The sequence below is a fragment of the Rhodococcus ruber genome (assembly GCF_027270735.1).
GTDB classification, from domain to species: Bacteria; Actinomycetota; Actinomycetes; order Mycobacteriales; family Mycobacteriaceae; genus Rhodococcoides; species Rhodococcoides rubrum_A.
Genome location: NZ_JAPWIJ010000019.1, coordinates 1 through 49,806, shown reverse-complemented (window position 1 = coordinate 49,806; position 49,806 = coordinate 1). Strand labels below are relative to the sequence as shown.

51 protein-coding genes are annotated in these 49,806 nt (G+C 64.7%); 25 read left to right on the top strand and 26 right to left on the bottom strand.

The window, feature by feature from the left end; all coding sequences use genetic code 11:
* The 3 genes from O4220_RS27105 to O4220_RS27095 all read left to right on the top strand — a co-directional run.
* A partial coding sequence (locus O4220_RS27105; protein WP_269608645.1) for an acetyl-CoA carboxylase biotin carboxyl carrier protein subunit occupies nt 1-155 on the top strand: 155 nt, incomplete at its 5' end.
* 66 nt (nt 156-221) lie between these two features.
* Entirely contained in the window at nt 222-644 is a 423-nt protein-coding gene (locus tag O4220_RS27100; RefSeq protein WP_269608641.1) for a DUF1707 SHOCT-like domain-containing protein, read from the top strand.
* Nucleotides 641-1,327 (top strand): haloacid dehalogenase type II, encoded by a 687-nt coding sequence (locus O4220_RS27095; RefSeq protein WP_269608640.1) that lies wholly within the window; start codon nt 641-643, stop codon nt 1,325-1,327. The genes O4220_RS27100 and O4220_RS27095 overlap by 4 nt, the downstream gene beginning before the upstream one ends.
* Nucleotides 1,328-1,333: 6 nt before the next feature.
* Here the strand turns inward: O4220_RS27095 and O4220_RS27090 are convergent, their stop codons facing one another.
* The 5 genes from O4220_RS27090 to O4220_RS27070 all read right to left on the bottom strand — a co-directional run bounded on the left by O4220_RS27090 (nt 1,334) and on the right by O4220_RS27070 (nt 3,965).
* Nucleotides 1,334-1,900, bottom strand: a complete 567-nt coding sequence (locus O4220_RS27090; protein ID WP_269608639.1) for an AAA family ATPase — start codon at nt 1,898-1,900, stop codon at nt 1,334-1,336.
* Complete coding sequence (locus O4220_RS27085; RefSeq protein WP_269608638.1) at nt 1,897-2,373, bottom strand: DUF2306 domain-containing protein; 477 nt, start codon at nt 2,371-2,373, stop codon at nt 1,897-1,899. The genes O4220_RS27090 and O4220_RS27085 overlap by 4 nt, the downstream gene beginning before the upstream one ends.
* Nucleotides 2,374-2,458: 85 nt before the next feature.
* The gene (locus O4220_RS27080) at nt 2,459-3,286 is read right to left on the bottom strand and encodes a hypothetical protein (protein WP_269608637.1); all 828 of its coding nucleotides are present in this window, start codon (nt 3,284-3,286) and stop codon (nt 2,459-2,461) included.
* Nucleotides 3,287-3,393: 107 nt separating this feature from the next.
* Nucleotides 3,394-3,534 (bottom strand): hypothetical protein, encoded by a 141-nt coding sequence (locus O4220_RS27075; RefSeq protein ID WP_269608636.1) that lies wholly within the window; start codon nt 3,532-3,534, stop codon nt 3,394-3,396.
* Between the two features lie 29 nt (nt 3,535-3,563).
* Entirely contained in the window at nt 3,564-3,965 is a 402-nt protein-coding gene (locus tag O4220_RS27070) for a VOC family protein (protein WP_269608635.1), read from the bottom strand.
* Between the two features lie 168 nt (nt 3,966-4,133).
* Here O4220_RS27070 and O4220_RS27065 point away from each other — a divergent pair, with 168 nt between their 5' ends.
* Nucleotides 4,134-4,694 (top strand): alpha/beta fold hydrolase, encoded by a 561-nt coding sequence (locus tag O4220_RS27065; protein ID WP_269608634.1) that lies wholly within the window; start codon nt 4,134-4,136, stop codon nt 4,692-4,694.
* On the opposite strand, the gene O4220_RS27060 is transcribed toward O4220_RS27065, so the two are convergent.
* Complete coding sequence (locus O4220_RS27060) at nt 4,666-4,983, bottom strand: CHC2 zinc finger domain-containing protein (RefSeq protein WP_269608633.1); 318 nt, start codon at nt 4,981-4,983, stop codon at nt 4,666-4,668. The genes O4220_RS27065 and O4220_RS27060 overlap by 29 nt on opposite strands.
* A gap of 29 nt (nt 4,984-5,012) precedes the next feature.
* Entirely contained in the window at nt 5,013-5,546 is a 534-nt protein-coding gene (locus O4220_RS27055) for a nucleotidyltransferase family protein (RefSeq protein ID WP_269608632.1), read from the bottom strand.
* 177 nt (nt 5,547-5,723) lie between these two features.
* On the opposite strand from O4220_RS27055, the gene uraD (O4220_RS27050) reads away from it, so the two are divergent.
* The 4 genes from uraD (O4220_RS27050) to pucL are packed head-to-tail and all read left to right on the top strand — an operon-like array spanning nt 5,724 to nt 9,387.
* Nucleotides 5,724-7,628 (top strand): 2-oxo-4-hydroxy-4-carboxy-5-ureidoimidazoline decarboxylase, encoded by a 1,905-nt coding sequence (uraD, locus tag O4220_RS27050; protein ID WP_269608631.1) that lies wholly within the window; start codon nt 5,724-5,726, stop codon nt 7,626-7,628.
* Nucleotides 7,629-7,638: 10 nt separating this feature from the next.
* Nucleotides 7,639-8,142: a 2-oxo-4-hydroxy-4-carboxy-5-ureidoimidazoline decarboxylase gene (uraD, locus tag O4220_RS27045; protein ID WP_269608629.1), complete on the top strand. Its 504-nt coding sequence runs from the start codon at nt 7,639-7,641 to the stop codon at nt 8,140-8,142.
* Nucleotides 8,139-8,465 carry a hydroxyisourate hydrolase gene (gene uraH, locus O4220_RS27040; protein ID WP_094736678.1) on the top strand — a complete coding sequence of 109 codons (327 nt, stop codon included), beginning with the start codon at nt 8,139-8,141 and terminating at the stop codon, nt 8,463-8,465. The genes uraD (O4220_RS27045) and uraH overlap by 4 nt, the downstream gene beginning before the upstream one ends.
* A gap of 1 nt (nt 8,466) precedes the next feature.
* Nucleotides 8,467-9,387, top strand: a complete 921-nt coding sequence (pucL, locus tag O4220_RS27035) for a factor-independent urate hydroxylase (protein ID WP_269608628.1) — start codon at nt 8,467-8,469, stop codon at nt 9,385-9,387.
* 10 nt (nt 9,388-9,397) lie between these two features.
* Here the strand turns inward: pucL and O4220_RS27030 are convergent, their stop codons facing one another.
* A complete protein-coding gene (locus O4220_RS27030; protein ID WP_269608627.1) occupies nt 9,398-10,030 on the bottom strand; it encodes a DUF2461 domain-containing protein in 633 nt (210 codons plus the stop codon).
* 9 nt (nt 10,031-10,039) lie between these two features.
* A complete protein-coding gene (locus tag O4220_RS27025; protein WP_269608626.1) occupies nt 10,040-11,608 on the bottom strand; it encodes a PucR family transcriptional regulator in 1,569 nt (522 codons plus the stop codon).
* Nucleotides 11,609-11,807: 199 nt separating this feature from the next.
* Between O4220_RS27025 and O4220_RS27020 the strand changes: the two genes are divergently transcribed.
* Together O4220_RS27020 and O4220_RS27015 are read left to right on the top strand one after the other, a co-directional pair.
* Nucleotides 11,808-12,620: an FAD binding domain-containing protein gene (locus O4220_RS27020; protein WP_269608625.1), complete on the top strand. Its 813-nt coding sequence runs from the start codon at nt 11,808-11,810 to the stop codon at nt 12,618-12,620.
* Complete coding sequence (locus tag O4220_RS27015; protein ID WP_269608624.1) at nt 12,617-15,331, top strand: molybdopterin-dependent oxidoreductase; 2,715 nt, start codon at nt 12,617-12,619, stop codon at nt 15,329-15,331. Before O4220_RS27020 ends, O4220_RS27015 begins: the two co-directional genes overlap by 4 nt.
* Here O4220_RS27015 and O4220_RS27010 read toward each other — a convergent pair.
* From O4220_RS27010 to O4220_RS27000, 3 genes are all read right to left on the bottom strand, one after another.
* A complete protein-coding gene (locus O4220_RS27010) occupies nt 15,303-15,740 on the bottom strand; it encodes an Lrp/AsnC family transcriptional regulator (RefSeq protein WP_032376860.1) in 438 nt (145 codons plus the stop codon). The two genes, O4220_RS27015 and O4220_RS27010, sit on opposite strands and share 29 nt — an antisense overlap.
* 98 nt (nt 15,741-15,838) lie before the next feature.
* Nucleotides 15,839-16,549 carry a CPBP family intramembrane glutamic endopeptidase gene (locus O4220_RS27005; protein WP_032376859.1) on the bottom strand — a complete coding sequence of 237 codons (711 nt, stop codon included), beginning with the start codon at nt 16,547-16,549 and terminating at the stop codon, nt 15,839-15,841.
* On the bottom strand, nt 16,549-17,733 hold the full coding sequence (locus O4220_RS27000) for an NAD(P)H-binding protein (protein WP_269608623.1): 1,185 nt from the start codon (nt 17,731-17,733) through the stop codon (nt 16,549-16,551). Before O4220_RS27000 ends, O4220_RS27005 begins: the two co-directional genes overlap by 1 nt.
* Before the next feature lie 54 nt (nt 17,734-17,787).
* Between O4220_RS27000 and O4220_RS26995 the strand changes: the two genes are divergently transcribed.
* Nucleotides 17,788-18,390 carry a ribulose 1,5-bisphosphate carboxylase large subunit gene (locus O4220_RS26995; protein WP_269608622.1) on the top strand — a complete coding sequence of 201 codons (603 nt, stop codon included), beginning with the start codon at nt 17,788-17,790 and terminating at the stop codon, nt 18,388-18,390.
* Nucleotides 18,391-18,393: 3 nt separating this feature from the next.
* Here O4220_RS26995 and O4220_RS26990 read toward each other — a convergent pair whose 3' ends face one another.
* Nucleotides 18,394-19,512 carry an acyl-CoA dehydrogenase family protein gene (locus O4220_RS26990; protein ID WP_269608621.1) on the bottom strand — a complete coding sequence of 373 codons (1,119 nt, stop codon included), beginning with the start codon at nt 19,510-19,512 and terminating at the stop codon, nt 18,394-18,396.
* Nucleotides 19,513-19,887: 375 nt separating this feature from the next.
* Between O4220_RS26990 and O4220_RS26985 the strand changes: the two genes are divergently transcribed.
* Together O4220_RS26985 and O4220_RS26980 are read left to right on the top strand one after the other, a co-directional pair.
* Entirely contained in the window at nt 19,888-21,117 is a 1,230-nt protein-coding gene (locus tag O4220_RS26985) for an aminotransferase class I/II-fold pyridoxal phosphate-dependent enzyme (protein WP_269608620.1), read from the top strand.
* A complete protein-coding gene (locus tag O4220_RS26980) occupies nt 21,114-22,679 on the top strand; it encodes an NAD-dependent epimerase/dehydratase family protein (RefSeq protein WP_269608618.1) in 1,566 nt (521 codons plus the stop codon). The genes O4220_RS26985 and O4220_RS26980 overlap by 4 nt, the downstream gene beginning before the upstream one ends.
* Here O4220_RS26980 and O4220_RS26975 read toward each other — a convergent pair.
* Nucleotides 22,663-23,184, bottom strand: coding sequence for a DUF1992 domain-containing protein (locus O4220_RS26975; RefSeq protein ID WP_269608617.1), 522 nt, complete (start codon nt 23,182-23,184; stop codon nt 22,663-22,665). The two genes, O4220_RS26980 and O4220_RS26975, sit on opposite strands and share 17 nt — an antisense overlap.
* Before the next feature lie 61 nt (nt 23,185-23,245).
* Entirely contained in the window at nt 23,246-23,497 is a 252-nt protein-coding gene (locus O4220_RS26970) for a hypothetical protein (protein ID WP_032376853.1), read from the bottom strand.
* A 95-nt stretch (nt 23,498-23,592) separates the two neighbouring features.
* Here O4220_RS26970 and O4220_RS26965 point away from each other — a divergent pair, with 95 nt between their 5' ends.
* Both O4220_RS26965 and O4220_RS26960 read left to right on the top strand, forming a co-directional pair.
* Nucleotides 23,593-28,155, top strand: a complete 4,563-nt coding sequence (locus tag O4220_RS26965) for an ATP-dependent helicase (RefSeq protein WP_420030474.1) — start codon at nt 23,593-23,595, stop codon at nt 28,153-28,155.
* A 38-nt stretch (nt 28,156-28,193) separates the two neighbouring features.
* A complete protein-coding gene (locus O4220_RS26960) occupies nt 28,194-28,976 on the top strand; it encodes a DNA-formamidopyrimidine glycosylase family protein (protein ID WP_269608616.1) in 783 nt (260 codons plus the stop codon).
* Nucleotides 28,977-29,129: 153 nt separating this feature from the next.
* Here the strand turns inward: O4220_RS26960 and glpD are convergent, their stop codons facing one another.
* The 3 genes from glpD to O4220_RS26945 form a co-directional block, all read right to left on the bottom strand.
* Nucleotides 29,130-30,905, bottom strand: coding sequence for a glycerol-3-phosphate dehydrogenase (gene glpD, locus O4220_RS26955; RefSeq protein ID WP_420030473.1), 1,776 nt, complete (start codon nt 30,903-30,905; stop codon nt 29,130-29,132).
* A 49-nt stretch (nt 30,906-30,954) separates the two neighbouring features.
* Nucleotides 30,955-32,178, bottom strand: coding sequence for a PLP-dependent aminotransferase family protein (locus O4220_RS26950; protein WP_269608614.1), 1,224 nt, complete (start codon nt 32,176-32,178; stop codon nt 30,955-30,957).
* Between the two features lie 139 nt (nt 32,179-32,317).
* Nucleotides 32,318-33,721 (bottom strand): NAD(P)H-quinone dehydrogenase, encoded by a 1,404-nt coding sequence (locus O4220_RS26945; RefSeq protein WP_032376850.1) that lies wholly within the window; start codon nt 33,719-33,721, stop codon nt 32,318-32,320.
* A gap of 182 nt (nt 33,722-33,903) precedes the next feature.
* Here O4220_RS26945 and O4220_RS26940 point away from each other — a divergent pair, with 182 nt between their 5' ends.
* A complete protein-coding gene (locus O4220_RS26940; RefSeq protein WP_032397447.1) occupies nt 33,904-34,368 on the top strand; it encodes a gamma-glutamylcyclotransferase in 465 nt (154 codons plus the stop codon).
* Nucleotides 34,369-34,381: 13 nt separating this feature from the next.
* On the opposite strand, the gene O4220_RS26935 is transcribed toward O4220_RS26940, so the two are convergent.
* From O4220_RS26935 to O4220_RS26920, 4 genes are all read right to left on the bottom strand, one after another.
* A complete protein-coding gene (locus O4220_RS26935; protein ID WP_269608613.1) occupies nt 34,382-34,846 on the bottom strand; it encodes a TrmO family methyltransferase domain-containing protein in 465 nt (154 codons plus the stop codon).
* 13 nt (nt 34,847-34,859) lie between these two features.
* A complete protein-coding gene (locus O4220_RS26930; RefSeq protein ID WP_269608612.1) occupies nt 34,860-36,023 on the bottom strand; it encodes a M20 family metallopeptidase in 1,164 nt (387 codons plus the stop codon).
* Nucleotides 36,020-37,183 carry a M20 family metallopeptidase gene (locus tag O4220_RS26925; protein WP_269608643.1) on the bottom strand — a complete coding sequence of 388 codons (1,164 nt, stop codon included), beginning with the start codon at nt 37,181-37,183 and terminating at the stop codon, nt 36,020-36,022. Before O4220_RS26925 ends, O4220_RS26930 begins: the two co-directional genes overlap by 4 nt.
* A 111-nt stretch (nt 37,184-37,294) precedes the next feature.
* Complete coding sequence (locus O4220_RS26920; protein ID WP_269608611.1) at nt 37,295-37,999, bottom strand: enoyl-CoA hydratase/isomerase family protein; 705 nt, start codon at nt 37,997-37,999, stop codon at nt 37,295-37,297.
* Between the two features lie 120 nt (nt 38,000-38,119).
* Between O4220_RS26920 and O4220_RS26915 the strand changes: the two genes are divergently transcribed.
* Together O4220_RS26915 and O4220_RS26910 are read left to right on the top strand one after the other, a co-directional pair.
* Entirely contained in the window at nt 38,120-38,914 is a 795-nt protein-coding gene (locus O4220_RS26915) for a purine-nucleoside phosphorylase (protein ID WP_269608642.1), read from the top strand.
* Complete coding sequence (locus O4220_RS26910) at nt 38,911-40,512, top strand: phospho-sugar mutase (RefSeq protein ID WP_269608610.1); 1,602 nt, start codon at nt 38,911-38,913, stop codon at nt 40,510-40,512. The genes O4220_RS26915 and O4220_RS26910 overlap by 4 nt, the downstream gene beginning before the upstream one ends.
* Nucleotides 40,513-40,532: 20 nt before the next feature.
* Here O4220_RS26910 and O4220_RS26905 read toward each other — a convergent pair whose 3' ends face one another.
* Together O4220_RS26905 and upp are read right to left on the bottom strand one after the other, a co-directional pair.
* Complete coding sequence (locus O4220_RS26905) at nt 40,533-41,381, bottom strand: DUF2797 domain-containing protein (RefSeq protein ID WP_269608609.1); 849 nt, start codon at nt 41,379-41,381, stop codon at nt 40,533-40,535.
* Nucleotides 41,382-41,461: 80 nt separating this feature from the next.
* Nucleotides 41,462-42,085, bottom strand: a complete 624-nt coding sequence (gene upp / locus O4220_RS26900) for a uracil phosphoribosyltransferase (RefSeq protein ID WP_269608608.1) — start codon at nt 42,083-42,085, stop codon at nt 41,462-41,464.
* 134 nt (nt 42,086-42,219) lie between these two features.
* Between upp and O4220_RS26895 the strand changes: the two genes are divergently transcribed.
* Genes O4220_RS26895 through O4220_RS26875 form a run of 5 tightly spaced genes read left to right on the top strand, consistent with a single transcriptional unit; the run spans nt 42,220 to nt 45,702 of the window.
* Nucleotides 42,220-42,552 (top strand): type VII secretion target, encoded by a 333-nt coding sequence (locus tag O4220_RS26895; protein ID WP_269608607.1) that lies wholly within the window; start codon nt 42,220-42,222, stop codon nt 42,550-42,552.
* 5 nt (nt 42,553-42,557) lie between these two features.
* Nucleotides 42,558-43,727 carry a C40 family peptidase gene (locus tag O4220_RS26890; protein WP_269608606.1) on the top strand — a complete coding sequence of 390 codons (1,170 nt, stop codon included), beginning with the start codon at nt 42,558-42,560 and terminating at the stop codon, nt 43,725-43,727.
* A complete protein-coding gene (locus O4220_RS26885) occupies nt 43,724-44,092 on the top strand; it encodes a hypothetical protein (protein ID WP_269608605.1) in 369 nt (122 codons plus the stop codon). The genes O4220_RS26890 and O4220_RS26885 overlap by 4 nt, the downstream gene beginning before the upstream one ends.
* Nucleotides 44,089-44,403 (top strand): YbaB/EbfC family nucleoid-associated protein, encoded by a 315-nt coding sequence (locus tag O4220_RS26880; protein WP_269608604.1) that lies wholly within the window; start codon nt 44,089-44,091, stop codon nt 44,401-44,403. Before O4220_RS26885 ends, O4220_RS26880 begins: the two co-directional genes overlap by 4 nt.
* 15 nt (nt 44,404-44,418) lie before the next feature.
* Nucleotides 44,419-45,702 (top strand): primosomal protein, encoded by a 1,284-nt coding sequence (locus O4220_RS26875; RefSeq protein ID WP_269608603.1) that lies wholly within the window; start codon nt 44,419-44,421, stop codon nt 45,700-45,702.
* A 21-nt stretch (nt 45,703-45,723) separates the two neighbouring features.
* Here O4220_RS26875 and O4220_RS26870 read toward each other — a convergent pair whose 3' ends face one another.
* Entirely contained in the window at nt 45,724-46,848 is a 1,125-nt protein-coding gene (locus tag O4220_RS26870; RefSeq protein WP_269608602.1) for an adenosine deaminase, read from the bottom strand.
* 245 nt (nt 46,849-47,093) lie between these two features.
* Between O4220_RS26870 and O4220_RS26865 the strand changes: the two genes are divergently transcribed.
* Nucleotides 47,094-48,596, top strand: a complete 1,503-nt coding sequence (locus O4220_RS26865) for an APC family permease (protein ID WP_269608601.1) — start codon at nt 47,094-47,096, stop codon at nt 48,594-48,596.
* A gap of 19 nt (nt 48,597-48,615) precedes the next feature.
* On the top strand, nt 48,616-49,470 hold the full coding sequence (locus O4220_RS26860; protein ID WP_269608600.1) for a universal stress protein: 855 nt from the start codon (nt 48,616-48,618) through the stop codon (nt 49,468-49,470).
* A 34-nt stretch (nt 49,471-49,504) separates the two neighbouring features.
* Here the strand turns inward: O4220_RS26860 and O4220_RS26855 are convergent.
* Nucleotides 49,505-49,806: transposase (locus O4220_RS26855; protein ID WP_269608598.1), on the bottom strand; the 302-nt coding region annotated here is incomplete at its 5' end.

The window sequence follows — 49,806 nt, the reverse complement described above, 5'->3', positions numbered from 1 at the left end:
GCGACACCGTCGAGGTAGGGGACCTCATCGCTGTCCTGGAAGCGATGAAAATGGAAAACCCCGTCACCGCCCACAAAGCAGGCACCATCACCGGCCTGAGCGTCACCGCAGGCGACGCCATCACCCAAGGCACCATCCTCACAGAAATCAAATAACGACATATCGGTAGCGATGCGAATTTTGGCTCGAATCTAGGCCTCGGATAGCGCTACCCTGTAGCGATGTCCGAGCTTCCGGAAATTCGTATCGGTACTGCTGATCGGGAAAAGGCGCTCGACGCGCTCAGCCTGCACTTCAGCGAGGGTCGCCTCACGGTCCCCGAGTTCGACGAGCGCAGTGCCACTATCGCCTCCGCCACGACGCGCGGGGAGCTCGACACGGTGTTCGTCGACCTTCCCGCCGCGTCGACGCCGCCGCACACGCCTGCCCGGCCCGAGCGGTCACCTGCTCCGGCCGAGACCGGCGGCGGTCTCGATTGGCGTGCCGTGGTCATGCCACTGGTCATCTTCGGTTCGTTGGCGTTGTTCTTCCTCACCGATTTCGACAACAAGTGGCTCTTCTTCCTCCTCATCCCACTCGCCGGTGCGTTGCTGTCCGCAGGCGGACACTCGAAGAGTCCGAAGAAAAAGAAGAAGGAGCGTTGAAGGCACTTCTGTTCGACGTGTTCGGTACCGTCGTCGACTGGCGCACCAGCATCGCTCGCGAGGTCCGACGTCAGTGCGGGCCGGATGTCGACAGCTTTTCTTTCGCAGACCGCTGGCGCAGCATGTACCAGCCGGCGATGGAAGAGGTCCGGTCCGGTCGCAGGCCTTTCACCCGGCTCGACGTACTGCATCTCGAATCACTCCGAGTCGTGTTGTCGGAGTTCGACATTCAGCTTGCCGAGGATTGTATTGCCGCGCTGAATCAGGCGTGGCACCGATTGGATCCCTGGCCGGATTCGGTCCCCGGACTCACCCGGCTTCGCACCGAATTCATCATCGCCCCGCTCTCGAACGGGAACATCTCCCTGCTGCTCGACATGGCCAAGAACGCCGGACTGCCGTGGGATGCAATCCTCGGCGCAGAACCGGTGCGGGCGTACAAGCCCACCCCGGACGCCTACCTGCGTACCGCCGACATTCTGGGTCTCGAGCCGCGTGACTGCATGATGGTGGCCGCACACAACAGCGATCTCGTCGCGGCAGCCGACTGCGGTTTCGCGACTGCGTTCGTCGCCCGTCCGCTCGAACACGGACCGGGGCAGACTGCCGACCTCGTTGCGGAGTCCGACTGGACCTACAGTGTCGACTCGATCGAGTCTCTCGCAACGCAACTTCACTGCTGACAACAGCTATCGAGTCGGAGAAATCAGCTGGTGCGCAATCCACGCCTCCACGTCCCGGTGCGAACGACAGCGAACAATTGTCAGCTCCGGGCGGCGCACGCTCAGTCGCTGCACGCGCTCGGTGTTCAACCGGTAGGTGTTCCATGCCCATCGAACGACGTGGTCGCGGTCGAGGAAGACGCGGTGCAGTGGGGGTTCGACGTTGCCGTTCCACAGCTCGTGCCTACCGAGCCTGCGGCGCAACGTCCGAGTCATCACCTGCCGCATGACTGTTCGGCGCGGTAGGTCGAGCCACAACATCAGATCCGCACGATCGGCGAGACGATCGCGCACAGCGTGGTACTGCCACTCGGTGACCCAGGCAGGGCGCGAGATGAACTTCTCCACGTCGGACTCGAACGTCGCACGCGGCGTCCAATTCGGCCCGTGATAGAGGCTGTCGATCTCGATGTGTTCGATTCCCAGAATCGATCCCAGACGGGCACACAGTGTCGTTTTGCCGGAACCGGACGTCCCCGCAACGACGATCCTCGACGGGCAACGTGGAACTGCATCGTTCGGTCCGAGAATCACGGAGACGACGGTAGCGAACCGTAGGTACCGGTAGGGCGTCGACTGCGCCGAATGATTGCCACGATCCCGACCATCAGGGGCAGCTGCAGAAACACGATGGCGTTGAGAGCGTCGTTCGGAAGAGGCAAGTAGTCGAAGAACTGGGCCGTACCGGTCACGATGAGCACCAGGTAGGACAGCTGCATCGACAGCATGTGTCGCCGAACCCAACCCGCTCGCGAGCGCCCGAACACGGGCTGCCACCAGCCACACAGCACCAGAACGCCGGTCAGCACCGACACTGCGTGAAACACGCTCCAGCCGGTACGAATGTCGGTCACGAAGAACGAGGAGACCACCATGACCAGTAGAGCGAAGCCGTACATCCGTCCCCAGTGCCGGTGCCGCGGCGTCCCTTTTCGCGCGAGCAGAATCACGGCACCGAGCAGAACCGACAGCAGCGCGGCCGATATGTGGAGCACCGTGATCGACATCGGCCACCACCTTTCGCGGTCTCGACGCTACCGAATCGTGATCACCGATGCTGCGTCCGACGTGCTACCCAACTGAGTTCGCCCTCTACGGTTGGGCACACAGCGCTACGATCGCCTCCGCCATGTGGTTCACGAACTCTCGACGCTTCGGCTCGGGCAGCCGGTCGAGTGAGAGGTACGGGTTCAGGTCTTCGAGCTCGACCAACAGCAGCGCTCCGTCAACGGTGCGGCATGCGTCCACCCGCGTGATTCCGTGGTCGATGTCGTTCCAGTCGACGAATCGTTGCGCGAACTCTTCGTCCTGAGCAGTAGCCGAGTACGGCTCCAAGTCCCAGCGTCGGCCGGGGTCCGGAGCGTGCAAGGAGTATTGCAATGTGCGGCCGATGAAGTAGAACGACACTTCGTACACAAAATCGATTCGCGGCTGAATCAACGTGCCCGGCTCGACTTCCGACAGTTCGGCGCGCCCGATGTGACGCATACCGATCGAGTCGGCACCCCATTTCGGTTTCACCACATAGGTTTCCACCTCGGGTAAGCGCGAGACGTCCCGCGGGCCGTCGACGGTAGGAATAACCGGAAAACCATCTGCGAAAAGGTCGACCAGGTACTGCTTGCCTCTCTGGTCGCCTTTGCCGGTGAGCTGGGTGAAGACCCTCGTGCCGTTCTCGCGCGCGCGGCGAGTAAACGCGTCGAAAGCATCCTGGTACCCCAGCACGGGCCCGGAGTTCCGGATGACGACAGCATCGAAGCCGTCCATCAGCGCACGCGCTTCGAGCGGGTGACACAGCGCAATGTCGACCCGCTCGCGGAGCTGCGACGACAGAAAGATGTCTTCGTCGCAGTAGCGTCGGCCCCTCGATGGATAAGCCAGGTCGGTGACGAAGAGAACGCGCGGACGGGGTGCACACATCGGGCAAATCCTACCGATCGACCAGGTAGTCACAGGACATCATCGGCAATCCGAGGCGGTCACGATGTTCGTTTGCGGGCCATCGGATACGCCTGCGATGGCGGCTCTTATCCCACCGCGGCCCGGTGCACTCGAACGTCCGCCGCAGACAACGACTCCATGGATCCGGCGCGGAAAATCAGATGCGGGAATTCGCGTCGAGCAACCTCGACCATGTTCGGCGACAAGCCTATTCCGGTTCTCGTCATCGAAACATGCTGCTGCTCGGCCACAATCGCTAGGGTATCGGCTCACCCGGCGTCGACAGGTAGGAGTGCGTCAGCATCTCGAAGAAGTGCCCGGTCGGGTCGCGGAAGTACACTCCGCGGCCACCATGGCCGGTATTGACGGTGCCGGGTTCGGTCATCCGAGGGTCGGCCCAGTGCTCGACGCCCCGGTCGACCAGCCTGGTGTAGGCCGCGTCGAACAGATCGTCGCTGACCCTGAACGCATAGTGCTGAAACTGAATATCGTCGAAGGGGGGCTCGGCGAATTGGATGAGCGTTCCGTCGGTGAGTTGTACGTTGACGAACGGCCCCCACGACGGCGCCTCTGGTAGAGCGAACAGCTCGCGAAAGAACGCCGCAGAATCGGAACTGTTCTTCGCAACAACGATGGTGTGATCGAACGAAATGGACATGCGCTGCCTCCTGGGCAGTACGACGCCTCCATGCCTGACGCAGTCCGTCATCGACACGCGACGCTGCCGAAGATGCTCGCACGAACCCCGAATCCGAGTCAACCGGTGAATTCACGGGGTGGCACCGGTCTTCTTCGGTGACAGCATTGCCGGAGAGAGGAACCCAGCATGGTCGGCCGACTTCTGTTCGTTCACGGCGCCGGTGGATTTGTCGACGACGCGGAGCTGGCGCACGGGCTGGCCAGGGCTCTGCGTCTCGACCTTCGGATGCCGGAGCTGTCCGACACCGCTATGGGTTTCGAGGACTGGGCCGGACCGGTTCGGCAACACCTGGACCGGCTCGGACCGGAGGATTGGGTGATGGCGCATTCCTTCGGCGCATCGATCCTCGTCAGGGTCCTGGCAGAACATCGCCGGCAATGGCCCCTGCGGGCCACTCTGCTGGCGATGCCGGACTGGACTCCGTGTGGGTGGGACGTCGTCGACTACGCGTTCACCGACCCCGAACCCGAGACCGACCTGATGCTCGTCCACTGCCGGGACGACGACGTGGTTCCCGTTTCCCACCTGGCGCTGAACTCGAAAGCTCTCCCGTCTGCGACGGTGGTCGAGTTCCCGACCGGTGGTCATCAGTTCGACGGCATCATCGACGCCGTTGCCGCCGAGGTCAGCGGATTCGGGCGTCCCCGCGGGGAAGCTTCTATTGGTCCCGATCCTCGTAGTCGATGACGAGACCGGCTCGGTCCGCCAGGATTTCGACCGATTCGATCCTGCTGACCCCGTCGACAGCCTGGATGAAATCGAACGCGTCGCCTCCTGCTCCGCACCCGAAACAGTGAAAACGTTGCCGGCTCGGTCGAACATGCAGACTGGGTGTCCGCTCACCGTGCACCGGACACACGGCCTTCATCGAGTCCAGTCCCGAGCGGACGAGTGGCGTCCGCTCGCCGATCACGCCTTCCAGCACGACTGCGGCGCGGATGGCATCCACTGTTCGATCCGAAATGCGCCGCTCCATGACTTTCACGCTACCGCCGACGGGGCCACTCACCGATAGTCGTGGTCGATTCCCGTTGCCCATTGCGAACATTCGACGGCAATCACGTCGTCTCTCCCCCGCAGGAAGTCCCGGGCGCCGGAGTCTCCCGACGCCGATGCCACGGCTGCGTCGACGTGTCGACGCGCCAGAACGACCGGATGTCCGGGACGGCCGTCGAACACCGCCCTGGCGAGACCTGTTTCCCGCGCTGCGGCGAGAACTGCCTGCACCACCTCGGGTCCGACATCCGGCGTATCGACCACGTGCACCACCGCGTAGTCCGCGCCCGACGCCGCCGATAGCCCGGTGATGAAGGAGGCGCTCATTCCTTGCTCCCACTGGGGTGCATACACGGCGATCGCGCCGTCGGGGACTGGGGCATCGGCCGCGCCCAGCACCACGAGCACGCGGTCGCAGCCGCCGTCGCGCAATGCCTGCACTGCCGTACGAAGCCACAGCCCGTCGTGAGCGAGCACTTTCGGCGAGCCGTACCGCGTTCCGGCACCCGCAGCCAGGAGCACTCCCACGGCAGAGTCGGACACCCTGGCTCCTTCCGTCGCTGGGCCGGTGTTGGATGTTCGCACAACGGCCACGTCGAGTACGCCCCGAAGTTTGTGCTCGCTCGACTAGCGAGGATAGGCGCGATGACCGATTCTTAGTGCACTTCTCCTGCAGCGTCGCAGGAATCCTGCCCTGTTGCTTCCGCGAGGTGCCCACCCATGTCCGTCAAGCCCACCACACGCACACGTGTCCATCCTGTCGACGAAGTGCTCCCAGTTCCGAAACTCGCCGCCTACGGTTTCCAACATGTCGTCGCGTTCTACGCAGGCGCTGTCTTGGTGCCGATCATCATCGGCAGCGCGATCGGACTGACCAACGAACAATTGATTCACCTGATCAATGCGGATCTGTTCACCTGCGGCATCGCGTCGATCATTCAGTCGGTCGGATTCTGGAAGATCGGTGTCCGCCTGCCGCTGCTGCAAGGCGTGACGTTCGCCGGTGTCTCTCCGGTGATTGCAATCGCGATGGCGAACGGCGGCGGCACCGAGGGGTTGCTGTACGTCTACGGTGCCGTCATCGTGGCCGGCCTCGTCACGTTCTTCATGGCACCGTACTTCAGCAAACTGCTGCGCTTCTTCCCGCCGGTGGTGACCGGCACCGTCATCACGATCATCGGTGTCGCCTTGCTGCCGGTCGCCGTCAACGACGCGGTGACCAATCCTGCTACGCACGAACAGGACCCGACCAACGGGCGGTGGATGGCGTACGCGATCGGCACACTGCTGATCATCGTGTTGATCCAACGGTTCTTCAAGGGATTCATGGCCACCATCGCCGTGCTCCTGGGCCTCGTCATCGGCAGCGCGGTCGCATTCATGCTGGGAGACATGAACTTCGACGGCACTTCGGAAGCATCGTGGGTCGGTTTCACGCAGCCCTTCCTGTTCGGGGTACCCAAATTCAGTGTCATCGCCATCATTTCGATGATCGTCGTCATGCTCATCATCGCGGTCGAAACCACCGGCAGCGTGTACGCGACCGGTGAGATCGTCGGCAAACGCATCAAGAAGGACGACATCGCCGCCACCCTGCGCGCAGACGGCGTTGCCACCGTCATCGGCGGTACGTTCAACTCGTTCCCGTACACGGCGTTTTCGGAAAACGTCGGTCTGGTCCGGCTGACCGGCGTTCGCAGCCGATGGGTGGTGGCCACCGCCGGTGGCATCATGATTCTGCTCGGTTTGCTGCCCAAGACCGCGGCCGTCGTCGCATCGATTCCCCCGCCGGTGCTCGGTGGTGCCGCGCTGGCCCTGTTCGCGACCGTCGCCGTGGTCGGAATCCAAACCCTGTCGAAGGTGGACTTCACCGATCACCGCAACCTGATCATCGTCGCTACCAGTCTCGGACTGGCGATGCTCGTCACCATCCAGCCCACAGTCTCGGAAGGCGTGCCGGACTGGCTCGCAATGCTGTTCGGCAGCGGCATCGTGCTGGGCGCGGTCTCGGCAATCGTGCTCAACGTGTTGTTCTTCCACATCGGCAATCGCGGGCAGGCCGTCGCCGGTGGTCCGGGTAAGGGCATCACCCTCGACCAGGTCAACGAGATGTCCTCCGAGGACTTCGCCGCAACGTTCGGCGGCTTGGTGCAGGGCACTCCGTGGGTGGTCGAACGCGCGTACCAGCAGCGGCCCTTCGCCGATGCGCACGGTTTGCGCGAGGCGTTCCAGGAGTCACTGCTGGCCGGCACCACCGAGGAACAGATCGAGCTGATCAACAGCTACCCCGATCTCGGTAGCGAGGACGCCACCGGCACCCTCAACGCAGCGGACCACGTCGGCCTGTCCAACCTGGAGGAGGACGAGCACGACAACATCGTCCAACTCGCCGCCGAATACCGCGAGCACTTCGGCTTCCCGCTGGTGATCTGCGCGCGGGAGACCGAGCGCTACGATCGAGTCCTGGCCAACGGTTGGTCGCGCGTCGAGAACGCGCCGTCGGCAGAGCGGTCGTTTGCGATGATCGAGATAGCCAAGATCGCGAACTACCGATTCGACGATCTTGTGGCCGATGCCAACCCGATCGCGGCCGCGCGGTTCGGTCGCATCAACGACTTCAGATAGTGAGCGCGAGTTGCTACACGAATGGATAGGGCTCGACGGGTTCAATCGGCTCAGTGATCGACAGGCGATGCACGCACTCTACGAGTGTTGCGCGTCGTCGATCTGGGCCCGTCGGGTCGCCCAGGGCCGCCCGTTCGACAGTCGAGACCTGCTGTTGGACAGAGCAGATCGAGTCCTCGCCGAGCTACCCGAAGCCGAGATCGACCATGCTCTCGACGGCCATCCCCGAATCGGCGGCAAGGCCGACAACCCGTCGTCGAAGCGCGAGCAGGCGGCGGTGACGACCGCCGGCACCGCGGTGCTCGAGAAATTGGCGGCGGGAAACCGTGCGTACGAGGAGAAGTTCGGGCACGTCTATCTAGTGTGTGCCACCGGCCGATCGGCCGAGGACCTGCTCGCTATCCTCGAGGAGAGGCTCGACAACGATGCCGAAACCGAAAGACGGGTGCTCCGCGTGGAACTGGCCAAGATCAATCGAATTCGCCTCGGCCGCATGCTGGGTCCCGAGCAGTGACCGGGCTGTCCACGCACGTACTCGACGCCACCTCGGGAACACCGGCGGTCGGGATGCGGGTGCGATTGTTCCACCCCGAGAAGGGCGAGATCTCCACCGCCACCACGGACGGGGACGGACGTATCGGTGAAGTCGTACCGGGGCCGATCGATCCGGGCGTCTACCGCCTCTCGTTCGACACCGGCGATTATTTCGAGGCAACAGCGACACCGAGTTTCTATCCCGAGGTGTCGATCTCGTTCACCGTCACCGATCCCGATGCCCACTACCACGTGCCTTTGCTGTTGTCCCCCTTCGCTTATTCGACCTATCGCGGGAGCTGACATGACCGACCTGACCGGCAAGATCGTCCTCGGATCCAATCAGTACGGCAAGGCGGAGAACCGCGTAGTGCGGATCTATCGAGACTCGCCGCGGCACGAAATCCACGACATCAACGTCTCGAGTGCGCTACGCGGCAACTTCTCCCCCGCGCATCTGGTGGGTGATCAGTCCAACGTGCTGCCCACCGACACCCAGAAGCAGACCGCGTACGCGTATGCCAAGACCAAGGGCCTACTGCACCTCGAGAGTTACGGCCTCGATCTGGCTCGCCACTACGTCGACGACGTCGACCCCGTAGACGGTGCCCGCATCGAGCTGGAGGAGTATGCCTGGGCTCGAGTGGTCGTCGACGGCGTCGAGCACGATCACACCTGGACGCGCAAGGGGGAGGAGACCCGTACGTCGGCCGTGACCGTCGAAGGCAAGGGCGATGCCCAGCGGACATGGGTGATCAGCGGCTTCAAGGAGATGGTGATCCTGAAGTCGACGGGCTCGGAGTTCCACGGCTTCCTCGAGGACGACCTGACCGTTCTCGAGCCCACCACCGACCGTGTGATGGCGACGTCACTGACGGCGCAATGGCGTTACACCACAGCCGATGTCGAGTGGGATGCGGTGTACGAGGGCGTGAAGGCCGCGATGATCGAAAGGTTCGCCAATCTGCAGTCCTTGGCGTTGCAGCAGACGTTGTACGCCATGGGTGAGGCAGTGCTCGAGAAGTATCCGTTCATCGCCGAGATCTCGATGTCGGCACCGAACAAGCATCACTTCCTGTACGACCTCGGCAAGTTCGACATCGAGAACAACCTCGAGGTGTTCAACGCCGACGACCGTCCGTACGGTCTGATTCAGGCGACGGTCGAACGCGAGGATGCTCCGGATGCCGGAAGTGCCTGGCGAACGTACTCTGTCGTCGGATAGAGCGCTGCGCTCACGTGTGCAGCGCCGCAGACCATTCCACCAAGGGAGTCAGGGCACGCCAGGCGTCGCGCACCTTCGTCGCGGCCTTGGATGTTTCCAGCCAGGCGGGTGACCCGAAATGCTTACCTGCAGTGAGCGACTTGTGGCGCAAAAGGTCGATGCGCGGGTGATCGAGCTCGTATCCCCGCGGCTTGGTCTTGAGCTTGTCTCCGCCGATCTCGTATCCGGCCTTGGTCAACGTCCCCAATATCCGCTCGAGCTCGGCTCCGCGCACGTCGTCGTCGACGGTGCGGCGATAGCGGGCAACACCGTCGGTCGAGGAGTTGTAGAAGCCTCCGGCGACGAACAATCCGGCGGGGTCGATCTGGACGTAGTAGCCCAGACTGTCGCCGCGAGCGACGAATCCGCCCTGATGGGTCTTGTACGGAGTCTTGTCCTTGGAGAAGCGAACGTCTCGGTAGGGGCGGAACACCTTGGCGCTGCCGAACTCCGGTTCCAGTGTCGCGAGCAACGCCGTCATCGGCCCCTTGACCGCGTTCTCGTAGACCGCTTTGTGCTCGTTCCACCAGAGCTTGCTGTTGTCGGCTTCGAGGTCCTCGTAGAAGTCCAGCGCAGCAAAGGGGATCCCGGTGAAGCCAGTCATACAGCGATCTTATGCCGCTCCCGTGGCCGACGGCCGAGGGATGGATTGCAGAGCGAGGTAGACGTCCAGCCTGTCCTCGGTGGAGCCCAGGTCGCGGCCGAGTAGTTCCTCGACACGCTTGATTCGATATCGGACGGTGTTGAGGTGCACATGCAACGAGTCGGCGGTTCGATTCCAGGATCCGCCCGTGGCCAGAAACTCACGAAGTGTGTCGATCAGACCGGCGTCGGCGCGCCGGTCGTACTCGAGCAAGGGTGCCAGAACATGCTCGACGAAAGATCGGCGCACGTCGTCGGGCAGTGCCGACAGCATCGACACTGCCGAGGTCAGCTGCGCACCGGTGGTGACAGTGACGGGGCCGGTCCCCTGCCTGCTCATGTCCAGGGCGTGCCGGGCCGAACGCAGCGCACCGTCGATGGTGAGACCCGTGGCCTCCGAGCTGACGCCCACGAGCAGGCGGCTGCGCCCGATACCGGAACCCAAGCGGGACAATCGGGTTCGGAGGGTTTGCGCGATCCATGGATCCTCGGTGTTCACGATCGCGACGATGTCGCCGTGTGTGCTGGCACCGACGCAGCCGCCGCCGAAGGAATTCAGAGTATCGCTGAGCACTGTTCGCAGCATCTCGCGCAGATCGGCTTTACCGCTGTGCACGATCCTGATGACGACCAGCGGACGGTCTGGATCGACGGCTGCCTGACGCAGCCGAGTCAGCGCCTCGGGCCTGGTGCTGTCGGCTTCGATCAATGCCACGGCCTGGTCTGCTATTTCACGACGAACCAGCCGTCCTTCCTCGCGTCGAGCACGATCGAGGGCGGCGATCGCTGCCAGCTGACCGAACGCGTCGGAGATCGCCGGAGGGAAGGTGTCTCTGTCTCCCGCCACCGCGAGGAACCACCGCGTGGTTCTCTGAGCGAGCGACGGGCCGATTCCGAAGATGCTGTACGCCTCACCGTCGCTGAGAGTCGTTGTCGTGGGCAGTCTTTCGGATGACAGCGCAGCGTGCGTCAATGTGTCGACGTCGGCATCGGAGAACGCGACCACTTCGGCCACCAGCCGGCGCCCGGTAGCAGTGAAGATCAGACATGCCATCCCCGTTTCCCTGGAGGTGTGCAGGGCCAGCTCGTCGAGGGCCCTACCGTCTGCGACCGCAGTGAGCAGTTGGCGGTGCCGAACGAGGGAGCTGTTGAGCGAGGCGATTCGATCACCGGTGACTCTCCCGACGAGAAACTCGGTGACCTCGCCGAACGAGACATTGTCGGGTACGGCGAGCAAGGGCAGTCCGTGCCGCTCGCACGCGTCGATCAGATCCGGTGGAATGTGGCCGAGCAATCCCTCCCCCGCCGCCAGTGCCGAGGCCCCGGATTCTGCGACAGCCCGGACGAACACCTCGCTATCGGCCGGCGTTCGACGCCACACGAGGCCGGTGATGACCAATTCGCCGCCGGCGATGTAGCGCGACGGATCCGGCAGATCGGTGGTGTAGGTCCACCGCAACGTGCGGTCCAGAGCGTCCGGGTCGGAGGTGAGCAATCGAATGCTGAGCCCTGTGGCGTCGAGCAAGTCCTTGACCTGCACTGTCGCCCTCCCCCGGCTCGGCATCACTGCGCTTGTTCGAGACCACACTAGGTGCGGGTTGTTTCCGCCGAGTTTCGGACGGATCGCCGGACCACCGAAGATCGGTAACAGAAACTCACTAGAGTTCGAGGTGACACATCGGGTGGTGGACCTGCCGGCGCGGTGGACCCTCCCGGCGAGGATGAGGTGAACGAAGACCATGGATCTCGGCACTGTCGACAACGTTCTGCTTCCCGGTTCCCGGTCGGACCTGCCGCCGGGACGCGCAGACACCGCAGTACTCGCAGGTGGTACCTGGTTGTTCTCGGAGAAGCAGGATCATCTGAGTACCCTCGTCGATATCACCGCCCTGGGCTGGGAGCCGTTGACGGTCACCGAGGCCGGGCTCGAGATCGCCGCCACGTGCACGATCGAGACGCTGGCGCGATTCGATTCGCAGTGGCCTGCCGCCGCACTGTTTCCTCGCTGCGCCGCAGCACTGTTGGCCTCGTTCAAGATCTGGAAAACTGCCACCGTCGGCGGCAACATCGCGTTGGCCCTGCCCGCCGGTGCGATGATCTCGGTCACCGCGGCCCTCGACGGCATCGGGCAGGTGTGGTCTGCAGACGGTCCCGAACACGACTACGACATCGCGATCGACGATCTGATCACCGGACCGCACACCAATGCTCTTCGCCCTGGAGACGTGTTGCGCAGCATCGAGATTCCGCGGTATGCGCTCGAGGCGAGGACGGCGATGCGCAAGCTCGCACTCTCACCACTCGGCCGATCGGCCGCGGTGGTGATCGGGCGGGTCGACGCCGGCGGCCAGTTCGTTCTGACGGTGAGCGCATCGACGGTCCGCCCGTTCGTACTTCGCTTTCCGGCTCTGCCGACGGCCGGCGAACTCGACGAGGCGCTGGCCGAGACAATCGGTCCCGAGCACTGGTACGACGACCCCCACGGTGCGCCGGACTGGCGTCGTCACATCAGTTGTATTGCAGCCCAGCAGATTCGCGAGGAGTTGTCATGATCGTCGACATCAACGGCGTACCGACCGACGTCGAACCACGGCCGGGCCAGTGCCTACGAACGATGCTGCGCGAACACGAACATTTCGAGGTGAAGAAAGGCTGCGACGCGGGCGATTGCGGAGCGTGTTCGGTGCTCGTCGACGGTGAGCCGGTGCACTCGTGCATCTTCCCCGCATTCCGTGCCGCGAACCGATCCGTGACCACCGTTACCGGGCTCGGCACTCCGGACGACCTGCATCCCATGCAGAGCCGCTTCGTCGAGGCCGCGGGCTTCCAGTGTGGGTTCTGCACGGCAGGAATGGTCGTCACTGCATCGACGCTGACCGAGAACGATATGGACGAACTCCCCGAGCGGCTGAAGGGGAATCTGTGTCGCTGCACCGGGTACCGGGCGATAGCCGACGCAGTCTGTGGACTGGTGAACACCGAGAAAGCCGTCGACGGACCGGCCTGCGGGCGATCCGTCGCTGCACCGGCCAGCGCCCGGATCGTCACCGGAACCGAGCCTTACACCCTCGATCACTCACCCCAGGGGCTACTGCACGCCACGGTGCTCGGCAGCCCGCATGCGCATGCGCGCATCGTCGCCATCGACGTCGCTGCCGCGGAGCGGGTGCCCGGGGTCGTTCTCGTGCTCACCGCGAAAGACAGCCCGTCCACCGCATTTTCGACGGCACGCCACGATCGCCGCGTCGACGATCCCGACGACACCCACGTACTCGACACCGTCGTGCGCTTCATCGGCCAGCGGGTGGCGATCGTGGTCGCAGATTCGGTCGCGGCCGCGGAGCAAGGGTGCCGCGCCCTCGTCGTCGAGTACGACGTGCTGCCCGCGGTGTTCGATCCCGAATCCGCGCTCGAACCCGGTGCGCCGAAGATCCACGGCGACAAGGATGCGACGGCTCGCATTGCGGATCCGTCACGAAATCTGGTGGCAGAGTTGCACGGCAGCACCGGAGACGTCGACGCCGCAGTCCGTGATGCGGCGGCGGTGGTCACCGGACGGTGGACGACGCAGCGAGTACAACACGTGCACCTGGAGACCCACGGCACCATCGGGTGGCTGGACGAGACGGGGAGGCTGAATCTGCGCACCAGCACCCAGGTTCCGTTTCTGGTACGCGACGAGATCTGTGAGATCTTCGGCCTTCCGCGCGAAGGAGTGCGGGTGTTCACCGCCCGCGTCGGCGGCGGCTTCGGCGGCAAGCAGGAGTTGCTGACCGAGGACGTCGTGGCGCTGGCCGTGCTCCGCACCGGCCGACCCGTGCAATTCGAGTTCACGCGGACCGACGAGTTCACCGTCTCGCCGTGTCGTCACCCGTTCCGGGTCGACGTCACCGCTGCCGCGAGCGCCGACGGCACGTTGACCGCGTTGTCGATCGACGTTCTCACCGATGCCGGGGCCTACGGAAATCACAGTGCCGGAGTGATGTTCCACGGGTGCGGCGAGTCCGTCGCGATCTACCGGTGCGCCAACAAGCGCGTCGATGCGAAGACCGTCTACACCAACAACATTCCGTCCGGAGCATTCCGTGGTTATGGACTGGGACAGGTGATGTTCGCGATCGAATCGGCAATGGACGATCTGGCCAGAGAGATCGACGTCGATCCGTTCGAGTTTCGACGACGCAACGTGATCGTCCCCGGCGACGACATCGTCGCCGCGCATATCGAAGAAGACGACCTGCAGTTCGGAAGCTACGGCCTCGATCAGTGCATCGACCTCGCCCAGGCAGCCCTGCGACGCGGCAACGGTGAGCATGCGCCGACGGGATGGAAAGTCGGCGAAGGGATGGCGGTGGCCATGATCGCGACGATTCCACCACGCGGTCATCGCGCCGAAACGTCGGTGGCATTGCTGCCCGAGGGTCGGTACGAGATACGCGTCGGAACAGCGGAATTCGGCAACGGGACCACTACCGTGCACACTCAGATCGCGGCGAGCGAGTTGGGTACCTCGGTCGATCGCATTCAGGTCTGCCAGTCCGACACCGATTCCACCACCTACGACACCGGCGCCTTCGGTTCGGCGGGCACGGTGGTGGCAGGCAAGGCTCTCTACGCGGCGGTCCGCGCACTGTCGGCAAGGATTCTCGATATCGCCGGAACCGTTACCGGACAACGACACTCGGACTGCACATTGGGACCCGAAGGCGTGCGGTGCGGCGATCGGTTCGTCACCCTCGACGACATCTTGGCGAAGGCCGGTGGCTCGCTGGTCACCGAGGGCAACAGCGGCGGGCTACCGCGATCACTGGCGTTCGATGTCCAAGCTTTCCGGGTGGCGGTGGACGAGGACACCGGCACAGTGCAGATTCTGCACTCGGTGCACAGCGCGGACGCTGGAACGGTGATGAACCCGCAGCAGTGCCGCGGCCAGGTCGAAGGTGGCGTTGCGCAGGCTATCGGCAGCGCACTGTACGAGGAGATCCGTACCGACGGTGCCGGTCTGGTCACCACCGATTCCATCCGGAGCTATCACGTTCCGCAGTTCGCGGATATTCCTCGGACCGAAGTACTGTTCGCCGACACCTACGACCGGTTGGGTCCGTTCGGCGCGAAGTCGATGAGCGAGTCTCCGTACAACCCCGTCGCTCCTGCTTTGGCAAACGCTATCCGCGACGCTGTGGGGGCCAGACTGTACGACCTGCCGATGTCCTCGGATCGCGTGTGGCGGGCCGTCAGCGGTCGTAGAACGTCTGCAAAATGATGGTGCTGCGTGTCTGCACGTTGGCGGTGGCCCTGATTTCCTGCAGTAGGCGTTCGAGTGCACGAGGCGATTCGACTCGCACCAACAGTACGTAGCTTTCCTCGCCGGCAACCGAATGGCACGATTCGATGGCCGAGAGGTGCTTCAGTCTGGCGGGAGCGTCGTCGGGTTGGGCCGGGTCGATGGGAGTGATTGCCACGAAGGCCGACAACGGCCGTCCGAGGGCTTCCGGATCCACCTGGGCGGTGTAGCCACGGATCACGCGCCGTGACTCCAGCCGTCGGACTCTGGATTGCACGGCCGAGACCGACAAGGAAGCCTTCTCCGCCAGCGTCGCCAACGTGGCGCGGCCGTCGGACACAAGCTCGTCGATGATCAAGCGATCGACGCGATCGAGATTTTCACTCACCTGCGCAATGTAGCCCAGTTCCGGAAGGAATTAGCACGCAGGACCGTTTCTGCCGAGCGAATCGGTGTTTACGCCTCTTTCCGATCGAACATCGGCGGTCACACGAACAACGGCGGAAGAGCGAGCACCATGACCGCCGACCAACTGACGTGAGTGAGTATCGGTGCCAGGATCCCTCCAGAGGCACGCCGCTGAAGACCCATCACGTACCCCAGCAGCACGGCGGCGAAGCCGAGCATCGGATTGCCGGACGCGAGAGTGGCGATCGCGTACACGACGGTAGAGATGATCACCGGGTTCTTCACGCCGATCGCCGAGTACAGCGCCCCACGGAAGAAAATTTCCTCGGCCACGCCGTTGAGCAGCGCGATGAAGACGATCAGTACCAGCGAGCCCACTCTGGCGTGCGCGAGCACGTTCTCGGTGAAGTCGGCCAGCGGCGGAATCTGCCGTACGACCAGACCGCCGAGCATGAACACACCACCCACGGCGAGACCGATCAGAATGGGTGTGACGATCGGCCTACGGATCGAACCGCCGACCACGATGCGTCCCAGATGCAGGGGGCCCGAGAGCAGTCCGCCCACCGTCCATACCGCAGCGAGTACCAGCGTCAGTGCGTAGAACGACGGGTCGCCGGGCTCGACCTTGAGCGAGAAGTAGAGCACTGTGGCGCCGATCACCAAGGTGATCATGACGATGATCCGGCGCTTGCGGAATGCCGCGTCGGATTCTCGGTGATCGCGCTCCACGGGATCGACCAGCGCGGACTTCATCACGTTCAGCGCGGTCGTCGACCACGTTCCCATCACGCCTCCTCGGTATCGGTCAAGCGACGCACGGCCGATGTCACGCGTCGGTTCACACCGGCCACCACGTCCAGGTTGGTACGCACCGCTGCCGCCACAGGCTTCGAGGACAGCAGTCGCCGCCCGCCGAGGGCCTCGATCAAGCCCCAGGTGCGGTCCGAGGACACTGCCACACCGCGACGCCGGACGCCGAGGGCATCGCCGCCGCTCCACGCCGCATCCGTGTTGGCCAGCCGAAGCGGATCCTTCAGCGCGCACACACCGGGAGGCTCACCCACCATGCCCCGCACACTACGGGCCATGGCGTCTGCGATGGTGGTCAGACCATGTGGAGGGTCGGGAACGAGTTCACGTATCCGGCTCTCCGACGTCGTCATCGTGTTGTGCAGCGACCCCACCAGATCCTCGGCGAGCCCGGCCGGAACAGGGATGATCCGGCCTATCACTTTGCCTGCGAGGGAGGTAGGCACGAACGGCACCGGGACCCCGACCCGTTGAAGACCGGCAGCCTCGACGTACGCGAACACCAGATCGCGGTAAGGCACCACGTCCGGCCCACCGATGTCGTACGAGCCCGCCGGCACGGTCTCGGCGTCGGCGGACGCCACCAGATAGTGCAGCACGTCGTCGACGGCGATCGGCTGCACGGGCTCGGCGAGCCAGCTCGGCAGTGGTAGCACCGGCAAGCGGTCGGCGAGGTACCGCAACATCTCGTACGACGTCGAACCGGCACCCATGACGATGGCGGCACGAAGCCAGACCAACTCGACGCCGTCGACTGTCAACGCTTCCCCTACGTCCGCACGACTCGCGAGATGCTCGGAGAGATGGTCGTCGTCGGGTACGAAGCCCCCCAGATAGACGATCCGCTGCACACCCGCCCGGGCCGCAGCCGCGGCGAACTGCTCGGCGGACCGTCGATCCTGCGCACGGTAGTCGGACTCACCGATGGCGTGCACCAGGTAGTACGCCACATCGATGTCGCCGGCTTCGGCGAACGCATCGGCACACGATTGCTGATCGGTGACATCCAGCGATACCGCAGTGACGGAGTCGTGGAAATCGAACGTTCTCAGGTTGCTCGGCGTGCGAGAACCGACTACGACGTCGGCATCGTCGGCCAGCAGAGCTGCCACCAGCCGCGACCCGATGTATCCGCTGGCGCCGGTGACGAGGGCTCTCATGCTACGAGGCTAACGGCACTCGGGGCGTGGTGTCGGTGTGGCATTGTCGCTCCTATGGCTCTGGTGTTGGCAGGCGTGGTGCTCCCCGATCCACTCGGTACCGAGACGGTGCTCCGGCGCGGAGTCGCGGTGGCGCGGGTCGGTGTGAGCTGGATGATCACCACGACCGAATTCGCGCTTACCCTGCCCGGCCGAATCGAAGCGCTGATGAACCACATAGAGACATTGATGACACGTATCGACCGAGTGATCGACTCGGCCGACGCGGTCGTCGCCAGCGTGCAGCGGACGACCGGTGCCGCCGACGAGGTCGTCGCATCGGCATCGGTCGCCTCGCACACTGCGCTCGAGCTGATCGAACTGTTCGATCCGATCGCCAAGCAGGCCGAGCCCATGGCGCGGAAGTTCATCGACAACCTGTCCGACGAAGAAGTCGACGCCGCCATCGCTATGGTGGACCAGCTACCCGGCCTCCTCGATCACATGGAAGCTCTGCTCCCAATCCTCGCTACCCTCGACACGGTGTCCCCCGAGATTCACGAGTTGCTCGGAGTCACCAAAGATGTCCGACGCGCGGTGATCGGCATCCCCGGGTTCAAGTTCTTCCGCAACCGAGGCGAGGACAAACTGGCCGACGAAGAACGCAACGAAGACTGACCACTACTTGACGAAGGCGAAATCCTCACCTGCATGGAAACGGGCCAGGGTCTCCGAGATGGATCGTCGCGACGGCGGGTGAAATGCGAAGGCGTGCAATGCCGCTGCAACGTAAGCGATCTCGGGTGATTTGATGAAGCCGATCCCGCCGAGCGATTCGATGGCAGCCGAACTACTGCGGACCAGTGCGTCACGTATCGCAATGCGGTTGAACAACAACTTCACCGAAATGTCCTGTCCGCGTTCACCTTCGTCGAAGGCGCGGGCCACGTTCTCGATAGCTGCCATGGATGCCTCGAGTTCGGCCGCCGCCCGAACGTAGCCCTCGTAGTCGCCCTTGTCCTGCTCGATCATCCGCTCGAGCAGCGAAGTCGCGGCGCCGATGTAGTTGGCGGAGATCAACATGCCGAACCAGAGGTAACCGGTCATCTCGTGCACGCCATCGGGATCGTCGTCCTTGTTGGGCAGGACCAGGCTCGCGGGCACTTCGACGTCTTCGAGCAGGACTTCTTCGCTTTGTGCGCCGGCCAGAATGTCGGTGGTCCAGAACGGCTTCACGCTCATACCCGGAAGGCTGGCCGGAATCAGAGCGACGGCGCGGTCACCGGAGTCGATCTCGACACTGCAGGTCAGCAGATCCATCGACCGCGCCAGACTGCACGGCTTCTTGCTTCCGTTGACGATGTAGCTATCGCCCTTCTTCACGGCCGTCATCGTCGGTATGAACACACTCCCACCGGTGACTCCCTCGGAGAATCCGGACGCGACGATCGCCTTCTGTTCGACCAATCCCTTGATCAACGCTCGGTCGTCCTCGGTGGCACCGCGCGCGAACTCCGTCAGGGAGGCAAGTGAGAGATGGTGCATCGTGGTTCCAGCGCCGAGAGAGGGCGAGCGAGACCCTATGACCCTCTGCGCCCGGACCGCGTCGATGGCCGGAGCACCGAGACCGCCCAGTTCGCCCGGCACCACCAGACCGGTACCGCCGAATTCCCGAAACTTGTCGATCGCGTCCGAATCGCGCGACTCGAGTCGGTCCAGCGGGGTGGCATCCAAATAGTTCAGCAAACCAGGCATGTACTTCTCGAGCGTTTCTCGTTCGCGCACCATTAATCCAGTCACAGTTCATCTCCTTGTGTCACTAATTGATTGTGTGCCACTAATTGATTGCAGCGACGACCGTTTGTACCATCACTTGATCGCGACAAAGCGGTCGAATATTTACATACACAGCGGTAGAGCGGGTGAATTCGCGCTGGCCACCAAAATACCCCCCGACCTGCGCAAATAAACTAAAGATATCGTAAAATTTTAACTGCAAAAAGTACCCAAATCATTTTTTCGGACTGATTTACCAACCGATTTCCGCTGCGAGTGCGTTCTTTCGAGCATCGAATATTCTTCCGCCGAATACCAATCGCATTTGCCGCCCGCTCCGAATGAACTCAAGAATTCGCGGCAATCCACAAACAACTCTGTGAGGAGTTCTGGTACACGATGGTTGTCAACAGATTGATGAAACGACTCGGCGGAGACGAGCGCGTGGACTTGCTGCGCGCTGTTCGAGAAGCCGATGTGGTCCCCTACTTCCGTAAGATGGAATCGGCCGTCGCGCCGGTCGTTCGCGTCGAGGGCCGAGACAAGATCATGCTCGGGTCCAACAACTACCTCGGTATTGCCGACCATCCGAAGGTTGTCGAGGGTGCCCAGCACGCACTCGACACGTTCGGCAGCGCTGTCACCGGAAGTCGTTTGCTCAACGGCACTTTGGACCTCCACCTCGAACTCGAACACGAGATCGCCCAGTGGCACGGAACCGACGACGCACTCGTCTTCACCACCGGTTATCAAACGAATCTCGGAACGATCAGCGCGATCGTCGGCCCCGGTGACACGGTGATCGTCGATTCGGCGGCACACGCATCCATCCGCGACGGTAGCGCTCTTTCGGGCGCGTCGGTGGTCAAGTTCAAGCACAACGACATGGCCGACCTCGAAGCCAAGCTCCAGCAGCCCGTCGTCGACGACGGTGCCGTGCTGGTCATCGTCGACGGCCTGTATTCCATGGAGGGCGATCTTGCACCGCTCGACGCGGTCTCCGAGCTGTGTATCCGCTATCACGCGGCGCTGATGGTCGACGAAGCCCACAGCCTCGGTATCTACGGGCCCGAGCTCACCGGAGCCGCCGAGCTGTTCGGTATCACCAAGGACGTCGACGTCACGATGGCATCGCTGTCGAAGAGCCCCAGCTCCACCGGTGGGTTCGTCACCGGATCGAGTGACTTGATCGACACCCTCCGGGTCAAGGCCCGCGCCTTCCTGTTCACGACCTCCGGCGTGCCTGCTGCGGTGGGTGCCGCGTTGGCTTCGGTCCGCCTGATCCGTAGCGATGAGGGTAAGGATCGGGCTCGGCGCGTACTGGAGAACGCCGAGATCCTGCGCGGCGGATTGCAATCGGCTGGGCTCGACGTGGCAGGCCGCTCCGCGACCCCACACGGAGATACGGCCGCCCCCATCGTCTCACTGCACATCGGCGACGACCTCGTGGCCATGAGCCTGTGGAAGAACCTCTACGACCGTGGCATCTTCACCAGTGCCGCCTTGCATCCCGCCGTGCCGAAGTCCGGTGCGATACTTCGCCTGTGCGTGATGGCAACACACACCGAACAGCAGCTGTCGACCGCCACGGAGCACATCATCGAGGCCGTGGCAGGACTGCCCGAATGAGTGAGGACGCCCGCGGATTGCGTATCGCGGTCACCGGAGCCACCAGTGACTTCGCGGCCGCCATACTTCCGAGGCTGTTCGAGGATCCCGAGGTGGACGAGGTCATCGGGATAGCCCGTCGCCCAGCCCGAATCACGCACCCGAAGTTCACCTCGCTGCGCTCCGACATTCGCTCTCCCGACCTCGAGGAGACGTTCGCTGGATGCGACGTCGTGCTGCACTTGGCGTTCGTGGTCGAGGAGCTCAAAGACAAGGCCGAAACCCACGACATCAACCTCCGCGGCTCACGCAACGTCGTCGATTCGGCATATCGAGCGGGCGCGGCGCGAGTGGTCATTGCGTCGAGCATCAACGCATACGGTGCCGACATAGCTCCGGAGCCACTCACCGAGAACAGTTATCCTGCAGGTGATCCCGATCGTTATTACTTCTACGACAAGGCCGAGGTGGAACACTATGCTGAGTGGTGGCTCCGTAGGCACCCCGGCGAGATGACCATCTCGATGTTGCGGTGCACGTACATCGTCGGACCCGACTTCGCCAACGACGGGATCGACCAGTTCACCGGGCCGATCGGTGCATTCCCGGAGGCGGATCGGGCGTCGTATCAATTCCTGTACCAAGACGACATGGCCGACGCCTTCCACCGCGCGGCCAAGACCGACCTCGTCGGTCCGTACAACCTGGGTCCAGTGGACTGGGTCGGTGTGCGCGAACTCGCTGCGATGCAGGGCCAGTTGATGTTCGACGTTCCGCAGAAAGCTGCAACGCATGTTGCGAACGTGGCGTTCCGTCTGGGGCTCACACCCTTCTCCGGCCAGTGGGTCACACCGGGCGAACCCATAGTCGATTCCTCGGCTCTGGGCCGCGCCACCGGCTGGGCACCGACACTCACCGCACACGAGAGCGCCGCGGTGATGATTCTGCTGCAAGGCAAGTCGCTACTTCGCCGCGGCGACGCCCTGGCACGCGGCCTGGCTTGTGAAGCGGCGCTACGCCCGGCATCGGAGGCTGTTGCACTGAGCCGGGCGGATGTTGCCGCACTGCAGGTGGAACATCGTCAGCTCGATACCGGCCACGGCAGCGTGCACGCCGAGATCCATCGAGCGTCCGTCGAATCCGAGCAATCGGTGGTGCTCGTCGCAGACGCAGGTACGCACGCGCGATACCTCACCCCGTTGGCCTCGGACATCGCTGCGGGAGGCGTCGACGTGGTGGTCCTCGATCTACCCGGGCACGGCTTGAGCACCGGTCCACGCGGTCGATCGTCAGCGGCGCAGACCACCGAAGCCGTGGATGCAGCATTACGGTTCGCCCGAGTCGAGCTCGATACCGCGCCGATCACCGTCCGCAGCGGAAACCGTCATGCGGCGGACACTCTGGTCGGCGGAATTCTCAGGCGGGCCACCGGCTGGAAGACGATGGAAGAACCGGCACACTCCGACGGGCTGCTGCCGTCGAGAATTCGGGTCGACGGAACATCAGGCATTCCGTTCGTGTCGACAGCCGCCGATGCGCTCGCCATGTGTGGAACGACAACGGGTCTCAGCGCCGCCAGGTGAATGTTCGACGCATGCGCGTCCACCACGATCGTCCGGCGGTACCGGTCTCCGACGCCGAGGGTGCGACCGACTGCGAGCGATGCTCGTGCTCGAGTCGGTCCACCTCGGCTCGGTTGGTTCGCCACTTTTCGAGCCATGCCTCGACATCGACCGGCCCCAGGGGAACGATCGGCGGCGTCGGAAACCGGATCCAGTCGACAATGCGAGCGTTCAACTCGTCCAGAGCATCTCGTGCCGAGTCCTCGCGCCGAATACCGATCAGCGTGGACGGCAGCCGCTCGATCTCCTTGCGAAGCTGCAGCGCGGTGGGCAACAACGCGTCGGCCGGGAGATTCTCCCGTTTCAGGTAACCGCGAACCCACCACAGCTCGTCCCGGGGATCGCCGAGCGGAATCGGTTTACCGGCCCCCTCCAGCCCTTCGAAGGCGCCCTCGTCCTGGGCCTGACGGATTTGCTTGTCCACCCAGGACTCGAACGTGACTCCTGGCTTCTTGCGTTCGGTCACCCATCGACTGTAGATCCGATGCCGTCAGGTTCGCCAGGTCACCGCCACGAGTCGTGTGTGGTCAGCCGTACTCGGCGACCAACCGGTCGAATTCGTCACGGTCGATCACCTGCGGCTCGTTGATCGCGAGCGCCTGTGCGTACTTGCTCGCCAGGTGGTAGTCACGACCCAGCGGCCCTTGCTCGGCGTCGTCCTCGTCGGACTGGATGCTGGCTCCGGGGGGAACCTCGTTCTGCAGGCCGTTGGTCTTGCTGCCGAGCAGAGCGTCGAGTTTCGCGGAAATCTTCTGCATGGTCTCTTGGTCGTCGGTCATGGCGTCCGGGTACCCGAATCGAAGGAAACAACACGGGCTCGTGAACCGGAGCTGCACGGGGATTATCTGTCGGCGCCCCGGGGCATGATGTTGGGATGGCCAGGCACGGTATCGGCACAGGAGCACCGGAACAGCTGTCTGTGATGCAGAAGCTGTCGCGGCCCACTCGCGAGTGGTTCACCGGCGCGTTTCCGGCACCCACCTCCGCGCAGCTGGGTGCCTGGTCGTCGATCTCGAGCGGCGCTCACACTCTCGTCGTCGCACCGACCGGATCGGGCAAGACCCTCTCGGCATTTCTGTGGGCTCTCGACGAGCTGGCGCAACTGGGTGCGGACAGCAAGCGGAAGACGAAGGTCCTCTACATCTCGCCGCTCAAAGCTCTCGCGGTCGACGTCGAACGTAACCTGCGCGCACCCCTGGTCGGTATCACTCAGACGGCCAAGCGGCTCGGCCTCGATCCACCCGAAATCTCGGTGGGCGTGCGCTCCGGCGACACCAGCGCCGCCGACCGTCGGAACATGATCAAGACTCCCCCGGACATCCTGATCACCACCCCGGAGTCGCTGTTCCTCATGCTCACCTCGGCAGCGCGAGACATTCTCGCCGAGGTCGACACCGTGATCGTCGACGAGGTGCACGCCGTGGCCGGCACCAAGCGCGGCGCGCACCTCGCGGTGTCGCTCGAACGACTCGACGGCATGCTGAACAAGCCGGCGCAGCGCATCGGCCTGTCCGCGACGGTTCGCCCGCACGAGGAGGTCGGCCGTTTTCTGGCCGGAGCGGCTCCCATCGAGATCGTCGCTCCGCCCGCCCCGAAGACGTTCGACCTGACGGTTCAGGTACCCGTCGAGGACATGACCGAACTGGGCGTCACCGATCCGAATGCCGATACCTCCGCCGCTCCCCCGGCGCAGGGCTCGATCTGGCCGCACGTCGAAGAGAAAATGGTCGATCTCATCCTCGAGCACAGTTCGTGCATCGTGTTCGCGAACTCCCGGCGGCTCGCCGAGCGACTCACCGCGCGGCTGAACGAGGTGTACGCCGAGCGAATCGGCGACGGCGTCGAGACACAGCACAAGCCGCCCTCGCAGGTCGGCACTCCCAACGACGTGAACCACGGCGCCGATCCGTTGTTGGCCCGGGCCCACCACGGCAGCGTCAGCAAAGACCAACGCGCACTGATCGAGGACGACCTCAAGACGGGACGGCTGCGCTGCGTCGTCGCCACCAGCAGCCTCGAGCTCGGAATCGACATGGGCGCAGTCGATCTGGTCGTTCAGGTCGAGGCACCGCCGTCGGTGGCCAGCGGGCTGCAACGGGTCGGACGCGCGGGGCACCAGGTCGGCGAAATCTCGAAGGGCGTGCTGTTCCCCAAACACCGCACCGACCTGATTCACTGCGCAGTCACCGTCGAACGCATGACGTCGGGCAAGATCGAGGCTCTCTTCGTTCCTGCCAACCCACTCGACGTGCTGGCTCAACAGACTGTCGCGGCCTGTGCCCTCGAACCCATCGACGCCGAGGACTGGTTCGATTCCGTCCGTCGCACAGGAAGTTTCGCCACGCTGCCCCGTTCGGCCTACGAATCGACCCTGGATCTGCTCTCGGGCCGTTACCCCTCGGACGAGTTCGCCGAACTCCGACCGAGGCTCGTGTGGGACCGCGACGCCAACACCCTCACCGGGCGGCCCGGGTCGCAGCGATTGGCTGTCACCTCTGGCGGAACCATTCCCGACCGCGGATTGTTCACCGTCTACATGGTCGGCGAAAAGCAGTCCAGAGTAGGCGAACTCGACGAAGAGATGGTCTACGAATCACGGGTGGGTGACGTCTTCGCGCTCGGCGCCACCAGTTGGCGCATAGAGGAGATCACCCACGACCGGGTGTTGGTGAGCCCGGCGTACGGCCAACCGGGCAGGCTCCCGTTCTGGCACGGCGACGGTCTCGGTCGACCGGCAGAACTGGGTCGGGCTCTGGGCGAGTTCCTGCGGAGCACCACAGACCGCAGCAACTTGGCCGAGCGACTGAGCGCCGACGGCCTCGACGCCAACGCGGTCAACAACTTGATCGCGTTGCTCGACGAGCAGTTGGAGGCGACCGGCCAACTCCCCACCGACAAGACGATGATCGTCGAACGGTTCCGCGACGAACTCGGCGACTGGCGACTGGTGCTGCACTCGACCTACGGCCAGCAGGTGCACGCACCGTGGGCACTCGCGGTGGGCGCGAGACTGATCGAGCGCTACGGCATCGACGCCGCCCCCACGGCCTCGGACGACGGCATCATCGTCCGACTCCCCGATACCGACGATCAGCCACCCGGTGCAGAGCTGTTCGTGTTCGAGCGCGACGAGATTGCCGACATCGTCACCGAGCAGGTCGGCGGATCGGCACTGTTCGCGTCCAGATTTCGCGAATGTGCCGCTCGCGCACTGCTTCTGCCCCGCCGCAACCCAGGCAAGCGGGCACCGCTGTGGCAACAGCGGCAGCGTTCGGCGCAACTGCTCGACGTGGCACGCAAGTACCCCACGTTCCCGATCCTGCTCGAAACCGTCCGCGAATGCCTGCAGGACGTCTACGACCTGCCCGCCCTCGAAGACATCCTGGCCCGCATCGGTCGGCGCCAGATAAGGATCGTCGACGTCGAGACACCATCGCCGTCACCCTTCGCCAATTCGTTGCTGTTCAACTACGTCGGCGCATTCATGTACGAGGGCGACAGCCCGCTGGCCGAGCGCCGGGCCGCTGCGCTGTCGCTGGACTCCGCGCTGCTGGCCGAGTTGCTCGGACGCGTAGAGCTACGAGAGCTGCTCGACGACAGCGTCATCACCACCACCGAACTCGAACTACAGCGCCTCCCCGAGGACCGCCACGCCAAGGACATCGAAGGCGTAGCCGATCTGTTGCGGCTGCTCGGCCCGTTGACCGTGGACGAGATCGGCCTGCGCACCAACAGCGACGAATTCCCGCAGTGGCTCGCCGAACTGGCCGATGCCAAGCGGGCGATGGAGGTCACGTTCGCCGGACAGACCTGGTGGACGGCAATCGAGGACGCCGCTCGCCTGCGCGATGCACTCGGCGTTCCACTTCCCATCGGCACCCCGGCCGCATTCATAGAACCCGTCGACGACCCGCTGGTCGACCTGATCAGCCGGTACGCACGAACCCACGGACCGTTCACCCTCGACGACGCAGCGGCGCGGTTCGGCGTCGGTACCGCCGTGGTACGCGATGTCCTGCGCAGATTGGCCGTCGACAAGCGAGTCGTCGAAGGCGAGTTCCGTCCCGGTGCCACGGGCAGCGAATGGTGCGACGCCGAGGTTCTCCGGCGACTGCGGCGTCGGTCGCTCGCAGCGGCTCGGCAAGAGGTGGAACCCGTATCCACCGCCACCCTCGGCCGCTTCCTGCCAGCCTGGCAGCACGTGGACAGTCGACGCCTCAGCGGAATCGACGGCGTCGCGACCGTCATCGAACAGCTTGCGGGCGTTCCTGTTCCGGCATCGGCCTGGGAATCGCTCGTGCTCTCGTCGCGAGTGACCGATTACAGCCCGGCGATGCTCGACGAACTCACATCGACCGGTGAGGTGTTGTGGTCGGGGCACGGTGCGATCTCGTCCAAGGACGGCTGGGTGAGCCTGCACATGGCCGACACCGCACCCCTCACCCTCGTGCCTGCACCCGAGTCCGACCTGTCGGAGTTGCAGATTCGAATTCAGGACGCCGTCGCGGGCGGCGGTGCGTACTTCTTCCGGCAGCTCTCCGACACCGTCGGCAGCACCGACGACACCGCTCTGCAGGCGGCGCTGTGGGAGCTGGTGTGGGCCGGCCGTCTGAGCAACGACACATTCGCTCCGCTGCGAGCGCTGTTGAACTCCACAGCCACTCGCTCGGCTCCGAGCCATCGAGCACCGCGTCGAACACCACGCCTGCGCTCCTACCGTCAGTTCGAGCGGCCGTCACTGCCCACCCGCACCGGCCCCCCGACGGCGGGTGGACGATGGTCACGATTGCCCGAACTCGAACCCGACCTCACCGTCCGCGCTCATGCCACCGCAGACGTACTTCTCGAGCGCTACGGCGTGGTGACCCGCGGTTCGGTGATGAACGAAGGGGTCCCCGGCGGATTCGCCACGATGTACAAGGTGCTGACCGGGTTCGAGGATTCCGGTCGATGCCGACGCGGCTACTTCGTCGATTCGCTCGGCGGCGCTCAGTTCTCCACCTCCGACGTGGTCGATCGGTTGCGCAGTTACGACGAGCCGAAGAAGAACGCCACCGCCGTCGTACTCGCGTCGTGCGATCCGGCCAACCCCTACGGCGGAGCACTACCCTGGCCGAAGGCCGGCGGCAGCGATGAGCCGGACGAGACGACGAAGCATCGGCCTGGCCGCAAGGCAGGTGCACTGGTCGTCCTCGTGCGGGGCGAATTGACGATGTTCGTCGAACGCGGCGGAAAGTCCGTGCTGACGTTCGGCGAGAATGCCGAGGACATCGGCGCTGCGGCAACCGCATTGGCGGCCACCGTCCGACGGGGCGGTGTCGACAAATTGCTGGTCGAGCGGATCAACGGTCACGACATCCACGGCACGGACTTCTCCAGGACACTGACCGAAGCAGGTTTCTCGGCGACTCCCCGGGGACTACGTCTCCGACGCTGAAGCTTCGCAACACTTCCCAGGAACGAGAGAGGACACCGATGCCCGAGGGCGATACGGTCTGGCGCGCGGCCAACACTCTACGGGCGGCACTGGAGGGCCAGCAGCTCACCACCTGCGACATTCGCGTACCACGTTATGCCACAGTAGATTTCACCGGCAGGACGGTCGACTCTGTCGCGTCGCGCGGCAAGCATCTGCTGATTCGAGTCGGCGGCTATTCCATCCATTCGCATCTGAAGATGGAGGGCACGTGGCACGTCTACGCACCCGGCGCGAGGTGGCGTCGCCCGGCTTTCCAGGCGCGCATCATCCTGAACACCGCGAACGCGCAGGCCATCGGGTTCGAACTCGGAGTCCTCGACATCATCGAGAACGAGGACGAGGCGGTCGGTTATCTCGGACCGGATCTGCTGGGCCCCGACTGGGACCCAGCAACCGCCCTGGCCAATCTGGAGTCGGATCCGGCTCGTCCCGTCGGACTCGCTCTGCTCGATCAGCGCAACATCGCCGGGCTCGGCAACGTCTATCGAAACGAGATCTGCTTTCTGCGTGGAATCGATCCGCGCACACCGGTCGCCGACGCCGGCGACCTGAAGAAGACGATCGACCTGTCCTATCGATTGATCATGGCCAACAAGGATCGGAACCAGCGCGTCACCACCGGAGATCGGCGGCCGGGCCGACACTTCTGGGTGTACGGCCGGGAGAACAAGCCGTGCCGACGGTGCGGAACTACCATCGAGTTCGGGCTCATCGGTGACAACCCCCTCGAAGAGCGGCAGATCTACTATTGCCCCCACTGTCAACCCGAGCCCGTCTGACGGCTCGTTGTCAGCGAAGGCCAAGCCTGCTCACAGCTTCGCCGATCACCATGGATCCCATGCTGACACTGGCGATACTCACCCTGCTGGTCATGGCCGTCTCCGGCGCGACGGCCGCTCGCGCGCCCAGGACACTGGTCCGGACTCGCTGACTCAGAACCCGCGAACCGGTTCCAGAATCTCCTGTCGGGCCTCGGGAGCGACAACCCGCAGCGCGTCCGCCGACTCGTCGTCGGGCTGGCGCTGCGATTCGATCTCGGCCTCCACCCGGGCGCGGTAGGTATCGACTTCACGATCGACCATGGCCTCGTCCCAGCCCAGAACGGGAGCGATCAACGCTGCCACCTGACCCGCGCAGTTCATCCCACGGTGCGAGTACTCGATGGAAATGCGGGTCCGACGCGACAGCACGTCCTCGAGGTGCAACGCGCCCTCCGCCGCCGCCGCGTAGACCACCTCGACCTGGAGGTAGGACGGTGCGTCGGTGAGTGGTTGCAGCAGCTCGGGTTTGCCGTCCGCCATCGCCAACACCTCGTCGATCAGCGAACCGTACCGGTCCAGCAGGTGCGTCACCCGATGTGGATGCAAGTTGTACATCTCGCCCAGATGAGGTGCCTGATTGACCAGCGCGAAGTAACCGTCCGCACCCACGAGGGGCACCTTCTCGGTGATCGAGGACGCCACCCGCACCGGGATATCCTCAGCCGCAAGATCGACGGCGTCCTCGGCCATCACTCGGTAGGTCGTGTACTTGCCGCCGGCGATGGCGATGAGCCCCGGTGCCACCCGAGCGACCGCGTGCTCGCGAGAGAGCTTGGAGGTCTCGTCGCTCTCGCCTGCCAGCAGTGGCCGCAGGCCCGCGTACACACCGTCGATGTCCTCGTGGGTGAGCGGCGTGACGAGCACACCGTTGACCTCACCCAGGATGTAGTCGATGTCGGCTTTGGTCGCGGCTGGATGCGCGAGATCGAGATTCCAGTCGGTGTCGGTGGTGCCGATGATCCAGTGCGCACCCCACGGGATGATGAAGAGTACGGATTTCTCGGTGCGCAGAATGATCGCGGCTTCGCTGACGATTCGATCGCGCGGCACCACGATGTGTACACCCTTCGATGCACGCACCCGAAACCGTCCGCGCATGTTGGACAACGACTGGATCTCGTCGGTCCACACGCCGGTGGCGTTGATCACCACGTGTGCACGCACTTCGGTGGTGGCACCGGTCTCCGAATCGCGCACTCGCACACCGGATACCCGATCGGCCTCCCGCAGGAAACCGACGACCTGAGTGGATGTACGAACCACTGCGCCGTAGTGAGCGGCCGTTCTGGCGACTGTCATGGTGTGCCGGGCATCGTCGACGACGGTGTCGTAGTACCGAATTCCGCCGATCAGCGACTTCCGCTTGATGCCGGGCGACATCCGCAACGCGCCCGAACGCGTCAGATGCTTCTGCTGCGGAACCGATTTGGCCCCACCCATCCGGTCGTAGAGGAAAATGCCCGCGGCGATGTACGGGCGCTCCCACAGGCGATGTGTGAGCGGAAACAGGAACTTCAACGGCTTGACCAGGTGCGGTGCGAGCGTGGACAACGAGAGTTCCCGTTCGTGCAGCGCCTCGCGCACGAGCCCGAACTCGAGCTGTTCGAGGTAGCGGAGCCCGCCGTGAAACATCTTCGACGACCGAGACGAGGTGCCCGACGCATAATCTCGCGCCTCGACCAGAGCCACCTTGAGACCCCGCGTCGCCGCGTCGAGGGCGGCACCGGAGCCCACCACGCCGCCGCCAACGACCACTACGTCGAACTGCTCGGATCCGAGCTGGTCCCACGCCTCCACCCGCTGGGTGGGTCCGAGGAACTTCGTGTTCGATCGGTTGCTCACTGTGACGCTCCCTATCCGTCGAAAAACCTCGCGCACTACGTGCATGTCAGGTTACCGCCCCAGGTCCGCCACGCGCAGAACCTGCTGACGACGCTCAGTGAGTGCGGATGGACGCATGTGCGGCACTCAATCGCCGCACAGCCTCCGCCAGCTCTGCCGGGGTCGATCCCGCGAAGCTCAATCGGAGCGAGCGTCCGTACTGCTCGGCCGACGCAAACGCCGAGCCGGGAACGAAGGCGACTCCATGCTCGAGGGCGGCCGCGAGCAACTCGTCCGTGTCGGTCCCATCCTCGAAGGTGGCCCAGGCGAACATTCCACCCGTCGGGCGCGAGACCGTGAGCCGCGCGGAGAACTCGGCATCGAGCGCATCCGTCAATGCCTTTGCACGGCAGGCGTACTCGCCACGCAATATTGCCAAGTGTGCGTCCAACCACGCAGTGTCGCCGAGCATGTTCGCCGCCATCAGCTGCGTCATCGAGGAACCGCACAGATCGGCGCCCTGTTTGAGGAGCTCCACAGCCGCACACACGGCGGGCGGTGCGACGAACCAGCCGACACGCAGCGTCGGAGCGAGGATCTTCGACGCACTCGACAGCCGGATGACGCGATCGCCGAAGCAGGCTATCGGCGGCGGCGGTGCGCCCGTGCCGTGCGTAGAGCCTGTTGCGGCGAACCAGATCTCGCCGTACGGGTCGTCCTCGATCACCCAGAATCCGTAGTGATCCGCGAGCGCCGCAAGGTGCCGCCGCCGCGGCTCGCTCATCGTGACCCCGCGAGGGTTGTGGAAGTTGGCAACCGTATGGACCACCGCAGGACGCAGCCCCGCCGTCAACCGTCGTTCGAGTTCGGCGGTGTTCATCCCGTCGGCGTCGATTTCGATGGCCTCGATCCGTGCTTCGGCGATCGAGAACACCTGCAGCGCACCGGTATACGCAGGTTCGTCGACGACGACCACGGCACCCGGGTCGATCAGCGCCTGCGCGAGCAGCGTCAGCGCCTGCTGCGATCCGTGCGTGACGACGACGGTGTCCGTCGACACCGGCACTCCCCCGCGCACGGCGCTCTCCCTCGCCGAGATCACGCTGCGCAGCGTGCGATGGCCGGCGGTCTCGCAGTATTGGACTGCATCGGGACTCTGCAGCACCGCCTCGGCAGCTGCCGCGATACGGTCGACCGGTATCAGATCCGTGGCCGGTAGACCTCCCGCCAGACTGATGACGTCGTCGCGTGCAGTGAGGGCCAGAAGATCACGGATGGCCGAGCTGGAAAGCGATGCGGTGCGTCGGGCCAAGCCGGCCGGTAAGTGAGTAGAAGACATGAAAGAGACTCCGGGGCAGCAGGAACGAGGGAACGGCCCGCGGATCCGCTGAGTCGAGGAGAGAGCGGACGGGTGTGTCCGCTCTCTCGACTGTCTCACGTGCTACCGAAATATGAAACGCAATTCTCACATTGTGAGATCAGTCCAGATCGTCGTGCGCCATCAACTGGCGCGCAGCCTCGATGACCGATCCCGACAACGACGGGTACACCGAGAACGTGTTCGCCAGGTCGTTCACCGACAGATTGTTCTGCACAGCCATCGCGATCGGCAGAATCAGCTCCGATGCACTCGGCGCAACCACGACGCCGCCGATGACGACGCCGGTGGCCGGGCGACAGAAGATCTTGACGAAACCGCGCTTGAGCCCGCTCATCTTCGCTCGCGGATTTGTGGTCAGTGGCAGCATCACCACGCGCGCCGGTACGTCACCGGCGTCGATCTTGGACTGCGCGACGCCCACCGACGCGATCTCGGGCCGCGTGAACACCGCCGATGCCACGGTCTTGAGCTTGATCGGGCTGACAGCCTGACCCAGCGCGTGGTACATCGCGATCCGTCCCTGCATTGCGGCGACCGAGGCCAGCGGCAGCAGGCCGGTGCAGTCACCGGCTGCGTAGATACCGGCGACCGCGGTACGAGATACGCGGTCCACCCGCAGGTACCCACCCTTGTCGAGTTCGATGCCGACCTTCTCGAGTCCGAGACCGGACGTGTTGGGAACCGATCCGACGGTCATGAGCGCGTGGCTGCCCTCGACGGTGCGGCCGTCCGACAGCGTGACCAGAACTCCGTCGTCGGTGCGGACGACCGAATCGGCTCGCGCGTGCTTGACGAGGGTGACACCCCGCTCGTTGAACGCGTCCTCGAGGACCAGAGCGGCGTCCTCGTCCTCGTGCGGAAGCACGCGGTCGCGACTCGAGACGGCGGTGACCTTGACGCCCATCTCGGTGTAGGCCGAAACGAACTCGGCACCGGTCACACCGGATCCGACGACCACCAGGTGCTCGGGGAGGGCCTCGAGGTCGTAGAGCTGACGCCAGTTGAGAATGCGTTCGCCGTCGGGCTCGGCACCCTTCACCACGCGCGGGCGGGCACCGGTTGCGATGAGAACGACGTCCGCGTCCAGGATTCGCTCTTCACCGTCGGCCAGCACGGCCTTGATCTGATGCGAGGCCATCCCGACGTGGGTGTCGATCATCTCGGCGCGACCGGCCAGAAGTTCGACGCCGACCGAGGTGACGCGGTGCGCGATGTCGGCCGACTGTGCCTGCGCGAGACTCTTGACTCGGTCGTGAATCTTCGGAAGCGCGACGGCGGCCTGCGACGGATCGAGCGAAATACCCAGGTCGCTGGCACGACGCATCTCGGTGCGAATGCCGGTCGAGGCGATGAACGTCTTCGACGGCACGCAGTCCCACAGAACGCAGGCACCACCGATACCGTCGGAATCGACGAGCGTCACCTGTCCGCCGTGCTGGGCGGCTACCAATGCTGCTTCGTACCCTGCCGGACCACCACCGATGATCACAATCCGGGTCATTGATCCTCTTCTCGCGTGCTCGAAATTCTCTCGCCTTGTCTCCTCAACGGTATTGCAGAGGCTGCCTCGGCGCGTCGGTAGGGCTGGCTTGGGTCACCCGGGAAGCGACCGGACCTGCGACGACTCACCGAAACAGGACCACGACGCGTCAACCGGCACCGATACGGTTTAGGCTGGCCGACGTGCCAATTTATGCCGCCTACGGATCGAACATGCATCCGGAGCAGATGTTGCAGCGATGCCCTCACTCGCCCCTGTCGGGAACCGGATGGCTGCACGGATGGCGGTTGACCTTCGGCGGCGGCGACATCGGCTGGGAAGGCGCGCTGGCCACGGTCGTGGAGGATCCCGACTCGCAGGTCTTCGTCGTGCTCTACGACGTATCCGAGGAGGACGAAGAGAGCCTGGATCGCTGGGAGGGCTCCGAACTCGGTATTCACCGGAAGATCCGGCTGCGCATCGAGACCGGCCGTGAGCCGGTACTGGCATGGATGTACGTGCTCGACGCCTACGAGGGTGGACTGCCCTCGGCTCGCTATCTCGGAGTGATGGCGGAAGCGGCCGAAATTGCCGGTGCCCCAGCCGAATACGTGCGAGACCTGCGAACCCGCAACAGCCGCAACGTCGGTCCCGGTACTACCTCGTAGCTCGAGAGACAGATCAGAAGTAGTTCTTCATCACCGACGCCACCCAGGCCGGCTCGGTCACGTCCGCACGCTCCGGAACCATGGACTGCAGGAACGGTTTGACGTCGAACACCGGTGAGCCGTCGATCGCGTCGAGACCCCGTACTCGGATGCGCAGTCCGTCGACGTCGACAATCTCGCACCGCGACACTCCCAGATGGTTGGGCCGGTCCTTGACCCGTTGAGCCAGGACTCCCACCCGAGGAAGCGTCGTGTCACCGCGGGGATGGCGCGAGCCGGTGGTCGTCGCGGCCGGATCGCACAGGTGGAAGCCGTAGACCACTTCGAGGTGGGAGAACTCGGCGAGACCGAGGGTCGCGTCGACGTCGAGCACGTTCTCGTCGAGATCGATGACGGACTCGACCGATCCCCAGTTGTCGTCCACTACCTCGGCGCGGTCGGATCTGACGATTCCGATCGGCGACAATTCGAAATCCATCTCGACCCTGTCTCTAGTTCGGATCCAGTGCGATTCCGGTCATCACCTTCACGCCCACGGCCAATGCGCGCTCGTCGAGATCGAAGGTGGGTTGATGAATGTCGAGTTGCGGTCCGGTGCCCGGCCACACACCGAGTCGAGCCATCGCCCCCGGCACTCGTTCGAGGTACCACGAGAAGTCCTCGCCGCCGCCGGACTGCGCAGTATCGGCCAACGCGTCGGGTCCGACCCGGCCGATCGCCTTCTCGAACGTGTGCGTGGACGCCGGATCGTTGACCACGGGAGGGACGCCGCGGCGGTAGTGCAACTCGAACTGCACCCCGGTGGGTGCCAACAAGCCGGTGACGATCTCGCGGACCAACGGTTCGAGCAACGCCCAGGTCTCGTGGTCGCCGGTGCGCACGGTCCCTGTCAGCATGCCGGTCTGCGGTATGGCGTTGGGGGCCTGGCCCGCGACCACCGCTCCCCACACCATGACCGTGCTGGTCCGCGGATCGATTCGCCTGCTCAACATTCCGGGCAGGCCGGTGATGACGGTGCCCAATGCGTAGATCAGATCGGTGGTCAGGTGCGGCCGAGATGTGTGTCCGCCGGGTGAGTCCAGCCGGAGCTCGACGGTGTCGGCGGCGGAGGTGATCGCACCGAGGCGCACGCCGACCTGCCCCACCTCGAGCCGCGGATCACAGTGCAGCGCAAAGATCTTGGTGACGCCGTCGAGCGCCCCCGCCGCCACTGCGTCGAGCGCACCGCCCGGCATGACCTCCTCGGCGGGCTGAAAGATCAGGCGCACGCCGTACTGCAGGTCCGGCAGGGAGGCCAGCGCCAGACCCGTCGCGAGCAGCACCGTGGTGTGTGCGTCGTGGCCGCAGGCGTGCGACACCCCGGGCACAGTCGACGAATACACCGCACCGGTGTTCTCCTGCAGCGGTAGGGCATCCATGTCTGCCCGCAACGCGACACGAGGCCCGTCGGGTCCGATGTCGCAGATCAACCCTGTTCCCCCGGGGAGGGGCTTGGGCGACAGACCCGCTGCTTCGAGTTGCTCGATCACGAATGCGGTGGTGCCGAACTCGCGTCGAGCGAGTTCCGGGTTGGCGTGAATGTGACGCCGCCACAAGGACAGATCTGCTGTGTGCGACTGGATCCACCGATCGATCGCGTCTTCGCGGGTACTCATGACTGCGCCGCCGAGCGGGCGATCACGCCGTCGAGCAGACGGGCGCGAGTACTGGGATCGACCGCAGCACGAGCGGCAGTCCTGGCCAGACCGAGGGCACCGTCACACAGTGCTCGGTCGGCGGACTCGGTGACACACGCGGCGGCGAACTCCGGCTGATGCGTCACCGCCCCGCCTGCGTCGAGTCCGACGACGGGATGAATACCGGGTAGAACATTCGTCACGTTTCCCATGTCTGTGCTGCCCAACGGGCGAAATCCTTCCAAATCCGGAGCCAACGGCGATCGGCCCAACGCTTCGATCTCCTGACGAAAAGCCGCGACCAGCCACGAATCCGGCGTCAAGGCAGCGTATGTCGGTGACACCGTACGAATCTCGTGAGTACACCCGGTCGCGAGTGCCCCGGCCTCGAAACACGCGAATGCCTTCGTCGTCAAAGTCTCGAGCGACTCCGTGGTGTTCGCCCGCAGGTAGTAGAGCAACTCGGCATGGCCGGGAACGATGTTCGGTGCCGCCCCGCCGTCGCTGACGATGCCGTGGAACTGCTGCCCCGGTGCCAGGTGCTGACGCAGCAGACCGAGCGCCACCTGGCTGATGGTGACCGCATCGCCTGCGTTGATTCCCCATTCGGGAGCTGCCGACGCGTGCGCGGCGCGGCCGGTGAACTTCACGGCGACATCGGCCAGAGCCAGTGATGTCGCACCGACGATGTCGAAGGGTCCTGGATGGACCATCAGTGCCGCGCCGATGCCGTCGAACACTCCGCGCTCGAGCATCAGCACCTTGCCGCCGCCGGTTTCCTCGGCCGGTGTGCCGAGTACTCGGACGGTGATGCCGAGAGCGTCGGCGACCGGAGCGAGCGCGAGCGCCGCCCCCACCGCGGACGCCGCAATGATGTTGTGCCCGCACGCATGACCGATCTCGGGCAGGGCGTCGTACTCCGCACAGATACCGATCACCAGATCGCCGCTGCCGAACGACGCGGTGAACGCGGTGTCCATTCCTGCGACGGCCGTCTCGACCTCGAAATCGTGGGCGCGGAGCGTGTCGAGAATCTTGGCGACGCTGCGATGTTCCTCGAACGCCAGCTCCGGTTCCGCGTGAATCGAGTGCGAGAGCGCCACCAATTCACCCGTGGCGGTGGCCAGGGCGCGGTCCATCGCCTCGCCCACCGCAGCGCTGTTCGATTCGTCGATCACGAGAGACAGTGTGTCACTAGCGCGGCCGAGAGTCGGAACGGCTGTGCCGAGTTGCGCAAAGAGACGGGGCGTCTACTTTCCGAAGCTGAAGTTGCTGTCGTCGGTCGCGGTGTTCAATGCGGCCAGCAGATCCACGTGAATGCGACTCTTGATCCCCGCCAGGTTCGCGCCGCGGGTGCTGGTCAGTGCTGCGGCCCGGGCAACCGCATCGGAGACCAGCGATTCCTCGGGAGCCGTCGACTCGACGATTCCCGCGGCTACGGCGTCGGCACCGCCGTAGCGGCGACCGGTCGTCATGGCGTCGACGGCAGTCTGTTTGGGTAACCGGGAGTTGATCAGTGCGGACATTCCCACGGTGAACGGCATGTTCAGGTTGACCTCGGGCAAGCAGTAGAAACCGCGATCGGCGCGTTGGATGCGGAAATCGTGCGAGGTGGCGAACATTGCGCCCGCCCCGAACGCGTGCCCCTGCACCGCGGCGACGGTGGCCATCGGAAACGCCAGGAGCCGGGTGTAGAGCGTGTGAACGCGGTCGAGGTACCAGGTGATCTTGTCCAGGTTGGCGAAGAGCCAATCGGTGTCGAGACCGTTGGTGTAGAACTTGCCCGCCGACGTGGTGACCAGCGCCGCCGGACCGGTCGACGCCTCGACCTCGTCGAGCAACGCGTGGACGGCGTCGATCCAGTCCGGGTGGAACCGATTCTCCGGATTGTTCGCGCCGTCCTGGGCACCGAGGAACAGGATGTGGACGTCGCCGTCGCGCTCGAGATAAGGCATGCAGCGGATACTACTCGGGGGTAACTTGCTGGTGGCAACCTCCATCGGTCGCACATCCGTCGCGTCGATCTCCTACTGTTGTTCATCGTGGCAACCACCGACGCACATGAGACCGACCCCGTGACCGATCCCGAGGGGGCCGCGCGCACCGCCGCCGACGCTCTCGCCGCGGCGACCGGAGTCGACACCCATTCCGTGGCCATCGTGCTCGGCTCCGGCTGGCAGGCAGCAGCCGATGTCTTCGGCTCCCCCACCGCGACCGTGCGAATGGCCGACCTACCCGGTTTCGCGCCGCCGTCGGCGTCGGGGCACTCCGGCACCATCACCTCGGTGGACGTCGGCGGTACCCACACCCTGCTGCTGCAAGGCCGCACCCACGCCTACGAAGGTCACGACCTGCGACGCGTCGTGCACCCCGTGCGCACCGCGATCGCCGCAGGCGCGACGACCGTCGTGCTGACCAATGCCGCAGGCGGAATCCGCGATGGCATGAGCGTCGGGCAGCCCGTCCTGATTTCCGACCACCTCAACCTCACGGCTCGTTCGCCTCTCGTCGGTGCCGAGTTCGTCGATCTGGTCGACGCGTACTCGCCCGAACTTCGCGCTCTTGCAGCCCAGATCGATCCGTCGCTCGAAGACGGCGTCTACGCGGGTCTGCCCGGCCCCCACTACGAGACGCCCGCCGAGATCCGGATGCTGCGCACTCTCGGCGCAGACCTCGTAGGTATGTCGACGGTGCACGAGACGATCGCCGCGCGGGCGAAGGGCGCTCGAGTCCTCGGCATCTCGCTGGTCACCAACCTCGCGGCCGGAATGACCGGCGAGCACCTGAACCACACCGAAGTACTCGCTGCCGGTAAGGATTCCGCTGCTCGGATGGGTGCCCTGCTGCACCAGTTGGTCTCTCGACTGTGACCGAGGAGCTCTCCGAAAGCGTGCAGCGCTGGATCGCCGGCGATCCGGACCCCGCTACCCGCGAGGAACTGCACGGCCTGTCCGATGCCGAACTCGCCGACCGGTTCAGCGGCCCACTGACGTTCGGCACGGCGGGATTGCGAGGACCGGTACGCGCGGGACCGAACGGCATGAACGTGGCGGTGGTGGTGAAGACCACCGCCGGCATCGCAGCCTGGTTGATCGACAAGGGCCTCGGCGGGTCGACCGTCGTCGTCGGTCGCGACGCCAGAACCGGCTCCGAACAGTTCGCTTTCGCGGCGGCGGAAACCTTGTCCGCTCAGGGCTTTTCGGTGGTGTTGCTGCCTCGACCACTCCCGACTCCCGTCGTTGCCTTCGCGGTACGGGCCCTGGGCGCCGAACTCGGCGTGCAGATCACCGCGTCACACAACCCCGCGGCGGACAACGGTTACAAGGTGTACCTCCGCGGCGGCTCGCAACTGATCCCGCCGAGTGACGCGGAGATCGAGACGCTGATCGCCGCCACCGGCGACGCGGTCGACGTTCCCCGTTCGATCGTCGAACCCAGCGGTACCGATATCGCCGCGCGCTACCTCGATTCGGTTGTTGCACTGCCTCGTTCGACGCGCCGAGATATTCGCATCGCCCTCACGGCACTGCACGGCGTCGGCGGCGAGCTGGCCACCGCTGCGCTGCGTGGAGCGGGGTTCCGCGACGTCCGAGTGGTCGAGGAACAATTCGAGCCCGATCCTGCGTTCCCCACCGTCACGTTCCCCAACCCCGAGGAGCCGGGCGCAGCCGATGCGGTGCTCGCTCTGGCGGCCGAGATCGATGCCGATATCGCGATCGCCCTCGACCCGGATGCCGATCGCTGTGCGGTCGGAGTTCCAGGGTCGAACGGGTGGCGAATGCTGACCGGGGACGAGACCGGAGCCCTGCTCGCGAACTATGTGCTGAGCGATTCGACGGCCGACCCGTTGGTGGCCAACACCATCGTCTCGTCGCAGCTGCTCTCTGCGCTCGCTCCGGCGCGTGGTGCCCGCTATGCCCGCACCCTGACCGGTTTCAAGTGGCTGGTCCGCGCCGGCGACGGCCTCGTGTACGCATACGAGGAAGCAATCGGACACTGCGTCGATCCCAATGTGGTGCGCGACAAGGACGGTATCTCGGCGGCGGTGGTGCTCGCAGATCTGGCCGCCGGACTGAAACTGGACCGCCGCACCCTGCTCGACGTACTCGACGACCTCGCGGTCGAGTTCGGTGTACATCTGGGTTCACAGGTGTCGCGGCGGGTCGAGGACCTCGCCGAGATCGGGAACATGATGCGCAGGTTGCGTAGCGAACCACCGACGGAATTGGCCGGCCGCGCTGTCGCCGTACTGGACTACGCCGAGCGCGACGACGAGTTGCGCACCGACGCAGTCGAGATCAGCGGACCGGGGCTACGAGTGATCGTGCGGCCGTCCGGTACCGAACCCAAACTCAAGGCCTACCTCGAAGTGATCGAGACGGTCGACAGCCGAGACGACCTGGCGAGAGCGCGGGTGACAGCGGGCGAGCTGCTGGCCGAGCTGACCACCTTTGCCCAGCAGCTCTAGACGCGGCGGACCGCTCGGAGTCAGAACAGGGCCGATTGCACCGCGGGCAGATTCGAGCTGAAGGCACCGAGTTCTATTCGCCGACCTTTGAGTGCAGCCAGATCCACGACGTAGGTGTCGTCGTCCACGGTGGCGATCACCGCCTGCCCGATGCACGTTTTGATCGCGAGACCGTGAGACCCGGTCGCGACATCCGCGGGGTAGGCGACGCGACTGACGTTCTCGCTCAACGCTTCGCGTCCGGCGGGCGGCGTCCATCGTTCGTCGATCGGGGTGCATCCGGCGATGCCTGCCGCGGTCAGCATCTCGCGGACCTGCTCGGCCCGGGCAGAGGTCGCGGCGTCGAGCCTGTCCACGTCGATCGGAAGACACAGCGAGGCCGCTTTGGCGGCGGATCGCACTGCTTGCCGAAGCCCCATCGACTCGGTCACGAGATCCTCGGCCACCCGAACAGCTTTCCCATCGGCGGCGTGGGCGACGTACCGCGCGCTGATGGCCCCCTGCTCGGCGAGCCGGCCCCACTTGCGCGTGTCGGCTGCCGTGCCGATCTTGAAGGCTCCGTTGGCGAAAGCAGCCAGATAGAGCCAATGCGGCTGCATGACATGCTTTTCCAGATCACGCGAGACGAACCCGCTGCGATGCACGGTGTGCACGAATCTGAAACTGTCCTTGCCGGCGCACGTCTCGCACTGCCCCGATGCGACAGCCCGCTCCCGGCCCGGGCACGGAACGTAGCGCGGCGGACCATCGGCCCGGAAGGCCGTTCGCCCGGTGCAGTAGCGATCGGCCGAGGCACCCGGCGCACGGAAACCGAGTCTGCGGCCGACCAGTTCGTGGAACTCGATCTGCTCGGTGTCGACATCGAGCACCCGTAATCTCGGGCGGGGTGCAGGTGCCGCCTCCGAGGGCCAGGAGACCCCGAGGACCAAGCGGGCGGCGGTAGCGGAGGTCAGCGCGGACCGAACTGACGATCGCCTGCGTCACCGAGGCCGGGGACGATGAACGCATTCTCGTTCAGGCCGTCGTCGATGCTCGCTGCCACCAATCGCACCGGCAGGCCCGAGGCTTCGAGCGCAGCAACACCTTCGGGAGCGGCCACGACGCAGATGGCCGTCACCTCCGCCGCACCGCGACCGACAAGCAATTCGATCGTGTGCACCATGGAGCCGCCGGTGGCCAGCATGGGGTCCAACACATAGACCGGCGTCTGCGACAGGTCGTCGGGCAAGGACTCCATGTACGGGACGGGCTGATGTGTGTGTTCGTCCCTGGCCATCCCGACGAATCCGACGCCAGACTGCGGAATCAGACTGCTCGCCTTCTCCACCATGCCGAGACCTGCACGCAGAACCGGCACGAGCAACGGCGGGCGAGCCAGCCTGGTGCCCTCGGTCACGGCGACGGGGGTGCGCACTTCGAAGGTGTCGACGGCAGCGTCTCGGGTGGCCTCGTAGACCAGCATGTGGGTGAGTTGACGAAGGGCCGTCCGAAACGTGGCGTTGTCGCTGCGCTCGTCCCGCATCGTGGTGAGCAGAGCTGCGGCCAGTGGGTGGTCGACCACGTGTGTTTCCATGCCGTCCAGGATAGGACTTCGGGGGTCGGACGCGAACGGCAAGTCAGGGGAACCGAATGGCGGGCATCCGCGTCGAACCAGTTGGGCGTCGCACTCGGCGGCTTACGAACCGATTGCTTTCTCAGGGGGCACTGATGGCCGAACTCGTCGTCGATACCGAGGGGGTCCTCGCATACAGTGCGGTGGCGTCGACCATGGCCCAGCAGATCGCCGCGGCTGGTGCTGCCGCTGCTGCGTGCGGGCCCGCTGTGCTCGCACCGGTGTTCGGCCTGATCGGACAGGAATTTCTCGGTGCTGCCACCGGTACCCATCTGGCGCATACCGACGCCGTGGTGCGCTTGGCCGGAGCGGTGGCGAGCATCGGTTCCGCGGCCACGGCATCGGCCGTGTCGTACGCCCTCACCGATGCCGTCACCGGTGCAACCGTCGCGGGCTCGGCGGCCGGTATCGCGCCGGACGCGCGGTAGCGGCCATGATCGATCTGTTGGCCCGTCCGATCGTCGATCTGCTCGGCGCCTTCGGCAACGGAGCGCTCCCCACCGGGGGGCCGGCCGACGTGCTTCGTGTGTCCTCGGCAGCGATCGAGGCGGCGCAGGGAGTCGGCAGGGTCGCGATCACCGAGCTCGCCGCGAATTGGAACGGTGAGGCCGCCGACGCCGCAATTCGGTACGCAGAGAACGCACACTCGTCCGCGATCGCCCTCGTGGACCACGCCGACGACATCGCTGCCGTCGTCGATCAGGCCTGCCGCGATACCAATCAGGGATTCCTCGAACTGCAGGCCATCGTGCAGTCGTTCGTCGGCATCGCACTCTCGGCCGGACCGATCATCGCTACTCCGGTAGGGCAGACCATGCTGATCTCGGCCGCCATCGAACACCTCGAGCGAGCTCTGGTTGTGATTGCCCGTGTTCGCGCCGAGTTGGCCGCGCACACCGCGAAAATCGGGGCACTCGCCGCTCCGCCGACGGTCCCCGCGCCCGTGGGCGGAGGTCCGGCTCCGGCCCCCGGATCGCCCTCGAACCTCATGACCTCACCTGCGACGTCGCAGGTGATCGAGGCCGGCGAGAAATTGGCGAAGACATTCGCGCAGTCGTTGTCCTCCCCCGCTTCCGGAGCCGATGCGCCGGGTGGCGGTGGTGGCGGTGGCGGTGGCGGTGGCGGTGGTGGCGGCGGTGGTGGCGGCGCACTGAACTATCTGGGTGATCCGGGCTCCAATTCTTCCCGGTCGACCGACAGCGCCGGTCGCGGCGTCGAAGTGCGGTTGCCCGACGGCAGTATCGTCACCGCACCGAACCCCGAGGCCGCGGGTGCCGTTCGTAGTGCATTGACGCAACAGGGCGTGCCCTATGCCTGGGGCGGAACCACTCCGGGCAGCGGACTCGACTGCAGCGGATTGACGCAGTGGGCGTATTCGCAGCAGGGCATCGAGATCCCCCGTCTGGCTCAGGAACAGGGCATCGGCTCGGCCGTGGCACCGGGTGAGGTGATGCCCGGCGACCTTGCGGTCTGGGACGGCCACGTGGCCATGGTCATCGGCAACGGCCAGCTGGTAGAAGCCGGAGATCCGGTGCAGGTCGGACCGATCCGAACGACCAACAGCGGTATGGGCTTCAAGGGCTTCTACCGTCCGACCGAATGAGAGGCGATCGAATGAAGGGCCAGGCAACGACCGACTCGACCCTCCCCGTCGTCAGCGCGGTATCGGGTACCAGATCGGGATCGGTGACAGTGCGCGCCACCGAACACGGGCTACCGATCGCAGTTGCCATCGACGAGCGCGAACTGCGTTACGGCGGAAGCGCATTGGCAGCGACAATTCTGCAGCAATGCGAGCGGGCGAGCGCCGCAGCCCGCGCTCAGCGCCGTACCATGCTGGCCCAGGACGGCGTTCCCACCGACGTTCTCGATCGCCTCGGACTACCCACGAGTGCCCGAGTGGCTGCCGCTGCCAACGAGGACCTGGCCGAGGACGTCGCCCCCGCGAGTTGGCTGAGACGGGCATGACCCACACGCACACCCCCGAGATCGACGCTGTGGTCGGCGGAGCCCAGCACCGACTGGACACCCTGCGCCAGACTCACGAGCGACTGGACCGCATCAGGTTTCGAGTCACCTCTCCGGACAACCTGGTGACCGTCGTCGCCGATGGATCCGGTGCCATGATCGAACTCGAACTCGCCGACAACCTGGGATCGGTCACCGCTCGTGTACTCGCGTCGACGATCACCTCCGTGGCTGCCGGGGCGGCCGCTGGGGCACTCGACCACCGCGAAGGCATACTGCAAAGTCTGCAGGCGTCGTTCACAGACTCCTGAGATAGGCTTCGCGCCATGGCTGGAGACATCATCCCGATCGAACTCGGTCTCACCGCCGGTGACTTCTCGACACTGTGGGCACCGGAGTGGCGAGAAGGCGACGACGAGTGGGAGGCATTCCTCGGACACGAGGAGGATCTGTACGGATTCTCGACCGTCGCAGAGCTCGCGGCGTTCGTCCGATCCGACGACGACAACGATCTCACCGACCATCCTTCGTGGCCGGTCGTTTCCGCTCTGGCGGCGTACGAGCTCGAGCCCGACGATCTGCATCGCTTCGATCTGGTGGCGGTACCCGAGCTGGTGGCATCGGATCCCGAAGCCGACGTCCTCGCCGAACTGCAGGCAACCTTCGACATCGTCGCCTCCATCGGCGATGTGTGCGAACTGCGCCCCGTCACAAGCTTTTTCGGAACCAATCCGTTCGTGGGGGCAGTCGGCGGAGGCGTCGAGAACTTCCTCGGTCGTGAGGGAGCCGAATTGTGGGACCGCATCGGAGCCGCGGTTGCCAAACACTGGGACGACGTACTGGACGCAGTCGACTCCATCGTCACCTCGCCCGACGTCGACTCCGCTGCCGTTGCCGTAGCAGAAGCAGAGATCACAGCTGCGGCGGAGAATGCCGTCGACGCCGATGACGCCACGGACGACATCGATTCCGATTCCGACGACGAAGACGAAGACGAAGACGAAGACGAAGACGACGCCGAGGATGTCGATCGTGATCCGATCGCCGCGGCGGCTGCCGAGGAAACGTTCTGGACCACTGTCGGCATCGACCCGATTCGCATCATCACCTCGGACGACACGCTGTACACCCTGCGTTGCTACCTCGGCGACAAACCGGTGTTCCTCGGCCGCGGCGGTGCGATCAGCGTGTTCGGCTCCGAACGCTCGCTCGCCCGATACCTGGCCGATGATCACGACCACGATCTGGCTCAGGTCAGCACGTACTCCGACATTCAGACCGCCGCCATCGACGGCTCGCTCGACATCACAATCACCGACGACAACGTGTACGTGCTACCCGGCCTTGCCGACGATCTCGCCGAGGGCCCCACTGCCGTCGACGCGGATCAGCTGGATCTGGCCGTCGAATTGTTCACCGATGCAGCCGATTTCGCCGGTGATAGCTCCGTCGACGAGGCGCTCGCCACGTCCACGCCGTTGGGCTGGTACGTCTCGTACACCCTCGAACCGAGCCCCGATCGGCTCGCTCCGAGCGCGCCGTTCGCCGTCGAGGCCGAAGCATGGCGCGCTCTCGAGCGCGAGTTCGAGGGCCGGCTCCGCAAGAAGTGATGCCCGGCCTCGCACGGAGGGTCAGCCGATCAGGACCGCATAACCGGGCTTGATGACGTCGTCGATCAGCGCCAGTCGCTCGTCGAACGGTAGAAACGCGGACTTCATCGCATTGATGGTGAACCGCTCGAGATCGCTCCACCCGTAGCCGAACGTCTCGACGAGCTTGACCATCTCGCGACTCATCGAGGTGTCGCTCATCAACCGGTTGTCCGTGTTCACGGTGACCCGAAAGCGCAGGCGTGCAAGCAGATCGAACGGGTGTGTCGCCAAGGACTCGACCGCTCCGGTCTGCACGTTGGAGCTCGGGCAGAGTTCGAGCGGCATTCGCGTGTCACGTACGTATGCGGCCAGCAAACCGAGCGTGGCCGAGCCGTCGGCCTCGCGGGTGATGTCGTCGGTGATCCGAACTCCGTGACCGAGCCTGTCGGTCCCGCAGAACGCCACCGCTTCCTGAATCGACGGCAGACCGAACGCTTCGCCCGCGTGAATGGTGAAGTGCGCGTTGCTCGCTCGCATGTACTCGAAAGCATCGAGGTGGCGGCTGGGAGGAAAGCCCGCTTCGGCACCGGCGATGTCGAAGCCGACGACACCGCGATCGCGGAATCGAACCGTCAGCTCGGCGATCTCCCGCGACCGAGCCGCATGTCGCATCGCGGTGAGCAGGGTGCCGATTCTGATGTTCTTGCCTCGCACCTTGGCTGCTGAGATTCCCGCCTCGAAACCTGCGAGCGTGTGGGTGACGACCTCGTCGAGGGTCAGTCCGCGTTCGAGATGCTGCTCCGGGGCGAAGCGCACCTCTGCGTACACGACGCCGTCGTCGGCCAGATCCTCGGCGCATTCGCGCGCTACTCGAAACAGTCCCTCGGGAGTCTGCATCACGGCCACCGTGTGGGCGAACGTCTCGAGGTAGCGCACGAGCGAGCCGCTGTCGGCGGACTCGCGGAACCATTCGCCCAATGCTGCGCCGTCGGTTGCGGGAAGTCCGTCGTAACCACACTCGTCGGCCAGTTCCAGCACGGTCTGCGGTCGAAGTCCGCCATCGAGGTGATCGTGCAGCAACGCCTTGGGAGCTGTCCCTATCGACGCTAGATCGAGTGGCGCACTGCCACCGATCGAAGACTGTGTGTTCTCCGTGGTGCTCATGTGTCGACGGTAGCGCGCAGCCCGTGCGTACGCGCGGCCGCCGGAACCCCTCGGCGAGTCCGCGGATTCCAGCGAACCCTGCCGCTTCTGCGACCCATTTCGTTGCATTGTTACTCCAATGAAAACAATTCCGTCGATACACAGCGGATCGGCGACGGAAATCGTAGTGTTCATCCAACACACGCGACCGATTCTGTCGGGTCTCCTTCCGACGTCCTCGGTCGACTCGAACCTCGGAGAGACCTATGTCGATTGCGGAACCGCCGAACACCATTCCGGGTAAGGGACTCAACACCGGCGCTCTCGGGTTGGTCGGCAACATCGTCATCGGACTGTCGGCGGTTGCACCGGCCTACAGTCTGGCCGCCACCCTCGGCTACGTCGTTCTGGCCGTCGGCGACAAAGCACCGTCGATGTTTCTCATAGCTTTCGTCCCGATGCTGCTCACAGCCTTCGCCTATCGAGAATTGGGACGCGACACCCCGGACTGCGGAACGTCGTTCACCTGGGGCACCAAGGCGTTCGGCCCGTGGGTCGGCTGGATGGCGGGATGGGGGCTGGCAGTCTCGGCGATCATCGTGCTCGCCAACGTTGCCGAGATCGCTGCCATCTATCTGTTCGAGTTCCTCGGCCTGTCGGACCTGGCGGAGTCGACTGCGGCCAAGGTCGCACTCGGTTCGTTCTTCATCGTCTCGATGACCTACGTCAGTTTTCGCGGCATTCTGATCAGCGAACGCATGCAGAACGTGCTGCTGGTCGTGCAGTTCGGTGTGCTCATCGGAGTGTCGGTGACGGCACTGGTCAAGGTGGGCGCCGGCACCGCCGGACCTCAGGCCATCACGCCCCAGTGGAGTTGGTTGGTTCCCACCGGGGTGACGATGTCCGACGCGGCCCAGGCCATCATCCTGTGCATCTTCATCTACTGGGGATGGGACGCCTGCCTGGCCGTCGGCGAGGAAACGAAAGATTCGGAGAAGACGCCGGGACGCGCTGCGGTGATCACCACACTGATCCTCGTCGCCACGTACGTTCTCGTCGGGTACGCCGTGCAGTCGTTCGCCGGCTTCGGCGACACCGGCATCGGCTTGAACAACCCGGACAACGTCGACGACGTGCTCACCATCCTCGGAGATCCCGTCGCCGGCTCGATCGTGGCGTCCTTGCTGTTGCTGACCGTCTCGATCTCGGCGCTGTCCTCGACTCAGACGACCATTCTGCCCACGGCCCGAGGAACCCTGTCGATGGCCGTGTACGAGGCCATTCCCAAGCGGTTCGCCAGCGTGCACCCCAAGTACATGACCCCCGGTTTCGGCACACTCGTGATGGGGGCCGCGGCCTTGCTGTTCTACTTGGTGCTCACCTTCGTCAGCGCCAACGCATTGCAGGATTCGGTGGCCTCGCTCGGGCTCGCGGTCGCGTTCTACTACGGCATCACCGCGTATGCGTGCACCTGGTACTTCCGCCGGACGCTGCTGACGTCCGTGCGAAACCTGTTCATGCGCGGCATCTTTCCGTTTCTCGGCGGATTGTCGATGACGTGGGCGTTCGTGCAGAGCGCAGTCGACATGATCAAGCCCGACTACGGTTACACCGTCTACGGTCCGATCGGCGGTGTGTTCGTCCTCGGAGTCGGCATGCTGGTACTCGGAATCCCGCTGATGCTGCTGTGCTTCGTGGGCAACAAGGACTTCTTCCAGGGTAAGACACTCACCGCGTCCACCGAAGTCAAGGTTCCGGACACTCACTAGAAGAGAAGGACCGAAACTCATGAAGATCACCGTCGGCTACCTCGCCACTCCCAGCGGCGACGACGGCGTAGCCCTTGCCATCGCCCTCGCTCGTGCCCTCGACGCCTCCATCGACATCGTGCTGGTCATGGCCGCGGACGAACCGGTCATGGAAGGGAGCGGCCCGTACCGAAAAGTACTGGAGGCGAAAGCGAAGGGTTGGGTGGACGATGCCGCTGCCCAGGTCCCGTCGGGCATCGCGGTGACCACCCATGTGCTCAGCCACGAGTCTTTCGCCCGGGCTCTCATCGACTTCGCGGTACAGACCGATGCCGACATGATCGTCGTCGGCGGCGCGGGCGACGGTCTGCTGAATCGGCATTCGATCGGCTCGGTCGCCGGTCAGCTTCTGCACGCCTCGGAAGTTCCGCTGGCACTTGCACCTCGGGGCTACCGGCTCTCCAGCGCTCCGATCACAGACCTCACCGTCGCCGTCCCCACCCGGGCATCGGCCTCGAATCCGTTGCCGTTCGCGATCACTCTTGCCAGCGCCGCGCACGTGCCGGTCCGGTTGGTGTCGTTGGTGTCTCTCGAACCGACCGGGGCACCGAGCGACGAGACCTCGTTGGACACGCGTCGACGACAGGTCGCCGCCGCGCAGGAGAATCTCGAGCACGCGGCCCGCACTCTTCCCGATATCGAGGGCTTGCAGTCGGTAGTCGCCGACGGGTCTTCGTTGGACGAGGCCATGGGCAACCTCGACTGGAAGCCAGGCGATGTGCTGTTTCTCGGATCGAGTGGATTGGCAAGTCCCAAGCGGGTTTTCCTGGGATCGAGTGCGGCCAAGATTCTGCGGGCCGCCCCGGTGCCGGTGGTCGTCGTTCCGCACGAGTAGAGCGGCTTCGCCGCATGTGATGCTCCTATGAGTGTCAAGTAGCAGTTTTTTGGGTGAGAAGTTGGAACATTTCGCGGGCGACGGCTCGTTTGAGGCAGCGGATGATGTCGCGTTTGCTCTTGCCTTCGGCGAGCCGTCGGTCGCGGTATTGCTGGGTGCGGGTGTCGTATTTGAGGCGGGCCATGACGGTGACGTGCAACGCTCGGTTGGCCTGCCGGTTGCCGCCGCGGTTGAGTCGGTGGCGGGTGGTTTTGCCCGACGATGCGGGTATGGGTGCGACGCCGCAGAGGCTGGCAAATGCTGCTTCGGAGCTGACGCGGTGGGGGTTGTCACCGA

Bases quoted from the DNA above. Each gene is read 5' to 3' on its own strand.
- O4220_RS27100 (WP_269608641.1), top strand. From the start codon at position 222: ATGTCCGAGCTTCCGGAAATTCGTATCGGTACTGCTGATCGGGAAAAG.
- O4220_RS27085 (WP_269608638.1), bottom strand. From the start codon at position 2,373: ATGTCGATCACGGTGCTCCACATATCGGCCGCGCTGCTGTCGGTTCTG.
- O4220_RS27080 (WP_269608637.1), bottom strand. From the start codon at position 3,286: ATGTGTGCACCCCGTCCGCGCGTTCTCTTCGTCACCGACCTGGCTTAT.
- O4220_RS27075 (WP_269608636.1), bottom strand. From the start codon at position 3,534: ATGACGAGAACCGGAATAGGCTTGTCGCCGAACATGGTCGAGGTTGCT.
- O4220_RS27070 (WP_269608635.1), bottom strand. From the start codon at position 3,965: ATGTCCATTTCGTTCGATCACACCATCGTTGTTGCGAAGAACAGTTCC.
- O4220_RS27065 (WP_269608634.1), top strand. From the start codon at position 4,134: ATGGTCGGCCGACTTCTGTTCGTTCACGGCGCCGGTGGATTTGTCGAC.
- O4220_RS27060 (WP_269608633.1), bottom strand. From the start codon at position 4,983: ATGGAGCGGCGCATTTCGGATCGAACAGTGGATGCCATCCGCGCCGCA.
- uraD (WP_269608631.1), top strand. From the start codon at position 5,724: ATGTCCGTCAAGCCCACCACACGCACACGTGTCCATCCTGTCGACGAA.
- pucL (WP_269608628.1), top strand. From the start codon at position 8,467: ATGACCGACCTGACCGGCAAGATCGTCCTCGGATCCAATCAGTACGGC.
- O4220_RS27030 (WP_269608627.1), bottom strand. From the start codon at position 10,030: ATGACTGGCTTCACCGGGATCCCCTTTGCTGCGCTGGACTTCTACGAG.
- O4220_RS27020 (WP_269608625.1), top strand. From the start codon at position 11,808: ATGGATCTCGGCACTGTCGACAACGTTCTGCTTCCCGGTTCCCGGTCG.
- O4220_RS27015 (WP_269608624.1), top strand. From the start codon at position 12,617: ATGATCGTCGACATCAACGGCGTACCGACCGACGTCGAACCACGGCCG.
- O4220_RS27005 (WP_032376859.1), bottom strand. From the start codon at position 16,549: ATGGGAACGTGGTCGACGACCGCGCTGAACGTGATGAAGTCCGCGCTG.
- O4220_RS27000 (WP_269608623.1), bottom strand. From the start codon at position 17,733: ATGAGAGCCCTCGTCACCGGCGCCAGCGGATACATCGGGTCGCGGCTG.
- O4220_RS26995 (WP_269608622.1), top strand. From the start codon at position 17,788: ATGGCTCTGGTGTTGGCAGGCGTGGTGCTCCCCGATCCACTCGGTACC.
- O4220_RS26985 (WP_269608620.1), top strand. From the start codon at position 19,888: ATGGTTGTCAACAGATTGATGAAACGACTCGGCGGAGACGAGCGCGTG.
- O4220_RS26980 (WP_269608618.1), top strand. From the start codon at position 21,114: ATGAGTGAGGACGCCCGCGGATTGCGTATCGCGGTCACCGGAGCCACC.
- O4220_RS26970 (WP_032376853.1), bottom strand. From the start codon at position 23,497: ATGACCGACGACCAAGAGACCATGCAGAAGATTTCCGCGAAACTCGAC.
- O4220_RS26965 (WP_420030474.1), top strand. From the start codon at position 23,593: ATGGCCAGGCACGGTATCGGCACAGGAGCACCGGAACAGCTGTCTGTG.
- O4220_RS26960 (WP_269608616.1), top strand. From the start codon at position 28,194: ATGCCCGAGGGCGATACGGTCTGGCGCGCGGCCAACACTCTACGGGCG.
- glpD (WP_420030473.1), bottom strand. From the start codon at position 30,905: ATGCACGTAGTGCGCGAGGTTTTTCGACGGATAGGGAGCGTCACAGTG.
- O4220_RS26950 (WP_269608614.1), bottom strand. From the start codon at position 32,178: ATGTCTTCTACTCACTTACCGGCCGGCTTGGCCCGACGCACCGCATCG.
- O4220_RS26945 (WP_032376850.1), bottom strand. From the start codon at position 33,721: ATGACCCGGATTGTGATCATCGGTGGTGGTCCGGCAGGGTACGAAGCA.
- O4220_RS26935 (WP_269608613.1), bottom strand. From the start codon at position 34,846: ATGGATTTCGAATTGTCGCCGATCGGAATCGTCAGATCCGACCGCGCC.
- O4220_RS26930 (WP_269608612.1), bottom strand. From the start codon at position 36,023: ATGAGTACCCGCGAAGACGCGATCGATCGGTGGATCCAGTCGCACACA.
- O4220_RS26925 (WP_269608643.1), bottom strand. From the start codon at position 37,183: ATGGACCGCGCCCTGGCCACCGCCACGGGTGAATTGGTGGCGCTCTCG.
- O4220_RS26920 (WP_269608611.1), bottom strand. From the start codon at position 37,999: ATGCCTTATCTCGAGCGCGACGGCGACGTCCACATCCTGTTCCTCGGT.
- upp (WP_269608608.1), bottom strand. From the start codon at position 42,085: ATGGAAACACACGTGGTCGACCACCCACTGGCCGCAGCTCTGCTCACC.
- O4220_RS26895 (WP_269608607.1), top strand. From the start codon at position 42,220: ATGGCCGAACTCGTCGTCGATACCGAGGGGGTCCTCGCATACAGTGCG.
- O4220_RS26890 (WP_269608606.1), top strand. From the start codon at position 42,558: ATGATCGATCTGTTGGCCCGTCCGATCGTCGATCTGCTCGGCGCCTTC.
- O4220_RS26885 (WP_269608605.1), top strand. From the start codon at position 43,724: ATGAGAGGCGATCGAATGAAGGGCCAGGCAACGACCGACTCGACCCTC.
- O4220_RS26880 (WP_269608604.1), top strand. From the start codon at position 44,089: ATGACCCACACGCACACCCCCGAGATCGACGCTGTGGTCGGCGGAGCC.
- O4220_RS26875 (WP_269608603.1), top strand. From the start codon at position 44,419: ATGGCTGGAGACATCATCCCGATCGAACTCGGTCTCACCGCCGGTGAC.
- O4220_RS26870 (WP_269608602.1), bottom strand. From the start codon at position 46,848: ATGAGCACCACGGAGAACACACAGTCTTCGATCGGTGGCAGTGCGCCA.
- O4220_RS26865 (WP_269608601.1), top strand. From the start codon at position 47,094: ATGTCGATTGCGGAACCGCCGAACACCATTCCGGGTAAGGGACTCAAC.
- O4220_RS26860 (WP_269608600.1), top strand. From the start codon at position 48,616: ATGAAGATCACCGTCGGCTACCTCGCCACTCCCAGCGGCGACGACGGC.